Below are 57,671 nucleotides of genomic sequence, written 5' to 3'. Positions count from 1 at the left end.
AGGACAAACGCGAACAATTGAAAGAAATGAGTTTTTAAAAACTAAAGGAAGCGTTGACACCAATCTTTATTATATCATAAGTGGTAGTGTAAGAGTTTTTATTTTTGATGGACATGAAGAGCAAGTTATAAGATTTGGTTATAAAGAGAACATGATAGTTGCATTAGATTCTTTTCTTACCGGTCAACCTTCTAATTTTATTATTCAGGCAATAAAAAAAACGGTTCTCAAGGTAATTCCTAAAATAGAAATTGATAAACTTTTAAAAATCGAATCTAATCAGATTTTGTGGAGTAGTATTTTAGAAAAACTAGTCCTTGATCAAATGGATCGTGAAATTGATATTTTGACAAATTCGCCAAAAGAAAGATTGCAGAGAGTATTAAAAAGAAGCCCACAATTATTTCAAGAAATACCAGAAAGGCACATTGCTAATTATTTAAGAATGACTCCAGAAACTTTATCACGCCTAAAAAAATCTTGATTTTAATCAATGTTTATAAGTATATTATGGACGAAGTTTGCTTAAATATATAAGAGTATGAAATCAGAAGAAGTGATAGAATCATTGATTGCTAAGACAAAACTAATTAACATCCAAGTTGAGAATATTAAACGATGTGATTTGGAAACATTGAATTGGAGAGAAAACCAAAATTCGTGGAGCATTTTAGAATGTATAGAGCATCTGAATAGGTATGGAGATTATTATATTCCCGAAATTGAAAAAACTTTAGAAAAATCAAATTTTAAAAATGAGGAAGACTTTAATAGTGGATTATTAGGAAACTATTTTGCCAAAAGTATGCTGCCAAAGGAAAATAGGAATAAAATAAAGACTTTCAAAGATAAAAACCCAATTCATTCTAAATTAGATGAAACAGTTTTTTACACGTTTTTAAAACAGCAAAATATTCTTTTAGACTTGCTAAATCGATCAAAAATAGTAAGTTTGAATAAGACCAAAATTAAAATTTCAATCTCAAAGTTTATAAAATTAAAATTGGGAGATACTTTTCAGTTTTATATTAACCATATTATTAGACATTTTGATCAGATTGAAAAAATAAAAAAACTGAAAAACATTAATTTTTAATATCATTTTCTCCACTTTAATAAATAGTGTATTAATTCTACAGTCAGCTAAATAAATAGTCGAATGTTTTTTATATAACAAAACTTATTTCACTAGAATATTTTGTCACACTAATTATGTTCAGTAGAATAAAAAAAGTATTGCTATTCGGATAAAGCAATTTTTGGAAAATCGATATCATTTAAAAATATTTGGGGGAAAAAAAATAGATAACAATACTTTGACATTTTATAAATATGATGGAAATAGCTATGATTTTAGCATGAAAAATATTGATGAAAATGATACAAAAAAACTTAATGAAATATTTAATCAATACTTTTAATAAAATAGATACTCTAATTTAGATGTTACTATTTTAAGGTGGTATTTAAGTAATACTAATTAATATAAATTTACTGTTTTGTTTCTTGTCAAATCGAGCGTAGTCGAGATTATATATAAGTTAAAAAAAAGGTTTCGACTGCGCTCAACCGGACAAAAAAACAACAACCTTTTATAGTATATTAAAAGATGATTTGGTATAATTACTATATATTTGAGACTAGAAATTGGTAATTATACATCACGAAACTAAACCAAATGACAACTTTCCCGGTAAGCGCTTCTATACTATCAGAAAAAGATTTAGGCCGATTCATAATAGAAAAATACAACTTAAATGAAGGTTTTGAATGTAAATTATACAGAACTGGCGTCAATCACACTTATTTTATTTCGAACGCAACCGAAAAATATGTTGTTAGAGTTTATTGTCACAATTGGAGAAGCAAAACTGAAATAATAGAAGAATTAAACATTTTAAAAGTACTAAAAGACAATAATCTTCCAATTTCCTATCCAATTTCCGATAAAAATGAGGAATTAATTCAGGCAATTAAAGCGCCAGAAGGAATTCGTTATGTAGTCCTTTTTTCATTTGCAAAAGGAGAAAAAGTTCGATTTATTACTAATGAAAATTGTTTTACCGTTGGCTCTATTATGGCGAAGATTCATAATGTGACAGCAAACAAAAAGATTAATAGAGTAAATTATTCTTCTGACATTCTTCTAGAACAATCCTATAATTATTTAAAACTTTTTTTCTGTGAAGATTTATATGAAATGAAATTTTTAAATGAAACTGGTCATAAAATATCAAAAATATTTTCTGAAAATATTTTGTCAGAAAACCAAAAAGGAATCGTTCACCTAGATATTTGGTATGATAATTTTAGTATCAATAAGGAAAATGAAATAACAATATTCGACTTTGATAATTGCGGAAATGGAAGCCTTATTTTAGACATTAGTTATTTCTGCAAACAATTATTTTTTATTGAACAAGATAAAAATCAATATGAATCGAAGGCAAAAAGTTTTATTGATGGTTACCAACAATTTAGACCTTTATCAGAACAAGAGATTAAATTAATTCCTGAAGCGGGAGCCTCAATTTTTATTTTTTATTTGGGTGTGCAAGCACAAAGATTTGATTGGTCTAATATTTTTTTAACGGAGAACTATTTCAAAATGTTTGTTGGAAGAATAAAAACTTGGCTAGACTATTATAAAAATAAGAAGATTAACTGTGATTAATATTCTTCTGCAATCCTTTATAAATCAAACCAAACAACAAATAACATGCAAGACATTATCAAAAAATTCAAATTTAAGGACAACGCAATAGCAATTAACGCGCCAGATAATTTAGAAATTCAATTTGTTGAACTTGGTTTTAAAACTGCATTTGATAATGATAAAAAGAGCGGAAATACGTCAGTTTTCATAACCAACAACAAAGAATATCTAGATTTTTTAAACAATAAATTAGATAACATTGAACGAGATAGTGTTTTGTGGTTTGCCTATCCAAAAGGAACTTCAAAAGTAAAAACTGATATTAATAGAGATACGATTCGGGTTACGGGTGAGGAATTTAATATTACAACTGTTTCGGCAATTTCTATAGATGAAACTTGGAGTGGATTGCGTTTTAGACCGATTGACAGAGTAGGAAAGAAATAGTAGTTGATCTACATGAAATGTTAAAATTAAACCTATTAAATAAATTACTGCTTACCTTTGGCTCATGATTAAAAAGTCGCACATATTTATTGTAATTCTAACTCTTGGCTTGTTCTTACTGCCGAGTTTGACTTATGCGTGTGGAACTCAGTCAGAAAAAGAATGTTGTAAAATGGAAACAACTTCTAAACAAGAGCACAAAGAATGTTCTGAAGAAAGTCACGCTGCTGATCAAAATAGCGGTTGCGATGGTAAATGTGGACATTCAACCTGTACAACAACTTCGGTACAAGTAAGTTTAGCTTTGTTTAGCCAAAATGAATTTGGGTACGCTTTCTTTAATTTTCCTAATGAAAAACAAAAGTTTTACAATTCAAAAACTTTCGTATCATCTGGATATACTACATTATGGCTTATTCCTAAAATAGGCTAATTTTATTTCTTGACAGCCATACTTATGGCTATTTCACTGCATTTGCAGTACATTAAACTCAATTTTAGAGTAATAAGGAAAGTATTTACGCTCCTATTATCTCATGATTGTTCACAAATCAAAATTTTAATTAAATCACTTTCAAAAGAAAATTCTCTTTTGACACAAATCCTTATACTATGAAATATTCAATTTCAAATGTAATGGTTGCAGCAACGATGTTGTTAACCTTTACAATCTCTAGCGCACAAATAAAAAATTCAGTAACTGAAAACGTAAAGATTTACGGTAACTGTGGCATGTGTGAAAAAACAATAGAAAAAGCAGGTAATCTAAAAAACGTTGCTACTGTTGATTGGAATAAAGACAGCAAAATGGCTTCGATAAGCTATGATTCTAAAAAAACAAGTCAAGACGAAGTTTTAAAGCGCATTGCTTTAGCAGGATACGATAGCGATACTTTCCTTGCGCCAGACAATGTTTATAATGAATTACCAGGTTGTTGTCAATATGACAGAAAAAGTAAAGTTGCGGTAAAAGAAACTTCATCAACTATGAATCATGAAAATCACGCAAATCACATGGATATGAAAAATACAGCAATGAAAGAAATGAACCAACTTACGTCAGTTTTCGATAATTATTTTGCAGTAAAGGATGCATTAGTAAGTACAGACGGAACAATGGCTGCTGCAAAATCTAAATTGTTACTTACCAATTTAGAAGCGGTACAAATGGATAAATTGGAAATGGATGTTCACATGGTATGGATGAAGGTTTCTACCAATTTAAAAGAAGATGCTAAACACATCGCTGATACTAAAGATACTGAACACCAAAGAGAGCGTTTTATCAACTTGTCAAAAAATATGTATGAATTAATCAAGGTTTCAAAAACAGAAAACCCTATTTACTACCAGTTTTGTCCAATGGCAAACAAAGGAAAAGGTGCTAACTGGTTGAGCAAAGAAAATGCAGTTAAGAATCCATATTACGGTTCGATGATGATGACTTGTGGTAAAACGGTAGAAACAATTAAATAAACAGAGCAAAGTCCATTTGTGAAATTTGGGCTTTGTTTTTTAGTAAAAAAAATAATTATAATGGATATTAGGATAAAACTAATCGTCTTTTTATTAGTAGCTTTTAGTCTTACTTCATTTGCACAAATAAAAATTGGAAACGCAATTCCATCAATTGAATTGCAAAGCAGCAAAGATGTAACAATTAATATAAATGAATTTAGAGGTAAGTTCGTATTAATTGATTTTTGGGCTTCCTGGTGCGGACCATGCAGAGTGGGGAATAAAAAGCTAGTGCAAATGCATAAAGATATAGATTCAAATAAAATAGAAATTATTGGAATTTCAATCGATACAGACGCTACTAAATGGAAAAAAGCGATTGAAAAAGACAAGATAAATTTTTTGCAATTAATTGATCCAAAAGGATTTGATGCTAACGCAGCAGTAACTTTTGGAGTAGAAGAGTTGCCTTCAAAATTCCTATTTGATAGCGAAGGAATATTAATAATGAAAAACCCAACAGATCAAGAAATAATAAATTTAATAAATAAATAAAATGAAAATAGTAAATATAAAATACAGCGCTTTAATAGTTTTAATGGTGATGTTTTCGGCGGTAAGTAATGCACAAATTTCAAAAGCAGAGATTGTAGCAACGGGATTAACATGCTCAATGTGCTCTAATGCAATAAACAAGCAATTAAAATCAATGCCAGAAGTTAAGGATGTTGAAATCGACTTGAATTCAAACACTTTCATAGTTTCGCTAGCAGATAATAATTCATTATCGCCTTCCATTTTTAAAGAAAAAGTGGAAAAAGCAGGTTTTTTTATTGGCTCTTTAATTGTCACAGTTGATGCTAAAACTTTAAAGAAAAACTCTTTCGTTGTTGTAGACGGTAAAGAAAGTAAGAACAAGGAAGTTCAAATACAAGTTTTAGATAAAGGTTACGTAACTGATAAAGAGTTTAAAAAACTATCTAAGTCTTACAAGAACAGCACAACGTATGCCATGAACAATGAAAAGGATTTCCATATTAAAATTGTAAAATAATGAAGAAGTTTCTAGTACTAGTTGTCCTATTCATTTTCCAAAAAGGGACGAGTCAGGAATTATTTCTGATGACAGATCCAGCCAGTAATGTTCCTGCAAATTCATTAGGCGTAAATGTGTTGCAATCCTTTCTGAAAAAAGAGGGCACTTCAGCATACAATTATTATCTCATGCCAGAGGTAAGCTATGGAGTTAATAAGAATTTAATGGTAAGAGCGTCAGCGTTTGCTAGCAAAGCTGATAACAATTTTGTAGCAGAAGGAGGGAGCGTATACGCTAAGTATCGCTTCTATTCTGAGGATGATATCAATAGTCATTTCCGAATGGCTGCTTTTGGTCGCTTTAGTTTTAACAATTCAAGTGTAAATCAAGAGCAAATTGAGATTATGGGTAACAATACCGGTTTTGAAACTGGTATTGTTGCTACAAAATTGATTAAAAAAGTAGCAATTAGTTCATCATTAAGTTTTGAGAAGGCATTCGACAATACTTCAAACCATAGATTTCCAGATAATTTTGGAAGTACTGCGACGAACTACACCTTGTCTTTTGGTAAATTAATGTATCCAAAAAAATATACTAGTTTGAAACAAACGAATATTAATTTAATGTTAGAATTTGTTGGTCAAACTATCAATGAAAACGGTAAATCCTATCTAGATGCAGTCCCAGTTATTCAATTTATTTTTAATAGTCAAGCGCGTTTGGATTTAGGATATAGAAAAGAATTAATTAATTCTATGACGCGTTCCTCTTCAGATGGGATTTACTTTAATTTATATTATACTTTTTTCAATTTGAAAAATTAGGGCGTGAATTATGAAATAATTTTTATAAAATATATAATATTTTTTGTTAAATATAAACTTCTTTAGCATCCACTTAAAACTCTACAAAAAATGAAAATTTTAAATTTTAGTTTACTATTAGGTTTGTTTTTAATCATAACTTCTTGTAAACAGCAAACTAGCGAAGGCAATAGTAATAAAAAATCACACATGATGAATGATTCAAAAATGATGAACCATGATTCAACGATGATTCATAATAGTGATAAAAAGATGGATACTAATATATCATATTCTTGTCCAATGCATCCAGAAGTTATTGGAAGTAAAGGCGATAAATGTCCTAAATGTGGAATGGATTTGGAGCAAATTCCCACAAAAGATTTATAATGGAAATAATGCATTAACGAAAGACGATGCGAAAATGGCAGCTGTTGCTAGCAAATCAATTTACAAAACATTCAGTGATGTAAATGTTAATTCGATTGATGCAAAACTAAGAAAAGAATTTTTAGAGATTGCCGAAGATGCCAAGGAACACGCAGAACATATTGGCAATAATGCTAGTAAAATTGAACATCAAAGAGAGCATTTTATTATGTTAAGTAAAGATATAAATGACTTTGTTGCTACTTTTGGTTTAAAGCAAAAAATATATCAAGATTTTTGTCCAATGGCAAATGAGGGCAAAGGTGCTATTTGGATTAGTGAAATAAAAGAAATTAAAAATCTATTTTTTGGTTCTCAAATGCTTACTTGTGGAAGTATTAAAAAAACCTTTTAAATGAACAAGATAGTTAACAAAATAGGATTTGGTCTTTTACTTGTTTTTTTATTAATACAATTCTACAGACCACCTCGCAACTTGGAAAATAGTTCTATTGATACAAATGATTTAACGACTATTTACAATGTTCCGGTAAATGTGAAAACTTCGTTAAGTACAGCTTGTTATGATTGTCATAGTAATACTACTAAATATTCGTGGTATGCTAACATTCAGCCTGTAAGTTCACTTTTGGATGAGAATATTAAAGATGGAAAAAAAGAATTGAATTTTAATGAATTCGGTAGTTATTCTAATAGAAAACAAAAAAGTAAATTAGATGCTATTTGTAAGGAAATTAAAGAAGGCGAAATGCCATTAACTTCTTACACTTTAATACATCAAGATGCGAAACTTTCTCAACAACAAAAGAATGAAATTATCGATTGGATAACACTAATTGCAAATAATCAATATATAAATGAAACTCTACATTAAAAATATGGTTTGTCCGCGATGCGATACCGCTGTAAAGTCAGTATTTGAAAAATTAAAAATTTCAATAACTACAATGCAATTAGGCGAAGTCGAAATTGCAACAACTTTAGACGCAGATCAATTGGAACTGCTATCAGAAAACTTGAATGCACTCGGCTTTGAATTGTTAATTGATAAGAATTATATTACTATTGAACGAATAAAAAATTTAATAATTGATTTGGTGCATTACAAAAATGATCCACTTAAGAATAATTTATCAAATTATTTATCAGAAGATTTAAGACAAGATTATAGTGTTTTAAGCAAATTATTTTCAGAAATAGAAGAAACTACAATAGAGCACTTTTTTATCATTCAAAAAATTGAAAGAGCAAAAGAATTACTACTTTATAATGAAATGTCATTGAGTGAAATCGCATTTCAGCTAAATTATAGCGATGTAGCGCATTTAAGTAATCAATTCAAAAAAAATACTGGCTTTACGCCGACGCAATACTTGCAGTTAAAAGACAAGATGCGAAAAGATATTGACAATTTGTAATCTTACAAAATATATCCAAAACTGTACAATGTAAAAAAGTGATTTCATTCGGATATTTGTAACGTTAATGTATTTAGATTAATAAAACTCAAATAACAAAACAAGATGACACACACATATACTATTGATGGAATGACATGTTCTGGTTGTGAAGCCAAAGTTAAAACAGACTTATCTAAAGTTGATGATGTTACTGAAGTTACTGTTTCAAAAGATGATAGGAAAGCCATAATTACTATGTCAAAACATATTGAATTGGAAACATTTCAAAATGCTTTGGGCGGAAAAAACAGTAAATATCAAATTTCGTTACCAAATTCTGATTCAAAAAAAGAAATAAAAGTTGCAAGTTGTTGTTCTTCAAATAAAAAAGAAACAGTACCACACGAACACAATCATAATCATCAAGCTGGAAAATATTACTGTCCAATGCATTGCGAAGGTGAAAAAGTGTATGATAAAGCTGGAGATTGTCCGGTTTGCGGAATGGATTTGGTAAAACAACCTTCATCAGCAATCCAAGCATCACAATATACTTGTCCGATGCATCCAGAAATTATTCGCGACGAACCTGGAAGTTGTCCTATTTGCGGAATGGATTTAGTGCCTATGCAACCAAGAGAATCCGAGGAAGATAAATCCTACCTAGATTTGTCGCGAAAAATGAAAATTGCATTATTATTTACAGTTCCTGTCTTTATAATTGCAATGTCAGAAATGATTCCGAACAATCCAATGTATAATTTAATGGAATTAAAATATTGGAATTGGGTGCAATTTGCATTAACGCTTCCAGTAGTTTTTTATGCCTGTTGGATGTTTTTTAAACGAGCATGGAAATCAATTATTACTTGGAATTTGAATATGTTTACCCTAATCGGAATCGGAACTGGAGTTGCATTTCTGTTTAGTATTTTCGGAATGTTGTTTCCATCACTTTTTCCATCAGAATTTAAAACAATGAGCGGAACAGTTCATTTATATTTTGAAGCAACAACGGTAGTTTTAACTTTAGTTTTATTAGGACAATTGCTTGAAGCAAAAGCGCACAGCAGAACAAGTGGTGCAATTAAAGAACTATTGAAATTAGCACCAACGGAAGCGACATTAGTTGTAAACGGTGAAGAAAAAGTAATTTCCATTCACGACATTAAAAAAGGTGATATTGTTAGAGTAAAACCTGGAGAAAAAATTCCTATTGACGGAAAAATAACAGATGGAAACAGTACTATTGACGAGTCGATGATTACTGGTGAACCAATTCCTGTAGATAAAAAAGTCGATGATTCTGTTAGTTCAGGAACTATAAACGGAACTAAATCATTTTTAATGGTTGCCGAAAAAGTTGGTTCGGAAACTCTATTGTCCCAAATTGTTCAAATGGTTAGCGATGCTAGTCGTTCTCGTGCGCCAATTCAGAATTTGGTTGATAAAGTTGCCAAATATTTTGTTCCAGTTGTTGTTATAATTTCAGTAATTACTTTTATAATTTGGTGGCAATTTGGTCCAGAGCCAAAATTAGTTTACGGTTTTGTAAACGCTATTGCAGTTTTAATTATCGCTTGTCCGTGTGCATTAGGTTTGGCTACGCCAATGTCAGTAATGGTTGGTGTTGGTAAAGGCGCACAAAATGGTGTTTTGATAAAAAATGCTGAAGCGATTGAAAAAATGAATAAAATCGATGTTTTAATTACAGATAAAACCGGAACTATTACCGAAGGAAAACCATCCGTAGAAAAAATAGTGGTAAAAGAGGAAAATGAAATTGAGACTCTCGGAAAAATAGCATCAATCAATCAAAGTAGCGAACATCCATTGGCAGAAGCTGTAGTAACTTTTGCAAAATTCAAAAATGTAACTTTTTCTAAAGTAACAAATTTTGAGTCCGTTACAGGAAAAGGAGTTATTGGTTTTATAAATGACGAAAAAATTAGCCTTGGAAATGATAAGTTGATGGAACAAGAATCCGTTGAAGATTTTAAAGCAATTGAACAAGAAGTAATTTCCGAACAAAAACTCGGAAAGACAGTTTCTTACATCGCTATCAATAAAAAAGTTGTGGGATATATTACAATTACTGATGCTATAAAACCATCAAGTATTGAAGCAATAACAGAATTAAAACGACAAGGTGTTGAAGTCATTATGTTAACTGGAGATAATGAAAACACAGCAAGAGCGGTAGCTTCTGAATTAAATTTAACCGATTTTAAAGCAAGTTGTTTACCACAAGATAAATTAGAATATATTAAAGATTTACAAGCTAAAGGCAAAATTGTTGCAATGGCTGGCGATGGAATAAATGATGCACCAGCTTTAGCGCAAGCCGATATCGGAATTGCAATGGGAACAGGAACAGATGTTGCAATTGAAAGCGCCAAAATAACTTTAGTAAAAGGCGATTTACTTGGAATTGTGAAAGCGAAAAACTTGAGTCATGGTGTTATGAAAAACATTCATCAGAATTTATTTTTCGCATTTATCTACAATAGTTTGGGAATACCAGTTGCAGCAGGAATTTTATTTCCATTTTTTGGAATTTTGCTCTCTCCGATGATTGCGGCTTTGGCTATGAGTTTTAGTTCAGTTTCCGTTATTGTTAATGCACTGCGATTACGAACGTTAAAAATATAATATTTCGGGCAACAGCGATACTGAAGACCGATCAACAGCGGTACTGACGAAATTATTTAAAAACAAAATATTATGAAAACAAAAAAAGTTTTAACAACAGTTCTTACATCATTTTTTACAATGGTACTTTTCTTAACTTTTAGCACTACTAATGCTCAAACAAAGAAAACAGAGCATAAAATGAAAGATTGTTGTATGATGAAAGATGGTAAAATGATGGTTATGAAAGATGGCAAAACAATGCCAATGGACAAAATGATGATCATGGAAAACGGAACCACTTGTATGACTAATGGAGAATGTACAATGAAGGACGGATCTAAAATGATGATGAAAAATGGTGACCGAATGGATATGAACGGTAAAATGCATAGTAAAAAAATGATGGACAAAAAGAAAAAAACTAAAAATGCTGTTGCAGTTTACACTTGTCCAATGCATTCAGAAGTTGTTGGCGTTAAAGGCGGAAAATGTCCTAAATGCGGAATGGATTTAGTTAAAAAATAATTTTTATATAGTAATTGCTATAGATTTTATAGTCTATAGCAATTATTTTTTTATCAAATCATTACCGCATTTTAAAAATTTACTTTTAAAATAATACCATAAAATCTTTTAAAAATGGAAAATTTAGACACAAATAAAAAGAGTAGTATGTACAAAACATTTTTAGTAATGTTAGCTTGTTCTTTTGTTGCAATGTACATTACTATGTATTTAAATACGTACTCAATCGATCATGTTTATTTTAGTTTAACAAGATTTTACATGACTTTAATGAGTATTTCTACAATGGCAGTAATTATGTTATTGTTCATGCTAGGAATGTATAAAGACAAGAAAAAAAATACCATAATTATTTTAAGTAGTTTTATATTATTTTGCTCTTCATTATTTTTAGTTCGAACTCAAAGTCCAATTATTGGTGATATATTGTGGATGAAAGCAATGATTCCGCATCATTCTATTGCAATATTAACTAGTGAAAGAGCCGACATTAAAGATCCAGAAGTAAAAAAATTAGCCAATTCGATAATTGAAGCACAAAAAAAAGAAATTGAACAAATGAAAATAATGATTAAAAGATTAGAAAATGAGAAATAATACTATACTCACAGTTCTTTTTGTGCTCTTTATTTCGAATATTATTATTGCACAAAAATTGGTCCATTACGATCTTTATGTAAAAGATACTTTGGTCAATTTCTCGGGAAAAGAAAAAAGAGCAATTGCAGTAAACGGACAGATTCCGATGCCAACGCTAACTTTTACAGAAGGCGATATTGCTGAAATTGTAGTCCATAATCAACTGAAAGAAAGCACTTCCTTACATTGGCACGGTTTATATTTACCAAACAAAGAAGATGGTGTTCCGTACTTGACACAAATGCCTATTGAACCTGGTGAAACCTTTACGTATCGTTTTCCAATTGTGCAAAATGGTACACACTGGTACCACAGTCATAGTGGAATGCAAGAGCAAATAGGGATGTACGGTTCGTTAATTCTGAAGAAAAAAACTGATGACAAAACATTCAGAAAAGAAATTGATGACTTACCACAAGTTCCTGTAATTTTAAGCGAATGGACGGATTTAAACCCTAAAAACGTACATCGATTATTACACAACGCTTCCGACTATTTTGCCATTAAAAAAGGAACTACTCAGAGTTACGCAGAAGCAATAAAAGCAGGACATTTTAAAACCAAACTAACTAACGAGTGGAAACGCATGTTGGCCATGGATGTGAGTGATGTTTATTATGACAAATTCTTAATAAATGGTCAGAACGAAAGTCAGCTAACGCAATTTAAAGGCGGAGACAAAGTACGATTACGAATTTCCAATGGCGGTGCATCATCTTATTTTTGGTTGAATTACGCTGGCGGAAAAATGACTGTAGTGGCTAACGATGGTAATGATGTAGAGCCTGTTGAAGTAGATCGATTGATTATCGGAGTTTCAGAAACATACGATGTTGTGGTTTCTATTCCTGCCGACAATACCTCTTATGAGTTATTAGTAACTCCAGAAGATAGGACTAAATCAACTTCTCTTTATATTGGTCAAGTAATTAAACAATTGGTTAGTCCGATGCCAAAATTGAAATATTTTGAAGGAATGAAGATGATGAACGACATGATGAACATGGATGGTTCAATGAATGATATGGGAATGGATATGTCGTTGCAAAAAATGGATATGAATACAGTTATGTATCCAGAAATTTCAGGAGTTAGTAAAAAGCCGAAAGCTGGAGGTAGCGATCCAATGAAAATGGATGGAAATATGGATCATTCAAAATCATCTGCTAAATTTGTCACTGAAGGAAAGCAAGAAAGTGGAATGAAAATGAATGAAAAGATGGATCATTCAAAACACAATAGGAGTGCGATGAATTCTGATATTGTAACGCTGAATTATTCAATGTTAAAATCACCAACTAAAACTACTCTTGATAAAAATGCTCCTGTGCGCGAAATTAGATTTGAACTTACTGGAAACATGAATCGTTATGTGTGGAGCATGGATAATAAAGTTTTATCTGAAGTGGATAAAATTTTAATTAAAAAAGGGGAGATCGTTCGTATCACTTTATACAATAATTCTATGATGCGTCATCCTATGCATTTGCACGGACATGACTTTAGAGTTATAAATGGTCAAGAAGAATACTCTCCGTTGAAAAATGTATTGGATATTATGCCAATGGAAACAGACGTAATCGAATTTGCTGCTAATGCAGATGGCGATTGGTTCTTTCATTGTCACATTTTATATCACATGATGTCTGGGATGAATCGGGTTTTTAGTTATGAAAATTCTGAATCGAATCCTTATTTGCCTAATAAAGCTGATGCCTATAAAAAACTACAAGCGGAAAGTAATGAGTCGCATTTTATGGCTCAAAACGATTTTGCTACCAATGGTAATGATGGAATGGCAATGGTACAAAATGCCCGTTGGAGTTTTGGTACAGAATGGCGTTTAGGATATAACAAGATGCACGGCTATGAAACCGAAACCCATATTGGTCGATATATTGGAAGAAATCAATGGTTTATGCCTTTTATAGGTTTTGATTACCGTTATAGAAAAATGGGAATGGACCAGCAAGAAACTAATTTATTTAATCAATCCAATACTAAAGATAATCGGAGTTTGGTTAGTTTAGGGTTTGATTATACATTGCCAATGTTGGTAATTTTTCAAGCAGAAGTGTATCATAATGGCGATGTTCGTTTGCAATTAATGCGTGAAGATATTCCAATTTCAAAAAGGATACGAGCTGGATTTATGGTTAATACAGACAAAGAATATATGGCTGATTTACGTTATATCATAAACAAAAATATGGGTATTAGAACTCATTATGACAGTGATATGGGATTTGGATTGGGATTATCAGTAAATTATTAAACGGTTACGGAAAAAGGATTAAAAATTCTATTTCATCTCATACAATAATCATATCAACCATTACAAACACTTGAAAAAGTGATGTAATGGTTTTTTTATTCTAATTAAATTAAAAAGTAAACTTTTATGAATAAAAGAACTGAATTTTTATATATTTAATAAAAACTGAAAAGCAAAAAACTATTAGATTACAATAATTTTAATTTAATTAAACGACTTAAAAACAAGCAAATGAAGAATGATTTTACTTTCATAAAAACAGATAGAAAACTACTTAAGATAAATTTTAATGAAATAATATTAATAAAGGGATTAGGTAATTATGTTGAAATTTTAATGCTTGAAAATAAAAAATATATTTATTATAATTCTCTTAAAGATTTGATTGAGAAATTGCCAAGTGAATTTATGAGAGTTCATAATTCCTACATCGTTAATCTAACAAATATTGATTTTTTCGAGGATAATCATTTAACGTTGAAAGGAAATAAGATTTCAGTGGCTAAAACTTATCGAGAATGTTTAAATAACACTCTAAATAAATTGATATTATAAGTAGTAAATAAGAATGTAATGCCATTACATAAGAAAATAGTACACTTAAATAAATATTTTTTTATTCATCAATAAACTCTGTTGTTTTGTTTTGAAGATAATTAAAATATAAATTTAAAACATACTATATGGAAACACAAAATAAAAATTCAAAGAATCCTGCTGTTAAAAAAAACAATCCGTTTATTGAGGATGTATCTTCAATAAATGGTTTAATTAAAGCATTTTATGAGGTTGTTTCAGGTGAAGCTGGAGAAAAAAGACAATGGGAAAGAGATGAATTCATTCACAATCCCAAAGCAATTTATACTTATTTATCAAATGAATCTGGTGATTTGAAACAAGTTACTTTATCCTTGAAAGATTTTCATAAAGAAACAGATAACATGGTTTTAGAGACTGCATTTTATGAAAATGAAATCAATAGAGAAGTAAAAATATTTGGCAATATTGCTCATGTATGGAGTACGTACGAAACAAGATTAGAAAAAAATGGAAAAGTTGAGAGACGTGGTGTAAATAGCATTCAACTTTTTTATTCTAACGAGAAATGGGAAATAATTTCTCTAACTTTTGATAGAGAAACCCAAAATAATAAGATCCCGCAAACTTTTAACCCAAAATAAAAAATTAAAATTGTATGGTCAAAATACTATAATCATTACTCCTAAAATTCAATAAAGCCACATTAAAATATAGGTATTAATTCTTATATTGTTGAATATTAAAAGGATTAAAAACAATTATGAAAAATTTAAAATATATTTTATTTGCTTGAAAATATTGAAGAATGATTTTTCCTTTAGAATAAAAACAGTAATTATTTTAAAACATTATGACAATTATGTAACATTCTCATAAAATTTTAAAACGCAAAAAAATACTTTTAATTTATCTTTAATTCATTAAATTTTAATGAATTATGAAAGTTAAAGAAACCACCAAAGAGATAAAACATGTTGGCGATGAAGCCATGTCAATTCACAAGCGAAAAAGAGGAAAAGGATATCAATATTTTGATGAAGAAGGAAATAAAATCACAGATACAATTTTATTAAGTAGGTTTCGAAGGTTGATTATTCCGCCAATGTGGAGTGATGTTTACATCTGCAAATGGGATGATGGACACATTCAAGCCATTGGTAGAGATGCCAAAGGAAGAAAGCAGTACATTTATCATACTACTTTTGAAAAAGCAAAACAAGAAGAGAAATTTGCTAAAATGAAAAGTTTTGGTAAAGCACTGACAAAGTTTCGAAAAAAGGTTATTGAAGATATTGCCATAAAAGAATGGACTAAAGACAAAATATTAGCTTTAATAATCTTGTTACTTGACGAAACCGGTATTCGAATTGGAAACAAACAATATGCCAATCAAAATGGAACTTTCGGATTAACAACCTTGAGAAGAAAACACATTACATTTGATAAAAACCATGTTGTATTTGAGTATAAAGGTAAAAGTAATCAAATGAGACACGTTGAAGTTGATGATGCCCAATTAGCTAAGTTGATAAAAAAATCATCTGAATTACCAGGTTATGAAATTTTTAGATACAAAGATGAAGAGGGTAATTTTCATGCAGTGGATAGTGAAGATGTAAATGAATACATTCGGACTCACATGGGAAAAGGATTTAGCAGTAAAGATTTTAGAACTTGGGTAGCAAGCCGTTTAGCAGTTGAGCTCTATCCTTATGCACTAGAAGCCATTGGTGATACGAAAAAGAAAAAATTCAGTAATACACTAATTCGAATGGTAGCAGATGAATTAGGTAATACTCCTACAGTTTGTAGATCGTATTATGTACATCCTAACATCATGCAAAAAATTGAAGAAAAAACACTTCCTAATAAAATGCATGATGATTTCGGAATGAATCAATTTGAACTTACTTCTTCAGAGAAAGAAGTAATGAAACACATTTAATTTAAGGAACGATTACAATTTCTTCATCAGCAGAAGTCGTAATCGTTTTTTTTATTTTTCTTTTACCAACAATCAAAATCACTAATGCTAGAAGTGTAGTTACAGTCATAATGGCAACCATTGGCACTACTGAATTATGTACAAAAACTCCAACTAAAAACGAGACAAATGCTCCTAAACCCAATTGTATAGCGCCCATTAATGCAGAAGCACTTCCGGCATTTCTCGCAAAAGGAGCAAGAGTTAATCCCGCTGTATTTGGATTAGAAATTCCTAAACAAGCCAGAAATAAAAACAACATGGCAATCGTTCCATATAATCCTAAAACATTATTAATTACCAAAATAAGGAATAATATCGCAATAATTGATTGAGAAATTAATGCCCCAAAAATCATTTGTTCACTATTAAATTTTCGCAAAAGCAAAGAATTGAGTTGGCTAGCACTAATAAAACTGAGAGACATAAAAGCAAAAATCCAACCATAGGTTTTAGCATCAACCTCAAAAATATCCATAAATAGGATAGGAGAGGCCGCTACATAAGTAAACAAACCAGAAAATGCAATTGCACCCGCAAAAGCATACGTATAAAATTGAGGTTCTTTTAGTATAGTTATAAAATTTGTAATTATTGCTTTTGGTTTTAAAGAGATTGAAGTATCTGGTAAATAAGTGTTTGGCAAAACTAATTGTGCTGCGATCAAAATTACAATTCCCATACACATCAATATAAAAAACACGGTGTGCCAACCATAATCAGCAGTAACATAACCTCCAATTGTTGGTGCTAACATGGGCGAAAGACCTACAACCAGCATTAATAACGAAAACACTTTGGGAATATCTTTTACAGGAAACAAATCACGAACCATAGATACAGAAGCTACGGTTGCGGCACAACTACCAACAGCTTGAATGAATCGCAAACCAATAAATGTATCGATATTCGTAACGAAAACACAACCTAATGAAGCGGCTATATAAACCAAAAGCCCTATAAATAATGGTTTTTTTCTTCCAAAACGATCCAGTAATGGACCATAAAGGAGTTGCCCTGCAGATATACCAATAAAGTAACTGGATAAGGTCATCGAAACATTGGCTACCGTTGTATTCAAATCTTTTGCTATTCCAGAAAAACCTGGTAAATACATATCAATAGAGAAAGGCCCTAAAGCGGTTAAGGATCCTAATATCAAAATTAATTGAAAGTATTTTTTCTTTGTCATTACAGTATCAGTCTTCAAAATAGCTAATTTAATTTTTTGCAAAGGTAAATGAAATAAATGCTTTACTGAAAATTAACGAGCAGTAAGATGAAATGTAGGACAGATGCTAATTTTTGAAAAGTAATACTAATCCAGAAACTAGAAGTAATGTCAGAATTAATTTTTTCAAAAATTCCTCGTCCAATTTTAAAAAAACTATTTTACCTAAAACCAATGCAAGTATAAAAAATGGTAAAACATATAAAGAATTATAAAGCTCAATAGTTGTAAAAACTCCCTCGAAAACTAAAACAGATATTCGCATCATAGATACCAATCCCAAGATTCCGAACATGGTTGCCCTAAAAACCCTGACATCACTAGTTTCGTTTTTAATAATTACTGCATATAAAGGTCCTCCCGTAGAAAAAACACCCGAAAAGAAACCTCCAAAAAGACCTAAAATGAATTCTAATTTACTACCAAATTTCCAATTATTTTTATTTAAAATACTATTCAAAACAAACAGAATGATAAAAACGCCAAGTGCTTTTTTTAATAGAGTTGGCTGACCATATATTAAAACTATTGAACCGATTAGAATTCCAATTAAAGAAGTTATTGCTAATTTTCTAAGCAAGATTTTATCCATATTTTTCCATTCCTTGTAAAAATAAATAGGAGAAGCAATGGAGTAAAAAATAGATATGTAACAAACAGCCTCAGTCAACGGCATTACCAAAAGTAAAATAGGAAGTGCTACTAAAGCCCCAGCAAAACCAGTAATTGTTTGTATAAGAAATCCTAAAAAAATTCCAATTGATAGTAATAATAATAGTGTATCCATGATGCAAAAGTAAATCAACAACTAATTTTACTGAAATTTTATCAATGGATTTTATAGTATTTTACCATAAAAAAAAGGTAATTTTGCTAACTTAAAAGATTTTTTTATGGTAGATGCAATCGATTTAAAAATAATAGAAAAACTAAAAGTTAATGCTAGAGTTTCATTTGTTGACATTGGAAAACAAATTGGTCTTTCGCCATCAAGTGTTCGAGAACGCATTCAAAAGCTCGAAGATATGGAAGTTATCAAAGGTTATAGTGTAGAACTCAATACTAAAAAGCTTGGTTTTGGTCTTGAAGTTTTTATTATGTTCAAATTGTTTAGTGGTAATTTAATTCTTTTTAGCGAACAACTCAAAGAGTTTCCAGAAATAACAGAAATACATCGGATTACTGGAACTCATAATATATTTATGAAAGTAATTTTAACAGATCAATTGCATTTACAACAATTTATAGACAGGCTTTTAATTTATGGAGAACCTACAACACATTTGATATTATCCAACTTAAAGAATACATAGTTACCAGTAATTTTAAAAAAAAATGTGTTTAAATTAAAAATTTATGAAAAAAATTGTACTGATTTTAATAACATTGATTTCCATAAGTTGTAAATCTCAAAGCAAAAATACTTTAAAAGAGATAAATGTCTTATTTATTGGAAACAGCTTTACCTATTTTCACGAAATGCCTCAGACAGTCCAAAAAATGATAAATGAAACAAATCCTAATATTAAAATAGACCAAATTACATTTCCAGGTATGTCGCTATCTGGACATTTATCGGACATAATAACTTCAAAAACAGAAAACGGAATAAGTACAAGAATAAAAGGAGAAAATGAAAAAACAGAAACCGAAATTAAGATTGCAGAGAAAATTTGGGATGTCATTATTCTACAAACAGGAACTGTTAGTGTTTTAATACCAGAAAATCGTGAATTAAAAGTAAACAAGGCTATTTCTGAAATCAAAAGATTGGTTTCTAATCCAAATTGAAAATTTATACTTTTCCAAACTTGGGCGTCTAAAAATAAATATCCAGAACAATATTGTTATCCATCAAGCGTAATTGATAAATCTATAGAAAAAGCCAAGTGCTGTTCAATTATTATGGAAAATTTAAAACAAGAAACGGAATTAATTAATGATTCTTATAAATTAGTAGCTAACAAAAATAACCTTATAGAGTCAAACAATGGTGAGAAATATTTTGAAGTTCGCACAAAATATCCTGAAATTGAACTTTACGAAGATGAAAGCCATCCAAACGAAAATGGTGCTTTTTTAAACGCTTGCATATTTTACCAAATGTTAACTGGCAATAAAGCATCTGATTTAATTTATATTGGAAAAATTGAAAAAAAAACAGCAGAAAAGTTAAAGAAAATTGCAAAGTAAAAAAAACTACTGGTAACAGCCTTTACAAGATATTTGGGTTTTAGGCTGAATTTAAAGATGGTTTTGTACTCGGAAAATTTGTGTATAATCGAAAAAACTCGCATCTTTAATACCAAACATCTTGTAACGCCAAGACGTTAAATTGTTATCAATCAATGTAAAATTTCCTTTTAAGGATGAAAACATTATCATTTACAAATGAACTATAATTTATATTATGTAAAATAGAATTTATTGCAAAATAGAAACTCACAAAACTTTTAAATAAAAAAAGCATCACCTTTCAGTAATGCTTTCATGTTTTTGTAACAATTATTATTTTATACTCATTGGTATATTCCACTTTTCCCAACTCAATACCACTTTATTATTAGCAACAGTGTAAACTAATTTTTCTGTTGATGATTTTGAAGCTTGTTGTTTAACAGTAACTCTCAATTGATCTTCTTTTTCATTGTATTTTGAAGATCCCCATTGTTTTGCTTCTTTATTAAAAATTACGATACATTCTTTTTCTTTAGGTATTACAAAGAAAGAATATTTTCCAGCTGGTAATTTTGATCCTCCAACAGTTATATCTTTTGAAGTTTCAAAAGTAGTTGCTTCATTTGCTCCAGCACGCCATACTTCGTTAAATGGAACTAATTCACCCCAAATTTTTCTTTCTTTTACCGATGGACTACTATAATTAATAGTAATTGTTGCTCCATTAATTTTTCCTGTAGCCATTTCTTTACTACTAGCCGGTTTTTCTTGTGCATTTGTAAAGTTGACTACTAATAATGTAATAAACGGGAAAAGTATTTTTCTTACTAACTTCATGATTTAAAATGTTTTAGATTAATGAATAAATGTATGACAAGTAGATTAAAAAGTATAAAAATCATATTTATTTTATGAAAAAATTATGCATTGTATAATTAAAAAGTTTTGGTAGTGTTATGGTTGTGATATGATTTTTAATTTCAGTAATTTTACATTCAAATACGTTTTTATCTTTATAATTATGAATACAATTGCTGAACATATTGCTGATTTTTTAAAGGAATACGCACCTTTCAATCATTTGACTTTTGAGGAATTATCTATAATTGCTACTAGCATACGTGTCGTAAATTTAGAAAAAAACAAAGTATTATTTCAAGTTAATGATTTACTACATGACAGTTTTTATGTTGTAGCTTCAGGTGTGGTAACATTATCTGTTATTGCTGATGCTGAGGAAACACTGCTAAACAAATGTATTGAAGGAGATATTTTTGGTATTCGTCCCTTTTTTGCAAAAAATAATTATATGATGACCGCTAAAGCCAGAGAAGAAAGTCTGGTATATGCGATTCCTATCTCTACTTTTCGTCCTTTTGTGGCTAATAATGCTGAAGTTCTTAACTATCTTTTAGAAAGCTTTGCCGTAAACACTAGAAATTATAAAGACAAAGAGAATTTAATAGGAAAGTTAATTTCTGATAACGTTTTTTACTCAGGAGAAAAGTCTGAAATGCAATATTTTCAGTCTTTGTCTTACAATACTTCACCTATAAAAGTAAATCCTAATGCAATTGTGCAAGATGTAGCTCAATTAATGAACGAAAGTTTAAAGAATAATGCTCTTGTATGCAATAATAACATGCCTTTAGGTATTGTAACGGACACGGATATGCGCTCTAAAATTGCTACGGGTCGATTTCCAATAACCATAGCAGTTGAAAGAATAATGTCTTCTCCAGTTATAACAGTAATGGAAAATGTTTCTTTAGCGGAGGCACAATTACTAATGCTGAAATACAATGTTACTCATTTGTGTGTAACTCAAGATGGAACAGATAAATCTACCATAAAAGGAATTATTAGCGAAAATGACTTGATTATTGCGCAAGCGAGTAATCCTGGAGTTTTGATAAAAGAAATAAAACGCTCTCAATCTGCAAAAGAACTAAAACAAATTCGCGATCGTTTGTCCGATTTAATTCAGACCTCTATAACAAAAAATATTCCTGTTTCTCATATATTTAATATCGCTAGTGAAATTAATTTAGCGATTATAAAGCGCTCTGTAGAATTATCAATTTTAGATTTGGGCTCTCCTCCTGCTCGTTTTGCTTGGTTAAGCATTGGTAGCCAAGGCAGAAAAGAACAATTATTATTGACGGATCAAGATAGTATTTTAATTTTTGAAGATGTAGCACCAGATAAATATAGAGATGTTAAAGATTATTTTTTAAAGTTAGCCAAAAGAACGACTGGAACACTTGAAAAAATTGGTTATGAATTATGTCCCAACGGACATATGGCAAGCAATATGCTTTGGTGTAAATCGCTAACAGACTGGATCAAGCAATATGACAATTGGATGAAAGATCCAGGTGAAAATAGTGCTAATATTAGTAGTATTTTCTTTGATTATGAAATTGCATTTGGCGAACAAAAAATAGAAGATGCTATTAGTGACGTAGTTTTCAAAAATGTAAAAAACAACAGTTTGTTTTTTGATTTTCTTGGAAATGATGCCTTAAGAAAAAATTCACCTTTAAGTTTTTTCAAAAATTTTAATGTTGAAGACGAAGGACCAAACAAGAATAAATTTGATATTAAAACTCGAGCTTTAATGCCGTTGATTGATGGTGCCCGTTTATTAGCTTTAAATTTTGAAATTAGAGGAATTAATAATACACACCAAAGGTTCAAACAGTTTGCTATTACCGACCCAAAACATGCCGAAATTTATCTAAACTGTGCCGAAGCTTTTCTAACTCTTTCTAAATTTAGAACATTAGAAGGTTTGAAAAATGATAATTCAGGTGAATTTATAAATCTTGATGAACTAACTAAAATAGATCGCGATAAATTAAAAAATGCTTTGTTACCAATGCGTGAATTAGAAGAACTAATAAAAAGTAAATTTCAACTTACTCAATTTTCATAATTATGTTAGAATGGTTAAAAAACATTAATAAAGAACATCCCGAATTTTGGAAAAATTATGTTTCAAAATTCGAAGAAAAATCTTCGCGTTATGTTATTTTATCAACAGAAAGTTCTGGCTCCAATCCGGAGAAAGATGTTCTATTATCGATCGCTTCTTTTTCTGTTGTAGAGGATAGTATTTATATTGGCGACAGTTTTGAAGCTGTTTTATTGCAATATCAATTTTATCATGATAATCATTTAGCAGATGAATTTCTATTAGAAAATAAAATTTTAAAATTATCTGAACCAGAAGCTATTCAGTCATTTATCAATTTTGTTGGCAATTCCGTTTTGGTTGGTCACCATATTAATTCTCATGTAGAAATGATAAATCATGCTTTAGATCGCCTAGATTGTGGTAGATTGCGAAATGAGGCTTTGGATATTGATGTAATGCATTGCAAATTAAACGATATTAATGATAAAGAATTTTCACTTGATGAACTTTCAACATTTTATCATATACCCATAAATGAAAAAAATTCTGCTGCAGAAAATGCTTATAGAACAGCTTTGCTTTTCTTAAAACTAAAATCAAGATTGGGAATAAAATAATACTAAAACATACTACTTTACAATACGATTCCTTCCCAGAAACGCCCATGATTTGTTATTGAAACTGGTTTTACTAATTTGGATGAAGTATTGGATATAAATGGGATACCATCCTTTTTAAGGATATTAGTTTCAAAATTTATTTTATTAATTTGCTTAAAATGGAGTTTATTAGTAACCGCAATGGTATAAATAAACTCCTCTGAAATTTGCGTTTGTGTGTAATAAGTAAATCCATTACAACCTAATGTTCCCTTATTTTCAGTTTCAAAAAAACACTCGAGCTGTAAAGGTATATAAGCTCGAATTCCAGTTTCTCTATTGTAAATTTTATAAGCCGCTTCTTTTCTAGTCCATAAATTCCAGACCATTAGCTCGGGATTTATAGCATTCTTTATTAAAGATTGCTCTTTTTGGGTAAAAATCTTATCTAAAAAACCTTTTCTTTGCCAATTGCTTTCTTTTTGGGCTAAAGCCAAATCTACAATGTCATTTCCAATCATTTTTTTTAAAATTTTCTAAATTTTATCAGCTAATTTAGTAGAAATAATTTCGATCGCTGCTTTTACATTTAGCATTTGCTCCATTGATTCGTTATCAATAACAATATCATACTTTTCTTCAATATCTAAAATTACATCAACTAAATTAGCTGAATTTATTTTTAAATCGTTGATGAAATCGGTATGCTCTGTTAAGGCTTCAAATGCTTCTTTTTCTTGAACGTATGGTTTAATTATTTCTTTTAATTGTTCAATTATAATTTCTTTCTCCATGTTTATTTACTATTTAATACTACTATATTATTTTTTAACCAATCTCTAAGATAGTTGTTTACTGTTTCAATTTAGTTTTTAAATTTTTTAAAAATCAAACATCCATTCACATCTCCAAAACCAAAACTAGCTTTAGCTACTATATCTATATCTTGATTTATAACTTTTTGAGGTATTTTATTCTCGTCTACAACTGCCTTAATTTCTGGGTGTAAATCTTCACAATTGATGTTTGGAAAAATAAAACCGTGATACAATTGCAATACAGATGCAACACTTTCTATACTTCCGGCTGCGGAAAGACAATGTCCCACCATAGACTTTAAGGAATTTATGTAAGGAAAATCTAAACCATTTCTTTGCAAAGCTTCACTCCAATTCTGGATTTCCAAACTATCTTTTGATGTGGCAGTCAAGTGACCATTTATAACATCAATAGCTTCTGGTTTTATTCCCGCATCAGCAATAGCATTTACAATACATTTTTGCACTGCAATTGGATTTGGAGCTGTCATAGTTCCTAAACCGCGTTGTCCTCCTGAATTTACATTTCCTCCTAGAATTTCAGCATAAATTTTGGCCCCACGAGCGAGAGCAGTTTCGAGGTCTTCTATTACTAAAGCCCCTGCTCCACTTCCTGGAACAAAGCCAGAAGCGCTAGCACTCATTGGTCTTGAACCTTCTTCAGGTGTGGTATTGTGTTTAAAAGTACAAACCCTCATGGCATCAAAACCGCCCCATATATAAGGTCCAGAATCACTTGTACTTCCAGCCAAAATACGCTTTGCTTTTCCTTGTTTGATGCGCTCGTAAGCCATTAAAATACTTTCGGTACCTGTAGTGCAAGCTGAGGAATTGGTAGTTACCTGATTTCCCAGACCTAATTTACCTCCTAAATAGGCGCTTACGCCACTATTCATGGTTTGAGCCACAGCAGTGCTACCCAAACGTCTGGTTTGAAAGTCATCAATTTTATAAATACTTTCTCTAAATTTATCAATTCCAGAAGTTCCTGTACCAAAAATAGTTCCGCTATCCCAGTCAGGATCTTGGTTGTTTTCTACTGGTAATCCTGCATCTTTCCAAGCATCTATTCCTGCTATAACGCCATACAGTATACCAGAGGAATTAAAGTTACGAAGTTCTAACTCTGAAAAATAACGCAGTGATAATTCGTTAGAAATCTCTGGTTTACCGGAAATCTGACATGAAAATTGCAATCTTTCTAATTCTGGATCGTGTTTTATTCCTGAAATTCCATTTTTTATGGCATGAGTAAATGCTTCAAGCCCTACTCCGTTTGGTGCCACTATTCCAAGTCCTGTTATTACTACCCTCTTATTCATTTATAAAGTCAATTTTAGTAAGAATACAAATTTCAGTGACAACTGTAAACTAATTATACGATCATTCCAGCAATTGTTCCAGAGCAGACTACTTCTCCTTTTGTGTTTTTCATCCAAACCTTGCATTTTAATTTTCCAAATCTAAAATAAATTTTCTCTGAAAAAACAGTTACTTTTTCGTTAGGATAAACTCCTTTTAAAAAATCTATTTCTGTTGATGTTAAGGCAATTGATGTATTTTTACTAAATGTATCATTTAACAAAAACAGACCCAAACATACAAGGCCAATTTGAGCCATAGTTTCCGTCAAAATTACTCCTGGTGTTATTGGAAACTCTCTAAAATGACCTTTATAAAATTCTAGATTTTCATCAAAAGTAAAAGTACCTTCTACTCCTTTTTCATCAATATGAATGATTTCATCTACAAATAAAAAGGGTTTAGAATACGGTAATTTTGATATAATTTCTTGAAACTTCATTAACGAAATATTTTTTTATATTATAAATTCACTGATTATTTCATAATCGACATTAGTTTATATTCTCTGAATAGATGATAAATTTTAAAACTGTAATAATACTCTTTGAGCCGAAAATCCAGGGCCAAAACTCAACATTAAGCCTTTTGTGCCTTTTTTAGGATTATCATCCATAATTCGCTCTAAAACATATAAAACAGTTGCGCTAGACATATTTCCGTATAATCGCAAAACTTCTTTAGTATCATTAATATTTTTTCCCATATCCGAAAATAAAGCTTCTACGGTTTGCACAATTTTTTTTCCTCCAGGATGAAAAATTAAATGATCAATTTGAGCGATATCAAGATTATTTTTTTCTAAAAAAGGATTAATAATATTTGGAAAATGGGACGATATAGTTTCGGGAACCTCAATATCTAAGACCATTTGCAAGCCCGAATTAGTAAGTTTAAAACCCATCATATCGATATTATCATAAAAATGGTACATTTCTTCGGCCACCACTTCGGGACCTTCATCATCTTCATGAGAAGAAAGTAATACGCAAGCTGCGCCATCACCAAAAATAGCAGCGCTTACAATATTAGCCATCGAAAAATCATCCAATTGAAAAGTTGCAGTAGGACTTTCGACAGCAATAACAGCCGCTCTTTTGCCTGGATTCGCTTTTAAGAAATTCTTGGCATAAATAATTCCAGAAACTCCAGCAGCACAACCCATTTCAGTAACAGGAAGTCTGACAATATCTTGTCTCAGTTTTAGTTTATTTATCAAATAAGCATCTAAGGACGGAATCATAATCCCGGTACAACTTACTGTAATAATATAGTCTAAATCTTCTGGTTTCCATTGAGCTTTGACTAGAGCTTTTTCTAAAACTTTTTCTCCTAGATCAATCACCTCTCGAACATAAATATCATTTCTTTCCTCAAAAGAAGTTTTGGTAAAAACTTCGATAGGATCCATGATTGAATATCGTTTATCTACAGCGGCTCCTTCAAAAATTTTTTTTACTTTTCTGATAAATCGATCCTCTTGACCTACTAACCAAGCATCTAGAAAAGGGATTATTTCAGCTGTATTTCTGAAATATTTTGGTAACTGCTTTGTTACTGTTTTTATTTTTACACTCATATTTTTGAAATTATCCATTGGTATCTAAAAGCCCATCTCCAATGAATTTTATATTTACTAAAGTTTAATTTTTTAGAAAAAGCAACTAGCTCTTCTTTTTTAAATCCTCTTAATATTGAAACTAATCCATCTTCTCGAGACATCGCATTCAATTGAAAAACAAAGCACAACCCTTGAAACAAACGATAAGCAATTGCGCTTCGTTGTAAATCATTAATTACAATACCAATCGTTGCTGTTGTGTAAAAAGTGTTTAACAAATAAACAATTTCATCGTCTTTAAAATGATGTAATGTTAACGTGCATAATATAATATCATACTTTACATCAAGGAATTCTTTACTGAATATATCTTGGCATAAATAACTAATATTGGGATATTTTTCTGAAAGTTGTTTTGCGTGTGAAACCGTAAAATTATTAGCATCTATTCCAATTAATTTGAATTTTAAATTGTTTTTTAACCCAAATTCAGCTAAAGTACGCAGCATATCACCATTACCACAACCAACATCTACAATCACTATTTCGTTAGGAGTAGCCGGAAGCAAATCTTGGACTCCTTGTAAAGTTAACTTGTTTCCTCCTAAAAGCTGATTAATTTTAGCAATTTTGTCTAAAGCGTCACGCAGGATTTCTCCTTCCATAGCAAAATCGTCCATAATTTCAGGTTCGTCTGTCCTATATTTTGTATTTAATGCCATTTTATAAGTTGAAAGTAATTGGTTTTCCGTGTGTTTTTTTAATTATTACAGGCAATATAAACGGAAATACAGTTAATATACGCATTGCCAACGAAGATAGTTTTGGCTTCTGTAATAGATTAGATAATAATCGTCCCGTTTTAAGACGTCCTTTAAAATTTAAATCCCATTCTTTCTTGTATCTTTTCTCTAAATCTTCTCTAGATTTAATTTCTGTGCTGTAAAATTTACCTACCAACTCAGATACAATTTTAGCACTATTTATAGCCATAGCCATTCCGTTTCCGCATAAAGGATGAATTAAACCAGCAGTATCACCAATCATTAAAATGTGATTTTCAACACTTTCCTTTTTATCAAATGAGATTTGACTTATTGTTAAAGGATTTTCAAAAATTATTTTACTGTGATTAAATACATCTTTCAAATGAGGGTTTTTATTCACTACTTGCGCTTGATAATCACTAATGTTTTTATATTTTTTAAAAGTTTCATAATCGGCTAAATAGCAAATGTTTATACTATTATTTTCTACTTTAGAAACGCCACAATATCCACCACTAAAATTATGCAAACCGACCAAATCATCAGGGAAATTTCCAGAATAATGTGCTTTTACGGCCAACCAAGCTGATTTTTTCTGAATGAAATTACGATTTAATTTTTGATCTATGTTGGAGCGTTTGCCAAAAGCACCTATTACAATTTCTGATTTAAAAACTGTACTATTTGCTGTGCTTATCGTAAACTCATCCTCTTTGTAAACAATAGTTTCTACTGTATCTTGTATTATTTCACAGCCTACAGCGATTGCTTTTTTAAACAAATATTCATCTAAAACGTAACGACTAATTCCAAAACCTCCAAGAGGTAATTTACTTTTAATTATTTTGCCAGAAACGGTAGAAAACTCTAAACGAGTAATATTAGTGGGATTTAGGCTTGAGATATTTAAATCAAGAAATTTAAGATAAGACACTACTTCATTAGAAATATATTCTCCACAAACCTTATGTTTTGGGTATTCATTTTTTTCGAATAAAACAACTTTCATTCCGATTTTAGATAAATGTATAGCAGCTGTTAAACCCGCTAATCCTCCACCAACAATCACTATTTTTTTTTGTTCCATATCAGGTAAATTTAGCATTTTAGTGGAATAATAACATCTAAACCGTATTAAATTTTGATTAGTTTATGTAATAAAAAATTAAAATACTAGATTTGTTTGGTAATGAACACTCAAAATATAAAAAATGTACTATTAATCATCCCAATATTTTTTTTGGGAATATATTTTTGTGCCGGAATATTTTTTGACCCAAATTTGATTATTTATATTAAACCGCTTATAATCCCGTCATTTTTACTGTACGCTTTAGTTAATAATTACAATAAATTTAATCCTAATTATTATTTATTTGTCGTTTTATTTTATTTGAATGAATTGTTGCTTTTATTTTGGGAAGATTCGGCACAATTATTCAGAATGGCTTTAATAGCTTCTTTTTTTTGCTATCTATCTTTAATAAATTTAGGTTATAAATCAATAAAAAAAATAAAAATAGATACTGCACCAAGCGCTTTTACTTTATTTATTTTAACTCTCAACGTAGTTTTTTTATGCGCTATTCTATATATTTTAATATCTGCAATTGGTGACGAATATCTCAATATTATTTTAGTTTTTAATGCAATAGCGACCGTATTTCTTGGTGTTACAGCGGTTTTATATTTAGGAAAGTTTGCGGATAAAAAAGCATTTTATTATTTTTTTGGCTCTATAGCGTTAATATTTAATGATATATTTGCTGCGATAGGAACTTACTTTGTTGAGAATGTAATTTTAAACACTTTTGACAGACTCTTACATTTTACTTCGTTTTATCTCATTTATAAATTCATGATAACGGATAAAAAAAAGGCTAAAAATCTTATCACAGATTCTTAACCTTACTTTTCATTATATAAATTTTATTTAGATTTTACCTTCTTTTATTTCTTCAACAATTTCAGGATTTAGCAAAGTAGAAATATCACCAAAATTCGAATAATCGCCTTCTGCTATTTTTCGCAATATTCTACGCATAATTTTACCAGATCTAGTTTTTGGCAAGCCAGTAACAAACTGAATTTTATCTATTTTAGCAATTGGGCCAATATGATCTGAAATTAATTGATTAATTTCTTTTACTAAGTTTTCTCGAACTCGATATTCTCCAACTTCTTTCAAAATTACAAAAGCATATAATGCATTTCCTTTTACATCATGTGGAAAACCTACAATGGCAGATTCTGCAACAGCAGGATGTTCATTTATAGCATCTTCAATTGGTGCTGTTCCTAAATTGTGTCCAGAAACAATAACAACATCATCTTCTCGACCAGTAATTCTATAATAACCTACTTCATCTCTAAGCGCGCCGTCTCCAGTAAAATATTTACCTGGAAAAGCAGAAAAATAAGTGTCTTTATACCGCTGATGATCTCCCCAAATTGTTCGTGCAATACCCGGCCATGGAAATTTGATACAAAGACTACCATTTACTTGATTTCCTTCTATTTCATTTCGTTTATCATCCATTAATACGGGCTGAATTCCTGGCAATGGTAAGGAAGCATAAGTTGGCTTTGTTGGAGTGACAAAGGCAATAGGAGAAATAAGTATACCTCCAGTTTCAGTTTGCCACCAAGTATCGACTAAAGGACATCTTTTACTTCCTACATGGTCGTTGTACCAATGCCATGCCTCTTCATTTATAGGTTCTCCCACGGAGCCAATTACTTTTAAAGAAGTTAGAGGATGTTTTTGAACATATTCTAAGTTTTCTTTTGCCAAAGCGCGAATGGCCGTTGGGGCGGTATAAAATTGTGTTATTTTATGTTTTTCGATAATTTCCCAAAAACGACTAAAATCTGGATAAGAAGGAACACCTTCAAAAATAACAGTTGTAGCTCCATTTAATAATGGTCCATATAAAATATACGAATGTCCGGTGATCCAACCAATATCTGCGGTACACCAAAATACATCATTTTCTTCGTAGTTAAATACGTTTTTGAAAGTATATGCGGTATAAACCATATAACCCGCAGTAGTATGAACCATTCCTTTTGGTTTTCCTGTAGATCCAGAAGTGTAGAGTATAAATAAAGGATCTTCTGCATCCATTATTTCTGCTACATTATTATCACTAGCTTCATCTAAAAGAGGTTGCAACCATTGGTCACGACCTTCTTTCATATTTATCTCAGAATTAATTCTTTTGACTACTAAAACACTTTCTACACAGCTGCATTTGTCTAAAGCTTCGTCTATAATTCCTTTTAAATCAATTGTTTTATTTCCTCTGTATCCTCCATCAGAAGTGATAACTATTTTACATTCACTATCATTAATTCTGCTGGCAACGGCTGAGGCGGAAAATCCCGCAAAAACAACCGAATGTATGGCTCCAATTCTTGCACAAGCTAAAGTAGCAATGGCTAATTCAGGAATCATAGGCAAGTAAATACACACACGATCTCCCTTTTTTACGCCTTGTTCACGCAATACATTTGCCATTTTACAAACTCGTTCGTGCAACTCATTATATGTAATATGTAATGCTGTTTCTGAAGGATCATTGGGTTCGAAAATAATTGCAGTTTTGTCTCCTCTTTTAGCTAAATGTCTATCGATGCAGTTTTTTACAATATTTACTTTTGCTTCTGTAAACCACTTAATATCTGCTTCTGCCATATCAAACTCAACAACTTTATCCCATTGTTGGTACCAAGTAAAATTTTCTTGTGCTATTTTACCCCAAAATTTTCTAGGTTCACGAACTGATTTATTATAATGTTTAAAATATTGTTCTAGATTATCAATTTTGTAGTAGCTCATATTCAAATTTTTTATAAAAGTATTAAATCTCGCTCTATTCTTAAAATTATCACCATTATATATAATGATTCAAATCTAAAGACAACTAAAATTTAGAAAGGATTTTAATAGCTATTCAGATGATTTTTAGTTGCTAACAAATAAGAAAGCATAAAAAAACGACAAAGTTTAATTCTTTCTCGTTTTGTATCTGTATGCTTATATTGTAAAAACAAAAGTTGCTTTAACAAAATTTAAATCAGCTAATTATTTTTAATAACTAAAGATAATATTCTTTAGATTTATCCTAAATAATTTCAAGAATAGGGATTAATCCACTTAACTATAACCTCATTTAAAGTTAAGTGGATGTACAAGCCTTCCATTTGTTTTTAGATTTAATACCTTAACTAATTCAACATAGTACTAAACCATAGAATGCTAATCCCAGAATTTTTTTATTGTAAAATATAGTTTTTGAAAAGTTATCCTATTTTCTTCATTGCGGTCATAGATTCTCTCAACCATTCTCCAACCTCTTCTATTGGATGTTGACGAATACTTTTGTTTACGGCGATAAGAACTGCGTTTTCTACTGCATTAGAGTCAGAAAAAGGTTTCCCAATCACATTTGTATCAATGGATTTCATAAAGTCCGCTAATAAAGGTTTGCATGCATGATCAAATAAATAGCAACCATATTCTGCTGTATCCGAAATAATTCTATTCATTTCATATAATTTTTTTCTTGCCACAGTATTGGTAATCAAAGGCAATTCATGTAAGGACTCATAATAAGCAGATTCCTCTATAATTCCAGTTTCAGTCATGGTTTCAAAAGCTAACTCTACTCCTGCCTTAACCATTGCAATCATCAAAACGCCATTATCAAAATATTCTTGTTCAGAAATAGAAGTTGTTGTTGGAGCGGTTTTTTCAAATTTAGTTTCTGCAGTTGCAGCTCTCCATTTTAATAAATTGACATCATCATTAGACCAATCGATCATCATGTTTTTCGAAAATTCACCAGATATGATGTCATCCATGTGTTTTTGAAATAACGGACGTAATATATTTTTTAATTCATCTGCTAATCGGTAAGCTTCAATTTTTGAAGGGTTATTCAAACGATCCATCATATTGGTAATTCCGCCGTGCTTTAAGGCTTCCGTAATGGTTTCCCAACCATATTGAATTAATTTTGAAGCGTAAGCAGGCTCGATTCCTTTTTCAACCATTTTATCAAAACATAATATTGAGCCTGTTTGAAGCATTCCACAAAGGATGGTTTGTTCTCCCATTAAATCTGATTTTACTTCAGCAACAAAAGAAGAATTTAAAACTCCTGCTTTATGTCCGCCAGTCGCTACTGCATAAGCTTTGGCTTGTTCAAAACCAAAACCATTTGGATCATTTTCTGGGTGAACTGCGATTAATGTTGGCACTCCAAAACCTCTTTTGTATTCCTCTCTCACTTCTGATCCTGGACATTTTGGCGCGCACATTATTACGGTGATATCCTTACGAATTTGCATTCCTTCTTCTACAATATTAAAACCGTGAGAATAGGCTAATGTCGCACCATTTTTCATCAATGGCATAATGGCATTCACAACAGAAGTGTGTTGTTTGTCTGGAGTAAGATTACAAACTAAATCTGCTGTAGGTATTAATTCTTGATAAGTTGCCACTTTAAATCCATTATCAGAAGCATTTTTGAAAGAAGCTCTTTTCTCAGTAATAGCATCGGCACGCAAAGCATACGAGATATCTAAACCTGAATCTCTCATGTTTAATCCTTGGTTTAAACCTTGAGCTCCACAACCCACTATTACAATTTTTTTTCCTTGTAATGCTTTAGTTCCATCTGAAAATTCAGATTGATCCATGAATTCACAAACTCCTAATTGTTCTAATTGTAATCTAAGTTGTAATGAATTGAAATAATTTGCCATTGTTTCTATTTTAATGTTTTTGTGTTTTATTTTTGAAATACCTTCTTATTTTTAATTCCAATAAAAAGGTTCTATTGATTACTTAATGTTTCTAATAAAGAGGATATTTCCATTTTTTCTTTAGAAACTGATATTCTTCCAGAACGAACAAATTGCATAATTCCAAAAGGCTTTAATTTATCGTATAACGCTTCTATTTCGTTGCGTTGTCCTGATTTTGAAATCACAAAAAAGTCTCTTGCAACAGTAACAATTTCAGAATGACTTTCTTTAATGATATTTTGAATTTCTCTTTCGTCAAACAAAAGGTTGGATTGAATTTTAAACAAAGCATTTTCTAAGAAAATTGTTTCTTCATCAATATGATAAAATGCTTTAATGACTTCTATTTGTTTTTCAATTTGACCCACAATGTTCTGAACCCATTTTTCAGTTGTATCAACCACAATAATAAATCTCGAAACATTTTCTATTTCAGATTCAGATACATTTAAACTCAAAATATTAATATGGCGTTTCAAGAATATTCCAGATATTCTGTTTAATAAGCCAACGTTGTTTTCTGAATAAACAGAAATGGTGAATGTTTTATTTTCCATACTATTAGCTTAAGCGGATATCAGAAACTGATGCTCCAGTTGGGATCATTGGGAATACGTTATTTTCTTTTTCTACCATAACCTCTAAGAAATAGGATTCTTTTGAAGCCATCATTTCGGCGACAGCTGCATCAAGATCTTCTCGTTTGGTCACTTTTTTTGCTTTAATGTAATAGCCTTCAGCAATAGCTATAAAATTGGGATTTATCATCTCTGTAGAGGCATATCGCTTATCAAAAAACAATTGTTGCCATTGACGAACCATTCCTAAAAACTCATTGTTTAGCACGACAATTTTGACTGGAACTTTAGTTTGAAAAATGGTTCCTAGTTCCTGAATGGTCATTTGAAAACCACCATCGCCAATTATAGCTACCACTTCGCGATTGGGCATTCCCATTTTAGCACCAATTGCCGCTGGCAAAGCAAATCCCATTGTTCCTAAACCACCTGATGTTACATTACTTTTAGTCGAATTGAATTTGGCGTAACGGCAAGCAAACATTTGGTGTTGCCCCACATCCGAAACCATAATGGCATCACCTTTAGAGTGCTTATTAATCATTTCGATGGTTTCTCCCATAGAAATTCCTTTACCATTGGTTGGCTTTAACTCTTCATTGATAACCTGATCTAATTCAATTTGATATTTTTCTTTGAATTCATTGTGCCAAGATTCGTGCTTATTATTATTAATTTTTGGAAGCAAAGCAGTCAAAGACTCTTTCAAATCTGCTAAAACGGCTACTTCTGTTTTAACATTTTTATCAACTTCAGCTGGATCAATTTCAAAATGAATAACCTTTGCTTGCTTGGCATAAGTGGCCAAATTACCAGTAACTCGATCATCGAAACGCATTCCCAAAGCAATAAGAACATCGCATTCATTTGTGAGGACATTAGGACCATAATTTCCATGCATTCCAACCATTCCTACGTTTAAGGGATGATCTGTTGGCAATGCCGAAAGCCCTAAAATTGTCCAAGCAGCCGGTATTCCTGATTTTTCAACTAATTCTTTTAGCTCTACTTCGGCTTCACTAAGAATTATACCTTGCCCAAAAATGATAAAAGGTTTTTTAGCAGCATTGATCAATGCAGCCGCTTCATTCACTTTAGTGAAATTTAATGTAGGCTTTGGATTATAACTTCTAATACTAGTACATTTTTTATAACTAAATTCAATTTCGTCAAATTGAGCATTTTTCGTAATGTCTATTAGTACAGGACCTGGACGACCTGATTTGGCAATAAAAAAAGCTTTCGCCATTATTTCTGGAATTTCAGAAGCTTCGGTTATTTGATAATTCCATTTGGTCACAGGAGTCGAAATACCAATAATATCTGTTTCCTGAAAAGCATCTGAACCCAATAAGTGTTTACCAACTTGTCCCGTAATACAAACCATTGGGGTAGAATCAATTTGAGCATCTGCAATTCCTGTTACTAAATTAGTGGCGCCTGGACCTGAAGTAGCAATTGCCACTCCTACTTTTCCAGTTGCTCTTGCAAAGCCTTGTGCTGCGTGGGTTGCGCCTTGTTCGTGTCGGACCAAAACATGATGCAATTGATCTTGAAATTTATATAATTCATCGTAAACTGGCATTATCGCTCCACCGGGATATCCATAAACCAAGTCTACACCTTCTTCTAGCAAGCAACGTATAACGGCTTCAGCACCAGATATTTTATTATTTTTCATCCTTTTATCTTATTTTCAAACCTATTGAAATTTCATTTTATTAAAATTATTTTGACTTACTTGTCGGTGACACAACCTGTCGACGCACTTGAAACAGCTCTAGCGTATTTTAGCAAAACGCCTTTAGTCGCTTTTAATTCGGGTTGAACCCAAAGAGCTTTCCGAGCAGCAAATTCATCATCAGAAATTTTGAGATTGATTGTATTATTTTTGGCATCTATAGTAATTGTATCACCATTCTTGACGAGTGCAATTCCTCCACCATCAAAAGCTTCAGGAGTAATATGCCCTACAACAAAACCATGTGTACCTCCAGAGAATCTACCATCGGTAATAAGTGCAACTGAATTGCCGAGTCCAGCTCCCATAATAGCAGAAGTTGGCTTGAGCATTTCGGGCATTCCAGGACCGCCTTTTGGACCACAATTTCGAATAACAACTACATTACCAGGATGAACCAAACCACTTTGAATTCCTGGAATAACTTCAAATTCACTTTCGAAAACGATAGCTTCTCCTTCAAAAAATTCTCCTTCATTACCACTAATCTTTGCTACAGAACCTTCCTCAGCTAAATTTCCATACAAAATTTGAATGTTACCTGTAGGTTTTAATGCTTTTTGTATTTCATGAATTACCTCTTGACCATTACTTAAATTGGGAACTGAAGCTAAATTTTCAGCAACTGTTTTCCCTGTAACGGTCAAACAATCTCCATGAAGCAAACCTTCTTTTAATAAATATTTCATTACTGCGGGAACACCACCAACTTGATGTAAATCTTCCATCATGTATTTCCCACTTGGCTTTAAATCAGCTAAAACAGGTGTTTTATTACTGATATCCTGAAAATCTTTTAAAGTAATTTCGATATTTACAGCATGCGCCATTGCAATAATATGCATCACGGCATTAGTTGATCCACCCAGAACGGCTACCATCATAATCGCATTCTCAAAAGCTTTTCGAGTCATGATATCGGTAGGTTTAATGTCTTTTTCTAACAAAAGTCGTATCGCTTTACCAGCAGCAACGCACTCTTGTTTTTTTTCATCACTTAATGCTGGATTTGATGAACTATAAGGCAAACTCATTCCCAAAGCTTCAATTGCAGAGGCCATAGTGTTTGCAGTATACATTCCGCCGCAAGCGCCAGCTCCTGGACAAGCATTCTGAATTACCCCTTTAAAGTCTTCGTCAGTGATTGTATTATTAAATTTTTTTCCCAAAGCTTCAAAAGCTGAAACAATATTTAAGGATTCTCCTTTCCATTTTCCGGAGTGAATTGTGCCTCCATACACCATAATTGCAGGACGATTTACTCTTCCCATTGCCATTATGGCTCCTGGCATATTTTTGTCACAACCTGGAATTGCAATTAAACTGTCATACCATTGTGCGCCCATAACAGTTTCTATAGAATCAGCAATTACATCTCTAGAAACTAGTGAAAAACGCATTCCATCTGTGCCATTTGAAATTCCGTCACTAACTCCAATGGTGTTAAAAATTAAACCCACCAAATCAGCATTCCACACTCCTTTTTTTACCTCTTTTGCAAGATCATTAAGGTGCATATTACAAGTATTTCCCTCATAACCCATACTCACAATTCCTACTTGCGCTTTCTTTAAATCGTCTTCTGTTAAACCAATTCCGTAGAGCATTGCTTGTGCAGCAGGTTGTGTTACGTCTTGAGTTATTGTTTTACTGTACTTGTTTAATTCCATTATATTTGATTTTGTATTTTAATTTTTTTCCAAAAAAAAACCTCCCAAATGATGGGAGGTTTTAAATATATTTTTCAATTATACCTATACCATTTCCCTTGCATATGTGTTTACCACAATGACAATAATAATAAGAGAAATAATAATTGAGTTTTGCATTTGTTTATTTTTTACACTGCGAAAGTAGAACTACTTGTTTAATAAAAAAAACATAATCTCAATTATTAACATATTATCAATTATTAATACTCTTTTTTAACAATTTATCTTTAAACTATAGTCGATTGTCCGATATATACATTATCGCTTTTAAAATACAAGTCGTCTTTACTTAAAATGTAGTTCGAAATAAAGTCTCCTACTTCATTTGTTCCAAATTTTGAATAAGGATTCAAATCAGCGGTAACTACATTGAGTTCAATTGCTTTATGAACGGCTTCGTACACTTTTTTGGATTCCTGATGAAGACCAAAATGCTCTAAAAGCATTGCTGAGGCTAAAACAGAAGCAATTGGATTGGCAATATTCTTTCTTCTAGCTTCAGGAAATGAACCATGAATAGGTTCAAAAAGTACACTAGAATTCCCTAATGAAGCAGAAGGCAATAAGCCTAAAGCTCCTGTGATAACACTCGCTTCATCTGATAATATATCACCAAACAAATTCTCTGTCAAAATCACATCAAATTGTTTTGGATTAATAATAATTTGCATCGCTGCATTATCAACAAGCAAAAATTCTAGTGTAACTTCTGGATATTCTTTAGCAATTTGAGTTACTGTTTTTCTCCACAACCTAGAGGTTTCCAGAATACTAGCTTTATCTACAAGAGTTACTTTATTTCTTCTTTTTTGTGCTGCTCTAAAGGCTAAATGAGCAATTCTGATAATTTCTTCTTCAGTATATTCGCATAAATCTGAAGCTACAGTTCCTTGATCATTGATCTTTTTTTCACAAAAATAAGAACCACCAGAAATTTCTCTAAAAATCACAAAATCAGTATCCTCAATTATTTTTCTTTTTAATGGAGATAAATCTAGTAAGTCTTTGTAAGGTTTTATTGGTCGGATGTTAGCATACAAACCCAATGCTTGTCTTAATTTTAACAATCCATAAATTGGATTTAACTTGCTATTACTGTTATTATCATAAATTTCATCGCCAACCGTTCCAAATAAAACAGCATCGGTGTTCAAGCAAAGATTTAAGGTTTGCTCTGGCAAAGGATTTCCTGTTTTTTCAATAGCAATTGCACCTATAAAAGCATCTTCAAATACAAACTCATGATCATAAATGATTGCAATAGCGTTTAATGCTTTTTTGGCTTGTAAAATAACCTCTGGACCAATTCCGTCTCCTGATAATACTGCTATTTTTAAATTCATCTGATTTTATTTTTAATGGAATTTTATCTTCTATATATTAGTTTACGATCAATTACGGATTAATTCACTTTGTATGTTACAGACTTCTATAATCTGGTGAATATCATCATCTAAAACTTCTTTTTTGATATCAGCAAATCTTAAAAATTCAAAATAAACAAGATCTAACTGTACTTTTGAAAGTTCATAACCCACTTTTTTTGCTTTATACGCTAATGCAGCTCTTCCACTTCTAGCAGTTAGCACTATTGAAGATTCGTTGACTCCAACTTCTAAGGGATCCATAATTTCATAAGTAGACCTATTTTTTATTACGCCATCTTGATGAATACCAGAACTATGGGCAAATGCATTAGCACCAACTATTGCTTTGTTAGGTTGTACTATCATTCCCATGCTATCAGAAACTAAACGGCTCATTTCATTCAGTTGTTTTGAATCGATATCAGTATATAAATTCAAATAAGGATGTTGCTTAAAAATCATAACGACCTCCTCAAGTGCTGTATTTCCAGCTCTTTCTCCAATTCCGTTTATTGTACATTCAATTTGCCTGGCTCCATTTACTGCTCCTGCAATTGAATTTGCCGTTGCCATTCCTAAATCATTATGGCAATGACAGGAAAGAATTACATTCTCTATTCCCTTTACATTTTCTCTTAAATATTTTATTTTTGCACCATATTCTTCTGGCAAACAATATCCCGTTGTATCTGGTATATTTAAAACGGTAGCGCCCGATTTTATTGCTTCTTCGCAAACTCGAGCTAAGAAATCATTGGCTGTTCTTCCGGCATCTTCAGCATAGAATTCTACATCTTCTACATAAGATTTAGCATGTGAAACGGCAAACTTTGCTCTAGCAATAATATCCGCTCTTGTCGTTTGTAGTTTATGAATTATATGTGAATCAGATGTTCCAATTCCGGTATGAATTCGTGGTTTTTTGGCAAATTTTAAAGCTTCTGCAGCTACATCAATGTCATTTTTAACGGCTCTAGTTAGCCCACAAACCGTTGCGTTTTTTACAATTTTGCTGATTTCTTTAACAGATAAAAAATCACCGGGACTAGAGACAGGAAATCCAGCTTCAATAATATCAACACCCATTTCGTCGAGTCGATTGGCTATAAGTAGTTTTTGATTGGTATCTAGCTTACATCCTGGGACTTGTTCTCCGTCTCTTAAAGTGGTGTCAAAAATTTGAACTTTCTCTCTATTCATATCCGTTTATTTAATGTAATTTCACATTTCATTAACAAAGTTATATTTGAATACTTTAATTATAAAACACATTTTAACCAAATATACTATTCATAAAGGAATTAATTAAGTTTTAACTTATTGATTTACAAAGTATTAATCTTCTTTATTTTACAATGGCTAACCATCAAAAAGATTTCTTATTTGTTTTAATAAAATCCCTTTCTAAATCTGAGAAAAGACAATTCAAGATTTTTGCAAGTAGATTAGAGACTAGTTCGAACACAAAATTTATTGAATTGTTCAACATTTTAGACAAATCTGAAGCATATGAAGAAAAACTTATTTTAAAAAGTGGGATTATAAAAAAAGTGCAGTTATCAAATCTCAAATCCTATTTATACAAACAAATTTTAGTTAGTATTAGACTTAATATTCCTAGTCAAAACATGCGGTATCAGTTGCGAGAGCAAATTGACTTTGCTACTATTTTATATAATAAAGGATTGTACAAGCAAAGTTTAAAAATTCTTGATAAAACAAAAATTCTTGCCTTAGAAAATGATGAAAAGCTAATGGCATATGAGATTGTAGAATTTGAAAAACTGATTGAATCACAATACATCACCCGAAGTATTCAAGGACGTGCTGATGAATTGGTCATTCAAGCTAAAGAACTGAATTATCGCAATACAATTTCAAGTAAACTATCAAATTTGTCGCTGCAGTTGTACGGAATCATGCTAAAAACAGGTTATGTAAAAAGTGATGCTGAATTTAAATATATTGATGATTATTTTAATAAACATATAGCAAAACTTGATGTAAGTAAATTTAGTTTTAGAGAGAAATATTGGTTTTACAATGCCAATCTTTGGCGTAGTTTTTTAGTACAAGACTTTTTAGGAAGTTATAAATATGCTTACAAATGGGTAACTCTTTTCTATGATAATTCAAATATGATTTATCTAAATCCAGTCTTTTTCTTGAAAGGAAATCACTATTTGTTGGAGTCTTTATTCATGCTAAAATACAAATCTAAATTCAAGAAATATTTATTACAGTTAGAAGCTACCATAAAGGATACACGTTTTCCTGTGAATGATAATATTGCTTCATTATCCTTTTTATATGTATATAATAATAAATTAAATTATCATATTCTTGAAGGAACATTTGCTGCAAGTGAATACTTAATTCCTGAAATACTAAATAAATTAAAAATACATTCCGATCATCTTGATGAACATCACGAAATGCTCTTCTATTATAAATTTGCTTCTATTTATTTTGGAAATGAAAAATATACAGAATGTATTTTTTACTTAGAAAAAATCATAAACAATAAAAATCTTTCCATGCGAGAAGACTTAATGTGCTTTTCGAGATTGTTAAGTCTGATTGCTCATTACGAATTAGGGAACGATTATTACTTAGAAAATCAACTAAAAAACACTTACAAATTTTTACTAAAGATGAATGATTTGCAGGAGGTTCAGAAGGAAATCATTCGTTTTATGAAAAACCTAAATTCAATTTACCCGAGTGAAATTAAAAAAGAGTTTATAAAAATGAGGTTGCGTTTTATCGAATTAGAAAAAAACACCTATGAAAAACGGGCTTTTTTATATCTAGATATTATTTCTTGGTTGGAAAGCAAAATAGAAAATAGAAAAATAAGTGCAATTATAATTGAGAAGGCAAAATTAAGCAATCGATAATTTGCTGTAATTGAGGAAATATTTTGCTTTGTTACTTTTTTAATTCTTTGCGTCCTCTAATTATATCGTCAAAAGCTGCACATTTTACATATTCTTGTTCTCCCTCTATATTCATTGGTAAAAAAACAAATTCAACCTCAGATAAATCTTCTTTTAAGTAAAATGCCATGTCATCTAACTTGTAAAACCATTCGGTATCAAATTGCATTTTATTAATCGTTGCATCCTTAATCAGTAGTTTTTCTTTAAGAGGTTTCATAATTTTTAAATTAAGTTTCAAAATTAAAGTATCATCATAAAGTTGCCAAATTATTATTCTATTTTTATAATCAAATCAAAAATTATTTTTTTTTATAAATTATAAAAACGTTAAAATAACACTGATATGAATCATAAATTACTTTATTAATTACTCTAAAATTTAAAATTATGAACGGATTTTTTAAAACGATATTAGCTGGTTACGGTGCCAAAAAACTTGGTGGTGGATGCTTTGGAACAATTATATTATTTATAATTATTTACTGGATCTTGGGGTATTTTTAGAATTAAAAAACTAAAAATAAATCAATTAGAAATAAAAAAAGAGCGTATGATATTAAATCTACGCTCTTTTTTTATTTAATTATTTTAATATTAAGAGTTCACTAAAACTATTGCATCTGCTTTAGAAAATATTAATGTCTTTACTAATTTGTTTAAAAATCAATTATTTAATAAGCTAATAATTCCATCAATTCTTTTTCAAATCTTCCTTTTGGTAAATATTGATCTTCTAACGCCTTTGTAAAAGGGATCGGACTATCTAAACTGGCCACACGTTTTACAGGAGCGTCCAAATATTTGAAGCAGTTTTCCATTATCAAGGCTGATATATCACTAGCTAATCCTCCAAACATACTGTCTTCCTGATAAATGATTACTCTTCCTGTCTTTTTTACTGATGCGTAAATTGCTTCGGTATCTAGGGGTTGCAACGTTCTTAAATCTAGCAAATCAGCAGAAATAGTTGTGTTTTTAGATAAAGTATCCAATGCCCAATGCACTGCAGCACCAAACGAAATAATAGTTACTTCATTTCCTTCTTTCAACAAAGCAGCTTTTCCTAGAGGAATGGTATAATACTCTTTTGGTACCTCTTGGTGTATGCTTCTGTATAATTGTTTGTGTTCAAAAAACAATACAGGATTAGGATCGTTAATAGAGGTATTCAATAATCCTTTCGCATCATAAGGAAATGCAGGATATACCACTTTTAGACCAGGCGTTTTTGTAAACCAAGCTTCATTGGTTTGGGAATGAAAAGGTCCTGCTTGAGTTCCGCCTCCGCAAGGCATACGAACTACAACATCTGCTTTCTCTAACCAACGGTAATGTGATTTTGCTAATAAATTTACGATTGGATTAAAACCCGTTGAAACAAAATCAGCAAACTGCATTTCTACAATTGCTTTGTATCCATTAATAGATAATCCCATTCCGGCAGAGACAATTGCACTTTCGCAAATTGGGGTATTACGCACTCTTTCTTTGCCAAATTGTGCCATAAAACCATCTGTAATTTTAAAGGCGCCACCATAATCAGCTATATCTTGACCCATAATTACGGATTCTGGATGGCGTTCCATAGATTCCCGTAAACTAGCAGATATAGCATCTATAAAGCGGATATTTTCTTTCTCTTCTGAAGGCTCAAATGCTTCATGTTGATAAGGTTTATAGACATCATCTAATTCTCCACTATAAGTAGCTTCAATCTCTGGTTCTGCATTAGCAATTGCTAAAGCTTCGTCAATTTCTTTTTTAATTTCATTTTTTAAAGCGGAATCAAATTCTTCTGAAAGGATACCATTTTCTACTAAAAATTTTCTGTAATTATCTACAGGATCTTTAATGGCCCATAAATCCATTAATTCTTGAGGAACATATTTAGTACCACTTGCCTCTTCATGACCACGCATTCTAAAAGTTTTAAATTCTAACAAAACTGGACGAGGTCTTTCGATCATAGAAGCTTTTAATTCGGATAATAAATTAAACACTTCCAAAATATTGTTACCATCAACAATGTGACTTTCCATTCCGTAACCAATTCCTTTATCAGCCAAATTTTCACAACGGTATTGCTCATTGGTTGGTGTCGATAATCCGTAACCATTATTTTCTATGACGAACATTACTGGTAATTCCCAAACCGAAGCAATATTTAAAGCTTCATGAAAATCTCCTTCACTTGTTGCTCCTTCACCAGTAAAAACGGCCGTTATTTTGCCATTTTTCTTTAATTTATTAGCCAATGCAATTCCGTCAGCAACTCCTAATTGAGGTCCTAAATGCGAAATCATACCAATAATCTTATATTGTTGGGTGCCAAAGTGAAAACTACGATCGCGACCTTTGGTAAATCCATTTGCTTTTCCTTGCCATTGCGAAAAAAGTCGGTATAAAGGAATATCTCTTCCGGTAAATACACCTAAATTCCTGTGCATTGGCAAAATATATTCATCGTTGTCTAAAACTGCTGTTACACCTACAGAAATTGCTTCTTGACCAATTCCCGAAAACCATTTAGACACTTTTCCTTGACGGATTAAAATCAACATTTTTTCTTCTATAAGCCTTGGCTTTAGTAGTCTTTTATATAAATCTAATAATTGGTTATCAGTAAGATTTTTTTTATCAAAGGTCATTTTTTCGCTTTTTTTGGTAGGGCTCAAAGATAAAAAAATATAACAGTTTTGATATAATTTGTTATAAATTTTTATTTTAATAATACGTTTTAAAATTAGGAATTAAAATTATTCTTTATCTTTGTAGTTACAAGATTTAGCTCTTGTAATTTATTAAATAAAATAAATATGCAAAACATTCCTAGTGTTGACTTGCGTGATTTCCTTTCGGATGAACCGAAACGTAAACAAAAATTTGTAAATGAAATCGGAAGTGCTTTTGAAGACATTGGATTCGTAGCACTCAAAGGGCATTTTTTAAACGACCAACTGGTTGATGAATTGTATGGTGAAATTAGGAATTTTTTCTCTTTACCATTAGAAACAAAGCACAGTTATGAAATTCCTGGAATTGGAGGCCAAAGAGGGTATGTTTCCTTTGGGACTGAACATGCTAAAGGCCGAAAAGAAGGTGATTTAAAAGAGTTTTGGCATTTTGGACAATATGTATCTGAGGATTCTAAATATGCTTCAGAATATCCAGAAAATGTTGAAGTGAAAGAATTACCTCGTTTTAATGTAGTAGGAAAAGAAGCCTACCAAATGCTTGAAAAAACAGGTGTTTATGTATTAAGAGCTTTGGCATTGCATTTAGGCTTAGATGAATTCTATTTTGACAATTTTGCCAAAGATGGAAATTCAATTCTAAGACCAATTCACTATCCGCCTATCACATCAGAGCCTGCAAATGCCATTCGCGCAGCAGCTCATGGAGATATCAACTTGATAACATTATTAATGGGTGCTCAAGGAAAAGGTTTGCAAGTACAAACGCATGAAGGCGAATGGATTGACGCAATTGCAGAACCGGATGAATTGGTGATTAATGTGGGTGATATGTTGTCTCGTCATACGAACAACAAATTAAAATCTACCATTCATCAAGTGGTCAACCCGCCAAGAGAATTATGGGGAACTTCTCGCTATTCTATCCCGTTTTTTATGCACCCCGTAAGTGATATGAAATTGGATTGTTTGGAAAATTGTATTGATGAAGAAAACCCAAAGAAATTTGAAGACATTACTGCAGGCGCTTACTTATATGAACGTTTAGTAGATTTAGGGTTGATTAAAAAATAAACTTAAGTTTTCTTAAATTAATGAAAGACATTAGGTTTACACTTAATGTCTTTTGTTTTTATAGAATTAGAAGGCAGATAACGCCGGTTTTAACAGATTTACACTGAAACAATTTTTTATGAGTAGTATTTTACATCAAGAATTAACAAAGTCAATCATAAAAATATTCTACGAAGTTTATAATGAATTAGGATATGGTTTTCTTGAGAGAGTGTATCAAAATGCAATGTATTACGAACTTAAAGTAAACGGTTTTAAGGTCGAAGCTCAAAAAAAAATTAAAGTTTATTACAAAGAAATTGAAGTCGGAGATTATTTTGCCGACATAATTGTAAATGATTTGATAATCTTAGAATTAAAGGCTCAAGAGTACTTAGTTGAAGCAAATGAATTTCAACTAATTAATTATTTAAAGTCTACTTCTTGTGAAGTTGGACTACTTTTAAACTTTGGTAAAAAACCAGAATTTGTTAGAAAAATATATCAAAATAATAGAAAATAAAAACCGCGAAAATCAGCTGAATCAGTGTTATCCGCGTTTAATAATATAAATTATCATGGATTTACAAGACCAATTAAAAAACCTTTTTCCAAATCACGAACCAGGTCCAGAAGAAGTGATTGAAGAAGTTCCTCATGAATTATACGTTCAAAAAGAACCTATGATTTGCAAATTTGAAAAGAGAAAGGGAAAAGCAACAACAATAATAGAAGGTTACGAAGGAACAGACGAGGATTTTAAAATTCTAGCTAAAGAAATTAAAACTAAACTTAGTGTTGGTGGCACCTTCAAAGACGATTCTATAATCATACAAGGCGATTATCGGGATAAAATCATGACCATTTTAAAAGATAAAGGCTTTAAAGTAAAACGGGTTGGTGGTTAAAAAAATGTTTCGTGATCAGTTTTAGATATTCATTTTAAAGCGTTCAAATAAGTTCCTATTATTAAATTTAACTTTCACTTTGCGCGTTCGCGTCTTTGTGACAAATAAAAATATACAATGATAAAATCATCAGAATTAATATTAAATCCAGACGGTAGTGTTTACCATTTGAATTTAAAACCCGAAAACATTGCACACGATATCATCTTCGTTGGAGATCAAAATCGTGTCGAAAAAATAACACAGTTTTTTGATAGTATAGAATTTTCTACTCAAAAAAGAGAATTTAAAACCCAAACGGGAATCTTCAAAGGCAAAAGAATAACCGTATTATCAACCGGAATTGGTCCAGACAATATTGATATTGTAATCAATGAATTAGATGCATTGGTAAATATCGATTTAAAAACAAAAATGCCAAAAGAAAAACTAACGACACTAAATATCATTAGAGTGGGAACTTCAGGTTCTTTGCAAGCGGATATTCCTGTGGATAGTTTTGTAATGTCAAAATTCGGATTGGGATTAGACAACATGCTTCGCTCCTACTTGATCGATGCCGTTTCTAATATTAAAATGGAAGATGCTTTTGTAGCACATACTAATTGGGATCCTAAAAAAGGAAAACCTTACGTGATTGCTTGTTCTGAGATGCTCGAAAAAATGATAGAAAGTGACAAAATGCACAAAGGAATTACAGCAACTGCAGGTGGTTTTTATGGTCCACAAGGACGTGTTTTACGTTTGAACATTCAAGATGAAAATCTAAATTCTAAAATGGATAATTTCCAGTTTGAAGGAAACAGAATCACCAATCTTGAAATGGAAACGGCAGCTATTTATGGCCTTTCAGCACTTTTAGGACACAATGCATTATCCTTAAATGCTATAATTGCTAACCGCGCTTCAGGAACTTTTAGTGAAGATCCATACAAAGCAGTAGATGAACTAATCGCATACACATTAGACAAAATAGCGCAATCTTAAAATAATTAATTTTGTTATTCGGAGCTATTTCCTGCTCTTCACTGTATCTTTTTCACTCCTTCGCAGGAGCAAAAAAGGATGCCGTTGCGATCAGGGCTAAACAGAATTTATAACCAATTTTAATAAATGGATTTATTACTAGAAACTAAAAATCTTTTGCTAAGGGAAATGAAAATAGACGATGCAGAAGCACTCTACCAAATGGATTGTAACCCAAAAGTACACCAATACTTATGGAACAAACCTGTAAATAGTATCGATGAAATTTATCAAAATATAGAAAAAGTACGCAATCAATATTTAGAAAATAATATTGGACGATTTGTAGTACTAGAAAAAGAAAGTAATTCAATAATTGGTTGGGCAGGATTGAAATATAATACAGAAACAGTTCATAATAAAATCAATTTCTATGATATAGGATATCGACTTAATGAAACTTCTTGGGGTAAAGGATATGCTTCTGAAGCTGCTTTTGCTTGGCTGAATTACGGATTTGATGTTATGAAAATTGAATCTTTAAACGCTTCGGCACATGTTGATAATATTGCTTCAAATCGAATCTTGCAGAAAATTGGACTAAAATTCACTGAAAACTATATCGAAGATGAAATTTCTTGGAATTGGTATGAATTAAAAAATAATAAAATAGTATGAAAACAATAAAAATAGCTGGAGTTCCAGAACATTTCAATTTACCTTGGCATTTAGCCATAGAAAACGGAGATTTCGAAAAACAGAATATCGATTTACAATGGACAGATGTTCCAGAAGGAACTGGCAAAATGTGTCAAATGCTTCGAGATGGTGAGACTGATATTGCAGTTATCTTAACCGAAGGAATTGTAAAAGATATTGTTGCTGGAAATCCAAGCAAAATTGTTCAGGTTTATGTTGAGAGTCCATTAATTTGGGGAATTCACGTGGCTGCAAAATCAGATTATAAAACTCTTGCGGATTTAGAAAATAAAAAAGTAGCTATTTCTCGTCTAGGTTCGGGTTCCCAATTAATGGCATACGTAAATGCTAATAATCAAAACTGGGCAACAGATGATTTGCAATTTGAAATCATTAACACCATCGACGGAGCGGTTGAAGCATTGACCAATCAAACTGCTGATTATTTTATGTGGGAACGCTTTATGACGAAACCACTAGTAGATAAAGGTATTTTTAGAAGAATTGCAGATTGCCCTACTCCGTGGCCGTGTTTTGTAATTGCTGTTCGCGAAGAAATTTTAAAAAATGATTGGGAGATTATCTCAAAAATTCTTGCAATCATCAATCAAACTACAGAGGAATTCAAAGATATCCCAAGTATTGATAAAACTTTGGCATCCAATTACGATCAAAAAATAGAAGATATTCAAGATTGGTTGAGATTAACAACATGGTCTCAAAAACAAATAACCAATGAAATGTTAAACAAAGTTCAAAATCAGCTTTTTCAACTTAAAATTATAGATAAAAAAGGTACTTTTGAGGGTATTGTAAAGACGGTTTAGATTACTGTTTGTAGTTTCACGTATGATAAAATTCAAAAATATTACTTTTCAAGATTTAAAACAAAAACTTCAGGTCAAAAAACCTTGGGATGATGTTATTATTTTTGTACTTAATATTTTGATTGCTATTCCGCTTTTTATAATTTTACATCAAAATTTAATCAATCCAAACTGGTTTTTAAATATTGATCGTGTTATACTTTTCATTGTAATGATCGTTGTCATTCAACTTATTTTAAGAATGTTACGAACAATAATTATTTTTTGTATTATTCTTTATTTAATAGTATTAGTTTACGGTTCAACTATTGGGAATTATGGGTTTAATAGTGTGTATGAGGACTACAACACGATGATGTATAGCATGTCCTACAATCCATATCCTCAAGATATTATAATTGCCAAATTACTTCCGTTTCCTAATAAATCTAAAATTATTAATGCAATTGAATATCAAAATCCAAAAGTTAGGAATTTTGCTGTAATGGCTACTTCAAAATATTTTAAGGATGTAAAAGGATATGCTGAGTACCGAACCATAATTCAATGTTTTGCCGTTTTTAAAGAAATTAATAATAGGTGGAATTATGTAAGTGATCCTAAAGCAGGAGATTATATTGCTACTGCTACAGAATCGTTACTCTATTTTTCTGGTGATTGTGATGATCACTCCATTTTGATGGCCGCTTGTGTAAGAGCCATTGGTGGAACACCTCGATTGATACACACCAAAGGACATATTTACCCAGAAATACTCATTGGATCTCATGCTGATTTAGAAAAAGTAAACTTTTTGATTAAAAACATATTATTTCCAAACGAAAGTCGCGATAAAAAGCTTTTTTATCACGTAGATGAACGTGGACAAATCTGGATGAATTTAGATTATACCGCTCGATATCCTGGCGGTCCTTTTTTATCAGAGGAAATTTTAGGTGCTTTGACCTTAGATTAAGTACTAGTATTATTTCTCTAAATTAGTTTTAAAATCACTTTAATTAGAAGATATTAGAAAGTGAAAGTCGTGTTAATTTATCTTTTAAGGAATTATATTTTATTATCTTGACACAACTTAAGATTTTATAAAAATTTAATTTACTATGAAAGATTCCAAACTAAAAGCTTTTATACCTCTTTTTTACCTCGTTTGGTCAGACGATCTTTTGACTCAAAAAGAATTCGTGACTTTACAGAATTTCATCTTTTCACAAGATTGGTTAAATACAAAAGAGCAGGAAATACTACTCTCTAATTTAGATAGCAAAACACCACCAACACGAACCACAATAAACAGTTGGAAATCAGAAATAGAAACCGTTCTCAACGAAAATCCTACTTTAAAATCTACTTTTGAAATAGCAACATTACTTTCTGATAATGAAAATAGTAGTAGAGATTTGCGTGCTGCATTTATACAACTCGAAAATGATTTAGGAATTTCTGGCGAAGAAATAATTACAGATTTCAAAAACAAATCGAATAGTTTAACTTCAAATCTTCAAACGATTACAAGTTTTGAAATTGAAAAACTCACAAGAATTCTAGATGGCGAGCAAGCAGCAATAATAAAAAAAGTAAAACTGATAATCAGTCAGCCTGAATTTGCTTACGAAACTTCTACTGACACGGCTATTTATAGAGAAAAAGTCTATGATTGGTGCAAAATACTTGCCAAAGAAAATTTAGGTAACATGGCTTATCCTAAAGAATACGGTGGCGGAGATAATATAGCCGATTATTTTGCTATAATGGAGACCTTGAGTTACCACGATCTAAGTTTAGTTATTAAATTTGGTGTTCAATTTGGACTTTGGGGAATGAGTGTTCACTCTTTAGGTACAGAAAAACACTATTCTAAATACTTAAAAGATATTGGCTCACTTATAATACCGGGTTGTTTTGCCATGACAGAAACCAATCATGGATCGAATGTGAAAGGGATGGAAACCACGGCCACTTACAATCACGATGATCAGACATTTACCATTCATACGCCACATCAAAAAGCGCAGAAAGAATATATTGGTAATGCAGCCGTTCACGGACAAATGGCAACCGTTTTTGCGAAGTTAATAATTGATAACACAGATTATGGAGTAAACGCATTTATAGTGGCTATTCGCGATATTAATAGTGTGGTTTTAAAAGGCATTACTATAAATGATTGTGGGCTAAAAATGGGTCTTAACGGAGTAGACAACGGAACGATTAGTTTTGATCAGGTGGTTATTCCAAAAGAAAACATGCTCGATCGCTTTGCTTCCGTTAATGATAAAGGCGAATTCGAAAGTCCAATTCCAAGTGATAATAGAAGATTTTTCACCATGTTGGGAACTTTGGTTGGTGGTCGCATTGGTATTCCTAGATCTGCATTGGCTGCAGCCAAATCTGGGCTAACCATTGCAATACAATATAGCGATAAACGCCGACAATTTGGACCAGAAGGTGGCTCTGAAGTTCCGATATTAAACTATCGAATTCATCAAAGACGTTTGCTTCCGCTAGTAGCAAAAACCTACGCCAATCACTTTGCACTGCAATATGTTACCAAACGGTTTATGAAGAGAACCGAAGCCGAAATGCCAGAAATTGAAGCATTGGCGGCAGGTATGAAAGCCTACTCTACTTGGAGTACAACTGCTATTTTACAAGAATGTCGAGAAGCTTGTGGCGGTAAAGGATATTTGTCTGAAAATCGAATTGATGCTTTAAAAAATGATACTGAAGTATATACCACTTTTGAAGGAGATAACACCGTATTAATGCAATTAGTGGCTAAAAACCGTTTATCCGAATTTCGAAAATCATTTGGACAAATGGATGCAATGGGTATCATTCAATATGTGTATGATAATGCTAAAACAGCTATTGCTGAAAAAAATCCGATTGCAACTCGAAAAACAGATGAAACTCATTTGATTGATCAAGAGTTTCATTTGAATGCGTTTATACATCGTGAAAAAACTACTTTAGCTTCTGCGGCAAAACGTTTAAAAAAATTGATCGAAAGTGGTCTTGATCCTTATGATGCCTTTAATGTAGTGCAACATCAAATGATTGATGTCGCACAAGCTTATCTAGAAAGAATAGTTTTAGAGCAGTTTCAAGAGGCTATTAAAAGTATTGAAGACAATGATAGTAAGTCTGCAATGATTAAATTATGTCAACTATATGCCCTAGCCCAGATAGAGAAAAATAAAGGTTGGTATTTAGAAGATGGCTATATGGAAGCGGTAAAAACAAAAGCAATTCGTAAGATGGTCAATCAGTTATGTTGGGATATTAGACCTGATGCGGTTGCGTTGGTTAAAGCTTTTGATATTCCAGACTCTTGTCTTGCTGCACCAATTGCCTTTTAAGAATTAATAAATTTTCAAATAACAAAAAACTCCTCATTTTAGAGGAGTTTTTTTTGTATTCAATTTAAATTATTTTTTAAATTAATTCTATAAAATGGAGTTCAAACGAATTGTATTGTGAGTAAAATTATAAACTATTGAACTTTAATAAACGAACTCTTAAACTAGTATATTGTATTTGTAGTTCATTTTTTAATACTTCATATTCAGCAGCAAGCAATTGGTTTTTTACGGTTGTATATAAAATAGCTTCTATTTTTCCGTTTGTAAATTTGGCTTGTGTTGTAGCTAATGATGCTTTGGCATAGCTTTGCTTTTCAACTAATTTTTGCTTTAATTTTATATAATTTTGCTCATTCATTTCTTCTAAAGCAATTTTTTTATCTAACTCTTGCTTTTCTTGCTCCATAAATTGTTTCGTTTTTTCACTTTCTATTTTAGAAGCACTAATTTTTTTGTTGTTACGAAAACTATTAAAAATGGGAACTGCCAACTGCACTCCTACTTGCTGACTTTTATTGTCTTGCAACTGACTGAAAAAAGCAACAGCATTTGGATCAGTCATTTTTAAATTTTTATAATAAAAAGTCGAATATCCATAATAGGCAGACAATATTGGTAAATTATTCGCTCTTTCAATGCTTATCGTTTTTAAGGTATTTTCAAATTGAAGTGCTGCACGTTTTATTTTAGGATTATTCCTCGTTATTTGTTCTTTCTCATAGAGTGCTTCTCGTTCCAATTCAATTTGACCTATTGCAACGGCAGTAAAATTCAGTAACTGGAACAACTGCATCTTCTGAATTTCATACAATTGTTCGGTTTGCATGTTCCTACTTTCATCTTCAGAAAAACTCAATTGCATGTCATATAAGTCACTTTGGGGTTTGCTACCAATATTTACTTCCTTGGTTATTCTTTCTAAGTTGAATTCACTTTGTTTGAATTGCTCTTTCTGAATTTTTAGTAATTCTTGCGTATAGAGTGCTTGGTAATAGCTTTCTAAAATCTGAAGTTTATACTCATTTTCGATCACTGCTGCATCTGCTTTAGCCAACTCCATATTTATTTTATCTTTTTGAGCATTTGCAAAAGCACTAAAATCAATTAGATTCATTTTTGCATTCAAATAAAAATTATCATTCTGAATGTTAGAACTCACTCTTCCGTTAGTAGAAGGATCGATCGTAGAACCAAAATTATAACTTTGATCTCCATATAAAGTAACAGCGGGCAACATTCGGTTTAAAACAGAATGTTGCAATTTTTCAGTCCGCTTTATTTCTAATTGTCTTATTTTAATTTCGATGTTGTTTTGTAAACCTACCGAAATACATTTGTTAACCGACCAAGAATTTTCTTGACCACTTACTAGCGTAGTAAATACGAAAAAAATGATGGCTGATATGAGTTTATTATTCATATTTAAGATATTTTAATACATCGACTCTTGTGGCTTGATAAGCTCTTGATAACACTACAACTAGCGTTAAAAATAGCAAAGCAACAAATCCTATTATAAAAGGAAAAACTGAAATTTCGATTCTATAAGCGAAGTTTTCTAACCATTTATTCAATAAATAGTACACTGGATATAAAGCAATTAAAAACCCTATTATACAATACGAAATGTATTGTTTGGAAAGTTCTTTTAGTAAAACATTAGTTTCGGCGCCAATCGCTTTTCGAATAGCAATTTCTTTCATTCTACTTTGTATAGAATAGGAAGCTAAAGCAAATAGTCCGAAAAGTGCAATACCAATTACAATGATATTTAGTAATGAAAAGAGGTTGTTTTGCTTTACATAAGATTCGTAAGTTCTCGCATATTGCTTGTCTACAAAATCATATTTAAAAGGATATTCTGTATCTACTTTTGACCATAACTTTTCAATATCAGCTAATGTGTTTTCAATACCTACCGATTTTAATTTTATGTAAATTTTATCAATACCGCCAGCACTTTCGAAAGTTTTTATGTGATAAAAAGTCATAGGAAGAACATTAATTTCTGGACTTAATACATTAAAATCTTTAACAACACCTACAATTTTTAACTTTTGATTTCTTAATAAAACTTCTTTACCAATTGGATTGTTAATATTCATTAATTTTTGAGCAGTTTCATTAATCAAAATAGAATTGAGCGTATCCGAAGCAAATTTTTCAGTAAATCCCCTGCCTTTTGTAATCTTTATGTTCATCAATTCAAGCATCCCAAAATCAATAGCAACGTTATTTTCTTTGAATAAAACATCATTATATAAAATTGGTGATAAATCTCCAGAAGTTCCGGTAAAAGAAATCGCTCCAGTAGAAACAGATTCAACACCTTTTATTTTTAAAAGTTCTTGTTTTAATGTAGCGTATTTATTGTAAATATTTTGACTAACATTTTCTACTTTATAAGCTGATTCTGGAAAATTTAAATTCACCGAAATGACCTGATCTCCTTTAAATCCTAAATCTTTGTGATTTAAATAATTTATCTGCTTATATACAATTGTAGAGCCTATAATAAAAAAAGTAGCAATAGCAAATTGAAAAATCAACATTCCGTTGCGGACCCAAATTCCACTTTTACTTCTTGCATAATTCCCTTTCAAAACTTTTAAAGTTTCAAAATTAGAGACATAAATCGCTGGAAATATTCCTGAAACAAAAATAGTAATGATAAAAATAAGTAGCAATTGCATGTAGAACTGGCTTCCAATTATGGTTAAGTTTTTATTTAAAAACTGATTGTAGTAAGGTAAAGTCAGTTCTACAAGTACTAATCCAAATAAAAGAGAAAACAAGCTTATCAAAATAGTTTCGAAAATAAATTGCTTTATAATATCGCTTTTTGATGCTCCGACTACTTTTCGAACTCCTACTTCTTTTGCTCTTCTTATAGCATTGGCAGTTGCCAAATTGATATAATTTACAATCGAAAGAATAAGAATCATAATAGATAATCCTATCATAATCAACAAAAACTGATAATTGCCTCGTCCTTCGGGATAACCATCTGTAATAGAGTGTAATCGCGATTTTGAAAGCGGTTCCATAAAAATGGTAAAATGTCCAATTTTTTTCTCCATTTCCTCCAATGTAAAACCTGCTTGTTTTGCATTTAAAACTATCACTTCTTCGTAATAAGCTTTTTCTAGCAATAATCGGGTAGCTTCTACTTTTGAAGGGTCTTTCAGTTTTAGTAAAAGTTTTAATGTAAAGAGTCCGTGTTGTTTTTCAGGATCTACTAAATCCTTCATTTTATTGACAATAACATTTGGAGCGACAGACGATTTACCAGGAATTTGATAAACTGCACGAACAACATGCATTGTGCCTAAGCAATTTATCTGTTTACCAATTGGATTTTCGTTTACAAAAATTTTTTTAGAGAGTGCTTCAGAAATTGCAATACTCGTATCGTCCTTTAATGATGAATAACCATTTCCTTTTATTATTTTGAACGGAAATAGAGAAAAGAAATCACTTTCTACATTCATAATTTTATCTACTTCTACTTTCTTACCATTATAAATTATTTTATCATTTTGATACCAACTATCAGCAAAAACAAGCTTTTCTACATTAATATCTTTTTGAAGATATGTTTTTAACTTTATAGAATTTTCTGCTAAAATTGGCATATCGGTAAGTTGAACCAATACCTGATAAACTTTTTCTTTTTCAGGATTCCATTCATTGTAACTTTGTTCGTCATTCCAATACAGTAAAGCAAAGATTAATCCCGCAATTCCTATAGCTAATCCTAAAGCATTCAAAAATGAAAACAGTTTGTTTTGCTTTAGGTTATATATAAATATTCTTATCCAATTTTTTAGCATTTTATTCGTATTTTAAATATTTTAGTACATCGACTCTTGTGGCTTGATACGCTCTTGTTAACACTACAACTAGCGTTAAAAATAGCAAAGCAACAAATCCTATTACAAAAGGGAAAATTGAAATTTCGATTCTATAAGCGAAGTTTTCTAACCATTTATTCAATAAATAATACACCGGAAACAAGGCGATTAAAAAACCTATTATACAATACAAAATATATTGTTTGGAAAGTTCTATTAGTAAAACATTAGTTTCAGCTCCAAGTGTTTTTCTAATGGCAATCTCCTTCATGCGTCTTTCTATCGAATAGGAAGCCAAAGCGAATAAACCAAACAGCGCAATGACAATAACAACTACGTTTAATAAAGAGAAAAGATTTTTTTGTTTCACATATTCCTTATAGGACCGTGCGTATTTTTTATCGACAAATTCATACGAAAACGGATATTCAGTGTCTACTTTTGTAGTCCAAAATTGCTCAATATCGTTGATAGTATTTTCAATATTCGCTGTATTTACTTTTACAAAAATTGAATTCACGTTTTGCGCCATCAACGGAAATGTTTTTAAATGCACAAATATCATTGGTGCGTTTTTTTCTTGTGGTCCTCTTAAATTAAAGTCTTTTACAACGCTTATTATTTTTAATTTTTCTCCATCACCAGAAACTATTTCTTTACCTATTGGTTGTCTGATTCCTAAAATTCTCACTGCAGTTTCATTAATAATTACGTTATTTATGGTATCTGAAGCATATTTATTATTAAAATATCTTCCTTCTTTTAGTTTGATATCCATCATTTCCAGCATCCCAAAATCAACCGCCATATTTAATCCTTGAACATTAGCATTTTGATATAAATAATCTCGTGAAGAGCGTGCTCCCTTTCCAAAAGAAAAATTGCCAGTAGCAACTTGACTAACTCCTTTTACCTTGGCTAATCGA

General features: G+C 31.1%; 57 protein-coding genes (2 of these 57 cut by a window edge). 35 read left to right on the top strand and 22 right to left on the bottom strand.

What is annotated here, in order from left to right; genetic code table 11:
- The 20 genes from H2650_RS11610 to H2650_RS11520 all read left to right on the top strand — a co-directional run.
- On the top strand, positions 1 to 484 hold the 3' portion of the coding sequence (locus H2650_RS11610; protein WP_188050978.1) for a Crp/Fnr family transcriptional regulator. It extends 23 nt beyond the left edge of the window; 484 of the gene's 507 nt are visible here — the last part of the coding sequence; its start codon lies off the left edge, out of view; the stop codon is at positions 482 to 484.
- Between the two features lie 57 nt (positions 485 to 541).
- Positions 542 to 1,096, top strand: coding sequence for a DinB family protein (locus H2650_RS11605; protein WP_188050977.1), 555 nt, complete (start codon positions 542 to 544; stop codon positions 1,094 to 1,096).
- 582 nt (positions 1,097 to 1,678) lie between these two features.
- Positions 1,679 to 2,674, top strand: coding sequence for a phosphotransferase (locus H2650_RS11600; protein WP_188050976.1), 996 nt, complete (start codon positions 1,679 to 1,681; stop codon positions 2,672 to 2,674).
- Between the two features lie 45 nt (positions 2,675 to 2,719).
- On the top strand, positions 2,720 to 3,103 hold the full coding sequence (locus tag H2650_RS11595) for a hypothetical protein (protein WP_188050975.1): 384 nt from the start codon (positions 2,720 to 2,722) through the stop codon (positions 3,101 to 3,103).
- Positions 3,104 to 3,275: 172 nt separating this feature from the next.
- Positions 3,276 to 3,536, top strand: coding sequence for a hypothetical protein (locus tag H2650_RS11590; protein WP_188050974.1), 261 nt, complete (start codon positions 3,276 to 3,278; stop codon positions 3,534 to 3,536).
- A gap of 179 nt (positions 3,537 to 3,715) precedes the next feature.
- Positions 3,716 to 4,579, top strand: a complete 864-nt coding sequence (locus H2650_RS11585) for a DUF3347 domain-containing protein (RefSeq protein ID WP_188050973.1) — start codon at positions 3,716 to 3,718, stop codon at positions 4,577 to 4,579.
- A 60-nt stretch (positions 4,580 to 4,639) separates the two neighbouring features.
- The gene (locus H2650_RS11580) at positions 4,640 to 5,116 is read left to right on the top strand and encodes a TlpA disulfide reductase family protein (protein ID WP_223151103.1); all 477 of its coding nucleotides are present in this window, start codon (positions 4,640 to 4,642) and stop codon (positions 5,114 to 5,116) included.
- A gap of 1 nt (position 5,117) precedes the next feature.
- Positions 5,118 to 5,615, top strand: coding sequence for a heavy-metal-associated domain-containing protein (locus H2650_RS11575; protein WP_188050972.1), 498 nt, complete (start codon positions 5,118 to 5,120; stop codon positions 5,613 to 5,615).
- A complete protein-coding gene (locus tag H2650_RS11570) occupies positions 5,615 to 6,424 on the top strand; it encodes a hypothetical protein (RefSeq protein ID WP_188050971.1) in 810 nt (269 codons plus the stop codon). Before H2650_RS11575 ends, H2650_RS11570 begins: the two co-directional genes overlap by 1 nt.
- A 90-nt stretch (positions 6,425 to 6,514) precedes the next feature.
- Positions 6,515 to 6,793: a heavy metal-binding domain-containing protein gene (locus H2650_RS15800; RefSeq protein WP_223151102.1), complete on the top strand. Its 279-nt coding sequence runs from the start codon at positions 6,515 to 6,517 to the stop codon at positions 6,791 to 6,793.
- Positions 6,753 to 7,187 (top strand): DUF3347 domain-containing protein, encoded by a 435-nt coding sequence (locus H2650_RS15795; protein ID WP_370566865.1) that lies wholly within the window; start codon positions 6,753 to 6,755, stop codon positions 7,185 to 7,187. The genes H2650_RS15800 and H2650_RS15795 overlap by 41 nt, the downstream gene beginning before the upstream one ends.
- Entirely contained in the window at positions 7,188 to 7,667 is a 480-nt protein-coding gene (locus H2650_RS11560; protein WP_188050970.1) for a heme-binding domain-containing protein, read from the top strand. It abuts the gene before it with no gap.
- Positions 7,651 to 8,211 (top strand): AraC family transcriptional regulator, encoded by a 561-nt coding sequence (locus H2650_RS11555; RefSeq protein ID WP_188050969.1) that lies wholly within the window; start codon positions 7,651 to 7,653, stop codon positions 8,209 to 8,211. The genes H2650_RS11560 and H2650_RS11555 overlap by 17 nt, the downstream gene beginning before the upstream one ends.
- 105 nt (positions 8,212 to 8,316) lie before the next feature.
- Entirely contained in the window at positions 8,317 to 10,845 is a 2,529-nt protein-coding gene (locus H2650_RS11550; protein WP_188050968.1) for a heavy metal translocating P-type ATPase, read from the top strand.
- A gap of 72 nt (positions 10,846 to 10,917) precedes the next feature.
- Positions 10,918 to 11,352 carry a DUF6799 domain-containing protein gene (locus tag H2650_RS11545; protein WP_188050967.1) on the top strand — a complete coding sequence of 145 codons (435 nt, stop codon included), beginning with the start codon at positions 10,918 to 10,920 and terminating at the stop codon, positions 11,350 to 11,352.
- 114 nt (positions 11,353 to 11,466) lie between these two features.
- Positions 11,467 to 11,949, top strand: coding sequence for a DUF305 domain-containing protein (locus H2650_RS11540; RefSeq protein WP_188050966.1), 483 nt, complete (start codon positions 11,467 to 11,469; stop codon positions 11,947 to 11,949).
- A complete protein-coding gene (locus H2650_RS11535; RefSeq protein ID WP_188050965.1) occupies positions 11,939 to 14,266 on the top strand; it encodes a multicopper oxidase domain-containing protein in 2,328 nt (775 codons plus the stop codon). The genes H2650_RS11540 and H2650_RS11535 overlap by 11 nt, the downstream gene beginning before the upstream one ends.
- A gap of 231 nt (positions 14,267 to 14,497) precedes the next feature.
- Positions 14,498 to 14,821 carry a LytTR family DNA-binding domain-containing protein gene (locus tag H2650_RS11530; protein ID WP_188050964.1) on the top strand — a complete coding sequence of 108 codons (324 nt, stop codon included), beginning with the start codon at positions 14,498 to 14,500 and terminating at the stop codon, positions 14,819 to 14,821.
- A 128-nt stretch (positions 14,822 to 14,949) separates the two neighbouring features.
- Positions 14,950 to 15,447, top strand: a complete 498-nt coding sequence (locus H2650_RS11525) for a hypothetical protein (protein ID WP_188050963.1) — start codon at positions 14,950 to 14,952, stop codon at positions 15,445 to 15,447.
- 296 nt (positions 15,448 to 15,743) lie between these two features.
- On the top strand, positions 15,744 to 16,751 hold the full coding sequence (locus H2650_RS11520; RefSeq protein ID WP_255462886.1) for a DNA topoisomerase IB: 1,008 nt from the start codon (positions 15,744 to 15,746) through the stop codon (positions 16,749 to 16,751).
- A 1-nt stretch (position 16,752) separates the two neighbouring features.
- Here the strand turns inward: H2650_RS11520 and H2650_RS11515 are convergent, their stop codons facing one another.
- Positions 16,753 to 17,982, bottom strand: coding sequence for a multidrug effflux MFS transporter (locus H2650_RS11515; protein WP_188051076.1), 1,230 nt, complete (start codon positions 17,980 to 17,982; stop codon positions 16,753 to 16,755).
- 106 nt (positions 17,983 to 18,088) lie between these two features.
- On the bottom strand, positions 18,089 to 18,808 hold the full coding sequence (locus H2650_RS11510) for a sulfite exporter TauE/SafE family protein (protein WP_188050962.1): 720 nt from the start codon (positions 18,806 to 18,808) through the stop codon (positions 18,089 to 18,091).
- 106 nt (positions 18,809 to 18,914) lie between these two features.
- Between H2650_RS11510 and H2650_RS11505 the strand changes: the two genes are divergently transcribed.
- The 3 genes from H2650_RS11505 (at position 18,915) to H2650_RS15915 (ending at position 20,214) form a co-directional block, all read left to right on the top strand.
- Positions 18,915 to 19,334, top strand: a complete 420-nt coding sequence (locus tag H2650_RS11505; protein WP_188050961.1) for an Lrp/AsnC family transcriptional regulator — start codon at positions 18,915 to 18,917, stop codon at positions 19,332 to 19,334.
- A gap of 43 nt (positions 19,335 to 19,377) precedes the next feature.
- Positions 19,378 to 19,812, top strand: a complete 435-nt coding sequence (locus tag H2650_RS15920; RefSeq protein WP_255462885.1) for a DUF4886 domain-containing protein — start codon at positions 19,378 to 19,380, stop codon at positions 19,810 to 19,812.
- A 114-nt stretch (positions 19,813 to 19,926) separates the two neighbouring features.
- Complete coding sequence (locus tag H2650_RS15915; RefSeq protein ID WP_255462884.1) at positions 19,927 to 20,214, top strand: hypothetical protein; 288 nt, start codon at positions 19,927 to 19,929, stop codon at positions 20,212 to 20,214.
- Between the two features lie 315 nt (positions 20,215 to 20,529).
- On the opposite strand, the gene H2650_RS11495 is transcribed toward H2650_RS15915, so the two are convergent.
- Complete coding sequence (locus H2650_RS11495) at positions 20,530 to 21,036, bottom strand: DUF2911 domain-containing protein (RefSeq protein ID WP_188050960.1); 507 nt, start codon at positions 21,034 to 21,036, stop codon at positions 20,530 to 20,532.
- Between the two features lie 184 nt (positions 21,037 to 21,220).
- Here H2650_RS11495 and H2650_RS11490 point away from each other — a divergent pair, with 184 nt between their 5' ends.
- Positions 21,221 to 23,137 carry a DUF294 nucleotidyltransferase-like domain-containing protein gene (locus H2650_RS11490; RefSeq protein ID WP_188050959.1) on the top strand — a complete coding sequence of 639 codons (1,917 nt, stop codon included), beginning with the start codon at positions 21,221 to 21,223 and terminating at the stop codon, positions 23,135 to 23,137.
- A 2-nt stretch (positions 23,138 to 23,139) separates the two neighbouring features.
- Positions 23,140 to 23,736 carry a 3'-5' exonuclease gene (locus H2650_RS11485; RefSeq protein ID WP_188050958.1) on the top strand — a complete coding sequence of 199 codons (597 nt, stop codon included), beginning with the start codon at positions 23,140 to 23,142 and terminating at the stop codon, positions 23,734 to 23,736.
- 17 nt (positions 23,737 to 23,753) lie between these two features.
- Here the strand turns inward: H2650_RS11485 and H2650_RS11480 are convergent, their stop codons facing one another.
- The 7 genes from H2650_RS11480 to H2650_RS11450 form a co-directional block, all read right to left on the bottom strand.
- Entirely contained in the window at positions 23,754 to 24,239 is a 486-nt protein-coding gene (locus H2650_RS11480; protein WP_188050957.1) for a 4'-phosphopantetheinyl transferase superfamily protein, read from the bottom strand.
- Positions 24,240 to 24,254: 15 nt separating this feature from the next.
- The gene (locus tag H2650_RS11475; protein WP_188050956.1) at positions 24,255 to 24,512 is read right to left on the bottom strand and encodes an acyl carrier protein; all 258 of its coding nucleotides are present in this window, start codon (positions 24,510 to 24,512) and stop codon (positions 24,255 to 24,257) included.
- A 71-nt stretch (positions 24,513 to 24,583) separates the two neighbouring features.
- Positions 24,584 to 25,858, bottom strand: coding sequence for a beta-ketoacyl synthase (locus H2650_RS11470; protein WP_188050955.1), 1,275 nt, complete (start codon positions 25,856 to 25,858; stop codon positions 24,584 to 24,586).
- Between the two features lie 53 nt (positions 25,859 to 25,911).
- Positions 25,912 to 26,340, bottom strand: a complete 429-nt coding sequence (locus tag H2650_RS11465) for a 3-hydroxyacyl-ACP dehydratase FabZ family protein (protein ID WP_188050954.1) — start codon at positions 26,338 to 26,340, stop codon at positions 25,912 to 25,914.
- A gap of 84 nt (positions 26,341 to 26,424) precedes the next feature.
- Entirely contained in the window at positions 26,425 to 27,477 is a 1,053-nt protein-coding gene (locus H2650_RS11460; protein ID WP_188050953.1) for a type III polyketide synthase, read from the bottom strand.
- On the bottom strand, positions 27,474 to 28,181 hold the full coding sequence (locus tag H2650_RS11455) for a methyltransferase domain-containing protein (RefSeq protein ID WP_188050952.1): 708 nt from the start codon (positions 28,179 to 28,181) through the stop codon (positions 27,474 to 27,476). The genes H2650_RS11460 and H2650_RS11455 overlap by 4 nt, the downstream gene beginning before the upstream one ends.
- Before the next feature lies 1 nt (position 28,182).
- Positions 28,183 to 29,361 carry an NAD(P)/FAD-dependent oxidoreductase gene (locus H2650_RS11450; protein ID WP_370566869.1) on the bottom strand — a complete coding sequence of 393 codons (1,179 nt, stop codon included), beginning with the start codon at positions 29,359 to 29,361 and terminating at the stop codon, positions 28,183 to 28,185.
- 54 nt (positions 29,362 to 29,415) lie between these two features.
- On the opposite strand from H2650_RS11450, the gene H2650_RS11445 reads away from it, so the two are divergent.
- On the top strand, positions 29,416 to 30,132 hold the full coding sequence (locus H2650_RS11445) for a hypothetical protein (RefSeq protein WP_188050950.1): 717 nt from the start codon (positions 29,416 to 29,418) through the stop codon (positions 30,130 to 30,132).
- Positions 30,133 to 30,159: 27 nt separating this feature from the next.
- Here H2650_RS11445 and acs read toward each other — a convergent pair whose 3' ends face one another.
- The 7 genes from acs to H2650_RS11410 all read right to left on the bottom strand — a co-directional run bounded on the left by acs (position 30,160) and on the right by H2650_RS11410 (position 40,641).
- Positions 30,160 to 32,067: an acetate--CoA ligase gene (gene acs / locus H2650_RS11440; RefSeq protein ID WP_188050949.1), complete on the bottom strand. Its 1,908-nt coding sequence runs from the start codon at positions 32,065 to 32,067 to the stop codon at positions 30,160 to 30,162.
- Positions 32,068 to 32,531: 464 nt separating this feature from the next.
- A complete protein-coding gene (ilvC, locus tag H2650_RS11435) occupies positions 32,532 to 34,001 on the bottom strand; it encodes a ketol-acid reductoisomerase (protein ID WP_188050948.1) in 1,470 nt (489 codons plus the stop codon).
- 71 nt (positions 34,002 to 34,072) lie between these two features.
- The gene (gene ilvN, locus H2650_RS11430) at positions 34,073 to 34,600 is read right to left on the bottom strand and encodes an acetolactate synthase small subunit (RefSeq protein ID WP_188050947.1); all 528 of its coding nucleotides are present in this window, start codon (positions 34,598 to 34,600) and stop codon (positions 34,073 to 34,075) included.
- Between the two features lie 4 nt (positions 34,601 to 34,604).
- A complete protein-coding gene (gene ilvB / locus H2650_RS11425) occupies positions 34,605 to 36,302 on the bottom strand; it encodes a biosynthetic-type acetolactate synthase large subunit (protein WP_188050946.1) in 1,698 nt (565 codons plus the stop codon).
- A 56-nt stretch (positions 36,303 to 36,358) separates the two neighbouring features.
- The gene (gene ilvD / locus H2650_RS11420; RefSeq protein WP_188050945.1) at positions 36,359 to 38,032 is read right to left on the bottom strand and encodes a dihydroxy-acid dehydratase; all 1,674 of its coding nucleotides are present in this window, start codon (positions 38,030 to 38,032) and stop codon (positions 36,359 to 36,361) included.
- Positions 38,033 to 38,301: 269 nt separating this feature from the next.
- Entirely contained in the window at positions 38,302 to 39,417 is a 1,116-nt protein-coding gene (leuB, locus tag H2650_RS11415; RefSeq protein ID WP_188050944.1) for a 3-isopropylmalate dehydrogenase, read from the bottom strand.
- A gap of 48 nt (positions 39,418 to 39,465) precedes the next feature.
- Complete coding sequence (locus H2650_RS11410) at positions 39,466 to 40,641, bottom strand: 2-isopropylmalate synthase (RefSeq protein ID WP_188050943.1); 1,176 nt, start codon at positions 40,639 to 40,641, stop codon at positions 39,466 to 39,468.
- Positions 40,642 to 40,796: 155 nt separating this feature from the next.
- Here H2650_RS11410 and H2650_RS11405 point away from each other — a divergent pair, with 155 nt between their 5' ends.
- Positions 40,797 to 42,341 (top strand): hypothetical protein, encoded by a 1,545-nt coding sequence (locus tag H2650_RS11405; protein ID WP_188050942.1) that lies wholly within the window; start codon positions 40,797 to 40,799, stop codon positions 42,339 to 42,341.
- Positions 42,342 to 42,372: 31 nt separating this feature from the next.
- Here the strand turns inward: H2650_RS11405 and H2650_RS11400 are convergent, their stop codons facing one another.
- On the bottom strand, positions 42,373 to 42,600 hold the full coding sequence (locus H2650_RS11400) for a hypothetical protein (protein ID WP_188050941.1): 228 nt from the start codon (positions 42,598 to 42,600) through the stop codon (positions 42,373 to 42,375).
- 454 nt (positions 42,601 to 43,054) lie between these two features.
- Positions 43,055 to 45,031 carry a thiamine pyrophosphate-dependent enzyme gene (locus H2650_RS11395; protein WP_188050940.1) on the bottom strand — a complete coding sequence of 659 codons (1,977 nt, stop codon included), beginning with the start codon at positions 45,029 to 45,031 and terminating at the stop codon, positions 43,055 to 43,057.
- Between the two features lie 168 nt (positions 45,032 to 45,199).
- Between H2650_RS11395 and H2650_RS11390 the strand changes: the two genes are divergently transcribed.
- The 8 genes from H2650_RS11390 to H2650_RS11355 all read left to right on the top strand — a co-directional run bounded on the left by H2650_RS11390 (position 45,200) and on the right by H2650_RS11355 (position 52,888).
- Complete coding sequence (locus tag H2650_RS11390) at positions 45,200 to 46,150, top strand: isopenicillin N synthase family oxygenase (RefSeq protein WP_188050939.1); 951 nt, start codon at positions 45,200 to 45,202, stop codon at positions 46,148 to 46,150.
- A 118-nt stretch (positions 46,151 to 46,268) separates the two neighbouring features.
- Complete coding sequence (locus H2650_RS11385; RefSeq protein WP_188050938.1) at positions 46,269 to 46,652, top strand: GxxExxY protein; 384 nt, start codon at positions 46,269 to 46,271, stop codon at positions 46,650 to 46,652.
- Between the two features lie 55 nt (positions 46,653 to 46,707).
- Positions 46,708 to 47,037, top strand: a complete 330-nt coding sequence (locus H2650_RS11380) for a translation initiation factor (RefSeq protein ID WP_188050937.1) — start codon at positions 46,708 to 46,710, stop codon at positions 47,035 to 47,037.
- Positions 47,038 to 47,154: 117 nt separating this feature from the next.
- Positions 47,155 to 48,024 (top strand): nucleoside phosphorylase, encoded by an 870-nt coding sequence (locus H2650_RS11375; protein WP_188050936.1) that lies wholly within the window; start codon positions 47,155 to 47,157, stop codon positions 48,022 to 48,024.
- A gap of 126 nt (positions 48,025 to 48,150) precedes the next feature.
- On the top strand, positions 48,151 to 48,681 hold the full coding sequence (locus H2650_RS11370; RefSeq protein WP_188050935.1) for a GNAT family N-acetyltransferase: 531 nt from the start codon (positions 48,151 to 48,153) through the stop codon (positions 48,679 to 48,681).
- A complete protein-coding gene (locus H2650_RS11365; protein WP_188050934.1) occupies positions 48,678 to 49,529 on the top strand; it encodes a substrate-binding domain-containing protein in 852 nt (283 codons plus the stop codon). Before H2650_RS11370 ends, H2650_RS11365 begins: the two co-directional genes overlap by 4 nt.
- 22 nt (positions 49,530 to 49,551) lie before the next feature.
- A complete protein-coding gene (locus tag H2650_RS11360; RefSeq protein WP_188050933.1) occupies positions 49,552 to 50,484 on the top strand; it encodes a transglutaminase in 933 nt (310 codons plus the stop codon).
- A 145-nt stretch (positions 50,485 to 50,629) separates the two neighbouring features.
- The gene (locus H2650_RS11355; RefSeq protein WP_188050932.1) at positions 50,630 to 52,888 is read left to right on the top strand and encodes an acyl-CoA dehydrogenase; all 2,259 of its coding nucleotides are present in this window, start codon (positions 50,630 to 50,632) and stop codon (positions 52,886 to 52,888) included.
- A gap of 127 nt (positions 52,889 to 53,015) precedes the next feature.
- On the opposite strand, the gene H2650_RS11350 is transcribed toward H2650_RS11355, so the two are convergent.
- The 3 genes in view from H2650_RS11350 to H2650_RS11340 are tightly spaced (at most 1 nt apart) and all read right to left on the bottom strand, a layout consistent with a single transcriptional unit that may run on beyond the window.
- Positions 53,016 to 54,311: a TolC family protein gene (locus tag H2650_RS11350; RefSeq protein WP_188050931.1), complete on the bottom strand. Its 1,296-nt coding sequence runs from the start codon at positions 54,309 to 54,311 to the stop codon at positions 53,016 to 53,018.
- On the bottom strand, positions 54,304 to 56,724 hold the full coding sequence (locus H2650_RS11345) for an ABC transporter permease (protein ID WP_188050930.1): 2,421 nt from the start codon (positions 56,722 to 56,724) through the stop codon (positions 54,304 to 54,306). Before H2650_RS11345 ends, H2650_RS11350 begins: the two co-directional genes overlap by 8 nt.
- A 1-nt stretch (position 56,725) precedes the next feature.
- A protein-coding gene (locus H2650_RS11340; RefSeq protein ID WP_188050929.1) for an ABC transporter permease crosses the window boundary here: on the bottom strand, positions 56,726 to 57,671 show its final stretch. It continues 1,496 nt past the right edge of the window; the window shows 946 of its 2,442 coding nt (coding positions 1,497-2,442); its start codon lies off the right edge, out of view; the stop codon is at positions 56,726 to 56,728.

It is taken from the genome of Flavobacterium sp. GP15, assembly GCF_014281985.1.
Lineage (GTDB): Bacteria > Bacteroidota > Bacteroidia > Flavobacteriales > Flavobacteriaceae > Flavobacterium > Flavobacterium pygoscelis.
Note: the sequence above shows the minus strand (reverse complement) of the source record. Positions and strands in the feature narration are given on the sequence as shown.

Excerpts from the sequence above, each read along its gene's own strand:
- H2650_RS11380 (WP_188050937.1), top strand. The coding sequence starts at position 46,708 with ATGGATTTACAAGACCAATTAAAAAACCTTTTTCCAAATCACGAACCA.
- H2650_RS11555 (WP_188050969.1), top strand. The coding sequence starts at position 7,651 with ATGAAACTCTACATTAAAAATATGGTTTGTCCGCGATGCGATACCGCT.
- H2650_RS11600 (WP_188050976.1), top strand. The coding sequence starts at position 1,679 with ATGACAACTTTCCCGGTAAGCGCTTCTATACTATCAGAAAAAGATTTA.
- ilvN (WP_188050947.1), bottom strand. The coding sequence starts at position 34,600 with ATGGAAAATAAAACATTCACCATTTCTGTTTATTCAGAAAACAACGTT.
- H2650_RS11605 (WP_188050977.1), top strand. The coding sequence starts at position 542 with ATGAAATCAGAAGAAGTGATAGAATCATTGATTGCTAAGACAAAACTA.
- H2650_RS11370 (WP_188050935.1), top strand. The coding sequence starts at position 48,151 with ATGGATTTATTACTAGAAACTAAAAATCTTTTGCTAAGGGAAATGAAA.
- H2650_RS11385 (WP_188050938.1), top strand. The coding sequence starts at position 46,269 with ATGAGTAGTATTTTACATCAAGAATTAACAAAGTCAATCATAAAAATA.
- H2650_RS11495 (WP_188050960.1), bottom strand. The coding sequence starts at position 21,036 with ATGAAGTTAGTAAGAAAAATACTTTTCCCGTTTATTACATTATTAGTA.
- H2650_RS11580 (WP_223151103.1), top strand. The coding sequence starts at position 4,640 with ATGGATATTAGGATAAAACTAATCGTCTTTTTATTAGTAGCTTTTAGT.
- leuB (WP_188050944.1), bottom strand. The coding sequence starts at position 39,417 with ATGAATTTAAAAATAGCAGTATTATCAGGAGACGGAATTGGTCCAGAG.
- H2650_RS11520 (WP_255462886.1), top strand. The coding sequence starts at position 15,744 with ATGAAAGTTAAAGAAACCACCAAAGAGATAAAACATGTTGGCGATGAA.
- H2650_RS11550 (WP_188050968.1), top strand. The coding sequence starts at position 8,317 with ATGACACACACATATACTATTGATGGAATGACATGTTCTGGTTGTGAA.
- H2650_RS11545 (WP_188050967.1), top strand. The coding sequence starts at position 10,918 with ATGAAAACAAAAAAAGTTTTAACAACAGTTCTTACATCATTTTTTACA.
- H2650_RS11570 (WP_188050971.1), top strand. The coding sequence starts at position 5,615 with ATGAAGAAGTTTCTAGTACTAGTTGTCCTATTCATTTTCCAAAAAGGG.
- H2650_RS11470 (WP_188050955.1), bottom strand. The coding sequence starts at position 25,858 with ATGAATAAGAGGGTAGTAATAACAGGACTTGGAATAGTGGCACCAAAC.
- acs (WP_188050949.1), bottom strand. The coding sequence starts at position 32,067 with ATGAGCTACTACAAAATTGATAATCTAGAACAATATTTTAAACATTAT.
- H2650_RS11365 (WP_188050934.1), top strand. The coding sequence starts at position 48,678 with ATGAAAACAATAAAAATAGCTGGAGTTCCAGAACATTTCAATTTACCT.
- H2650_RS11355 (WP_188050932.1), top strand. The coding sequence starts at position 50,630 with ATGAAAGATTCCAAACTAAAAGCTTTTATACCTCTTTTTTACCTCGTT.
- H2650_RS11490 (WP_188050959.1), top strand. The coding sequence starts at position 21,221 with ATGAATACAATTGCTGAACATATTGCTGATTTTTTAAAGGAATACGCA.
- H2650_RS11395 (WP_188050940.1), bottom strand. The coding sequence starts at position 45,031 with ATGACCTTTGATAAAAAAAATCTTACTGATAACCAATTATTAGATTTA.
- ilvB (WP_188050946.1), bottom strand. The coding sequence starts at position 36,302 with ATGAAAAATAATAAAATATCTGGTGCTGAAGCCGTTATACGTTGCTTG.
- H2650_RS11590 (WP_188050974.1), top strand. The coding sequence starts at position 3,276 with ATGGAAACAACTTCTAAACAAGAGCACAAAGAATGTTCTGAAGAAAGT.
- H2650_RS11350 (WP_188050931.1), bottom strand. The coding sequence starts at position 54,311 with ATGAATAATAAACTCATATCAGCCATCATTTTTTTCGTATTTACTACG.
- H2650_RS15800 (WP_223151102.1), top strand. The coding sequence starts at position 6,515 with ATGAAAATTTTAAATTTTAGTTTACTATTAGGTTTGTTTTTAATCATA.
- H2650_RS11410 (WP_188050943.1), bottom strand. The coding sequence starts at position 40,641 with ATGAATAGAGAGAAAGTTCAAATTTTTGACACCACTTTAAGAGACGGA.
- H2650_RS11390 (WP_188050939.1), top strand. The coding sequence starts at position 45,200 with ATGCAAAACATTCCTAGTGTTGACTTGCGTGATTTCCTTTCGGATGAA.
- H2650_RS11475 (WP_188050956.1), bottom strand. The coding sequence starts at position 24,512 with ATGGAGAAAGAAATTATAATTGAACAATTAAAAGAAATAATTAAACCA.
- H2650_RS11460 (WP_188050953.1), bottom strand. The coding sequence starts at position 27,477 with ATGAGTGTAAAAATAAAAACAGTAACAAAGCAGTTACCAAAATATTTC.
- H2650_RS11400 (WP_188050941.1), bottom strand. The coding sequence starts at position 42,600 with ATGAAACCTCTTAAAGAAAAACTACTGATTAAGGATGCAACGATTAAT.
- H2650_RS11455 (WP_188050952.1), bottom strand. The coding sequence starts at position 28,181 with ATGGCATTAAATACAAAATATAGGACAGACGAACCTGAAATTATGGAC.
- H2650_RS11595 (WP_188050975.1), top strand. The coding sequence starts at position 2,720 with ATGCAAGACATTATCAAAAAATTCAAATTTAAGGACAACGCAATAGCA.
- H2650_RS11510 (WP_188050962.1), bottom strand. The coding sequence starts at position 18,808 with ATGGATACACTATTATTATTACTATCAATTGGAATTTTTTTAGGATTT.
- H2650_RS11465 (WP_188050954.1), bottom strand. The coding sequence starts at position 26,340 with ATGAAGTTTCAAGAAATTATATCAAAATTACCGTATTCTAAACCCTTT.
- ilvD (WP_188050945.1), bottom strand. The coding sequence starts at position 38,032 with ATGGAATTAAACAAGTACAGTAAAACAATAACTCAAGACGTAACACAA.
- H2650_RS11540 (WP_188050966.1), top strand. The coding sequence starts at position 11,467 with ATGGAAAATTTAGACACAAATAAAAAGAGTAGTATGTACAAAACATTT.
- H2650_RS11480 (WP_188050957.1), bottom strand. The coding sequence starts at position 24,239 with ATGATTGGAAATGACATTGTAGATTTGGCTTTAGCCCAAAAAGAAAGC.
- H2650_RS15915 (WP_255462884.1), top strand. The coding sequence starts at position 19,927 with ATGGAAAATTTAAAACAAGAAACGGAATTAATTAATGATTCTTATAAA.
- H2650_RS11375 (WP_188050936.1), top strand. The coding sequence starts at position 47,155 with ATGATAAAATCATCAGAATTAATATTAAATCCAGACGGTAGTGTTTAC.
- H2650_RS11515 (WP_188051076.1), bottom strand. The coding sequence starts at position 17,982 with ATGACAAAGAAAAAATACTTTCAATTAATTTTGATATTAGGATCCTTA.
- H2650_RS11445 (WP_188050950.1), top strand. The coding sequence starts at position 29,416 with ATGAACACTCAAAATATAAAAAATGTACTATTAATCATCCCAATATTT.
- H2650_RS11525 (WP_188050963.1), top strand. The coding sequence starts at position 14,950 with ATGGAAACACAAAATAAAAATTCAAAGAATCCTGCTGTTAAAAAAAAC.
- H2650_RS11530 (WP_188050964.1), top strand. The coding sequence starts at position 14,498 with ATGAAGAATGATTTTACTTTCATAAAAACAGATAGAAAACTACTTAAG.
- H2650_RS11405 (WP_188050942.1), top strand. The coding sequence starts at position 40,797 with ATGGCTAACCATCAAAAAGATTTCTTATTTGTTTTAATAAAATCCCTT.
- H2650_RS11345 (WP_188050930.1), bottom strand. The coding sequence starts at position 56,724 with ATGCTAAAAAATTGGATAAGAATATTTATATATAACCTAAAGCAAAAC.
- H2650_RS11485 (WP_188050958.1), top strand. The coding sequence starts at position 23,140 with ATGTTAGAATGGTTAAAAAACATTAATAAAGAACATCCCGAATTTTGG.
- H2650_RS11585 (WP_188050973.1), top strand. The coding sequence starts at position 3,716 with ATGAAATATTCAATTTCAAATGTAATGGTTGCAGCAACGATGTTGTTA.
- ilvC (WP_188050948.1), bottom strand. The coding sequence starts at position 34,001 with ATGGCAAATTATTTCAATTCATTACAACTTAGATTACAATTAGAACAA.
- H2650_RS11360 (WP_188050933.1), top strand. The coding sequence starts at position 49,552 with ATGATAAAATTCAAAAATATTACTTTTCAAGATTTAAAACAAAAACTT.
- H2650_RS11560 (WP_188050970.1), top strand. The coding sequence starts at position 7,188 with ATGAACAAGATAGTTAACAAAATAGGATTTGGTCTTTTACTTGTTTTT.
- H2650_RS11535 (WP_188050965.1), top strand. The coding sequence starts at position 11,939 with ATGAGAAATAATACTATACTCACAGTTCTTTTTGTGCTCTTTATTTCG.
- H2650_RS11575 (WP_188050972.1), top strand. The coding sequence starts at position 5,118 with ATGAAAATAGTAAATATAAAATACAGCGCTTTAATAGTTTTAATGGTG.
- H2650_RS11505 (WP_188050961.1), top strand. The coding sequence starts at position 18,915 with ATGGTAGATGCAATCGATTTAAAAATAATAGAAAAACTAAAAGTTAAT.
- H2650_RS15920 (WP_255462885.1), top strand. The coding sequence starts at position 19,378 with ATGAAAAAAATTGTACTGATTTTAATAACATTGATTTCCATAAGTTGT.